This window comes from Pseudomonas gozinkensis (genome assembly GCF_014863585.1).
GTDB lineage: Bacteria > Pseudomonadota > Gammaproteobacteria > Pseudomonadales > Pseudomonadaceae > Aquipseudomonas > Aquipseudomonas gozinkensis.
In genome coordinates, this window is the sequence record NZ_CP062253.1 from 5382256 (window position 1) to 5438896 (window position 56641).

The window sequence follows — 56641 nt, forward strand, 5'->3', positions numbered from 1 at the left end:
CTCAAGCTCATCTTTGTCATAAATCGCAAACATCCAGAACTGGCCATCATTCATAAGCCAATAATAGATAACTCGCAAGCCGCCTCGCCTGCCCTTGCCACGACGAACATCAACCCAACGCAATTTTCGGAAGCCGCCTGTTCGTGGCATGACATCGCCCGCATGCGGATTGCTTTGCATGTAGGTCTGCAGCTCACGATATTCGTCGTCCGTGAGGTAGTGACCCAGGTTTGCGGTGAATAGTGTGGTTTCAAAGAATACTGTTCTCATCCAAAAACTATAAGCAAATTGCCTATAGCTGAACAATAAACACCTTTCGCGGCGAATAAACAATCCTCAACAAAAAACCCCGCTCATCTCTCGATGAACGGGGCTTCTCGTACAACGTTCGAACCTTACGGCGCGTACGTCAGCAGCAGCTCGGTCGGCACCTTGAAGTCCAGGGACATCATGACGCTCAGCGCGGTGATGGTGAAGATCGAGAACACGAACAGCTTGCGTGCCCAGACCGTGTCATCAACCGCCTTGTAGCCGGTCCAGGCCATGTACAGCCAGTACATGCCCATGGCCGCGGCGACGGCGAGGTAGCTCATGCCGGCGTAGCCGCTGAAGGTCAGCATCAAGGTCGCCACGAGGAAGGCCAGGATGTAGAACAGGATGTGCTTCTTGGCCACCTGGATCCCGCGCTTCACCGGCAGCACCGGAATCGATGCGGCCAGGTAATCGTTGAAGCGGAAGATCGCGATGGCGTAGGAATGCGGCATCTGCCACAGGCTGAACATCACCAGCAGGGTCAGCGCGGCCATGTCGAAGCTGTTGGTCACGGCCACGTAGCCGATCACCGGCGGCATGGCGCCCGACAGACTGCCCACCAGCGTGCCGTGAACCGACTTGCGCTTGAGGTACAGGCTGTAGAAGCCGACGTAGATGATGAAGCCGATCACGGCGAACAGGGCAGCCAACGGGTTGGCCACCTTGTACAGCAACGCAACGCCGGCGACACCCAGGACGGTCGCATAGACCAGGGCCAGTTTCAGGGAGATCAAGCCCTGGACCAGCACCCGGTTCTTGGTGCGTTCCATCTTCAGGTCGATGTCGCGGTCGATGCAGTTGTTGAACACGCAACCGGAGGCCACAACCAGGGAAGTGCCGATCATGGCTGCCAGAAACACGGCCAGATCGACATGCCCTTTCGAGGCCAGGAAGAACCCGCCTGCCACAGAAAGCACGTTACCGAAAATGATCCCCGGTTTGGTGATTTGGATAAAGTGCTTGAGCGACATCGGGTTTACCTCACTTCGCCATCATGTAGGTGTGGATGCTGAACATGATCCACAGCGACAGACCGACCAGCAGCACGATCACGATGGCCGTAAAGACGAACGCAATCACGTTGTTACGTTGAGCGATGGAACGGTCCAGGTGCAGGAAGTAATACAGGTGAACGATCACCTGGATCACGGCGAACAGCAGGACGATTGCCAGCGTCGTCGACTTCGGCAGGGTCGGGAACATCACCAGGCCGAACGGGATGACGGTCAGGATTACCGACAGGATGAAGCCGATTGCGTACGACTTGACGCTGCCGTGGCCAGCATCATGGCTGTCATGGGAGTGTGCATTAGCCATTACAGGGTCCCCATCAGGTAAACAACGGTGAATACGCAGATCCACACCACGTCCAGGAAGTGCCAGAACAGGCTCAGGCAGCTCAGACGGGTCTTGTTGGTCGCCGTCAGGCCGTGCTTGTTGACCTGGTACATCATGATGCCCATCCAGATCAGACCGGCGGACACGTGCAGACCGTGGGTACCGACCAGCGTGAAGAACGCCGACAGGAAGCCCGAACGGCTAGGACCGAAGCCCTCGGAGATCAACAGGTGGAACTCGTTGATCTCCATGGCGATGAAGCCTGCGCCGAGCAGGAAGGTCATGAACAACCAGCCCAGAACCTGCTGCTTCTTGCCTTTGTACAACGCCAGCATGGCGAAGCCGTAGGTGATCGAACTGAACAACAGCAGAGCGGTTTCGCCCAGCACGTATGGCAGTTCGAAGATGTCGTGGCCCGACGGGCCACCGGCGACGTTGTTTACCAGTACCGCGTACACCGCGAAGATCGACGCAAACAGAATGCAGTCGGTCATCAGGTAGAGCCAGAAACCGTATACGGTCATCTCGCCCGAGTCGTGGTGATGGTCATCGTGCCCATGGTCATGGCCATGGGCGTGTCCAGCATTGGTCACTAAGTTCGACATTGTTTAAGCCTGTTCCAACTTGGTTTCAACACGGGTCGCGGAAGCAGGGATCTTCCCGGCCGCTACCAGACGCTTGTGCTGCTCGGCTTCGATGCGCTCGATCGTTTCAACCGGAACCATGTAGCCCTGGTCGTCACGTGCAGCGTGGATCACGAAGTAGATGACAGTGCCGGCCAGGCTGGCGATCGCCAACCACCAGATGTGCCAGATCATCGCAAAACCGAAGACGGTCAACAGTGCGCCCATCACCACGCCAGTGGCGGTGTTGTTTGGCATGTGGATCGGCTCGTACTTGGCCGGACGCTGGTACGCGGTACCGTTTTCCTTGGCTTCGGTGAACGGGTCGATGCAGTCAGCCTTAGGCAGCACAGCGAAGTTGTAGAACGGAGGTGGCGACGAGGTCGACCACTCCAGGGTATGGGCATTCCACGGGTCACCGTGTTCGCACATGTTTTCCGGCTTGTTGCGGTCACGCACCGACACATACAGCTGGATCAGCTGGCAGGCGATACCGACAGCGATCATCACCGCACCGAACATGGCAACGTACAGGTACGGTACCCACTCAGGGTTGGTGGTGGCGTTCAGACGACGGGTCATGCCCATGAAGCCCAGTGCATAGAGCGGCATGAACGCGACGAAGAAGCCCGAGATCCAGAACCAGAACGCTGCTTTACCCCAGCCTTCGTGCAGCTTGAAGCCGAACGCTTTCGGGAAGTAGAAGCCGAAACCTGCGATGTAGCCGAATACCGCGCCGCCGATGATCACGTTGTGGAAGTGAGCGATCACGAACAGGCTGTTGTGCAGAACGAAGTCAGCACCCGGGATGGCCAGCAGTACGCCGGTCATGCCGCCGATGGCGAAGGTCACCATGAAGCCCAGAGTCCACAGAACCTGGCTGGTGAAGCGCAGACGGCCCTGGTAGATGGTGAACAGCCAGTTGAACAGTTTCACACCCGTCGGGATGGAAATCAGCATCGTCGCCAGACCGAAGAAGGCGTTGACGCTGGCACCCGACCCCATGGTGAAGAAGTGGTGCAGCCAAACCATGAAGCCCAGTACCGAGATCGCGCCCGAGGCGTAGATCATCGAGTGGTGGCCGAACAGTTTCTTGCCGGTGAAGGCCGAGATGACTTCCGAGAAAATGCCGAACGCCGGCAGGATCAGGATGTAAACCTCAGGGTGGCCCCATGCCCAGAACAGGTTGACGTACATCATTGGATTGCCACCAAGTTCATTGGTGAAAATGTGGAAATCCATGTAACGGTCAAGGGTCAGCAGTGCCAGGGTAGCGGTCAGGATCGGGAACGAAGCCACGATCAGAACGTTTGCCCAGGTGCAGGTCCAGGTGAAGATCGGCATGTCCATCAGTTTCATGCCAGGGGTACGCATTTTCAGCACGGTCGCCAGGAAGTTGACCCCGGTTAACGTTGTACCCAGACCGGATAGCTGTAGCGCCCAGATGTAGTAGTCCATCCCCACGCCAGGGCTGTATTGCAGACCCGACAACGGTGGATACGCTACCCAGCCGGTCTTGGCGAATTCGCCGACGCCCAGGGACAGGTTGATCAGCACGACGCCGGACACCAGCAGCCAGAAGCTCAGGGAGTTCAGGAACGGGAACGCAACGTCACGCGCGCCGATCTGCAGCGGCACTGCAAGGTTCATCAGGCCGGTGAAGAATGGCATCGCCATGAAGATGATCATGATCACACCGTGAGCGGTGAAGATCTGGTCATAGTGTTCAGGTGGCAGGTAGCCAGGCGAACCCTCGGTGGCCATGGCCAACTGGGTACGCATCATGATGGCGTCGGCAAAACCGCGCAGCAGCATGACCATGGCGACGATGATGTACATCACGCCGATTTTCTTGTGGTCGACCGACGTCAGCCACTCGGTCCACAGGTAAGTCCACTTCTTGAAGTAGGTGATTGCAGCGAACAACGCCAGACCACCGAGCGCGATCATCGAGATGGTGACCATCACGATCGGCTCGTGGAAAGGGATCGCTTCCCAACTTAATTTACCAAACATCGTTTACTCCTCTGCCCCGGCAGCTGAATGCGAATTCGAGTCCATATCCGTTGCCGCCACTTCTTTCTCTTTCTTCTCGTGCTTCAGCGGCTTGCCCGGTTTCATGCCTTCGTACTTGTCGACGATGGTCTGGAACAGGTTCGGCGTGACCGAGGAGTAGAGCTCGACTGGATTGTTCTGGCTTGGCTTGGCAAGGGCTGCGTATTCAGCTGGTTCAAGCTGTTTAGGTGCCTTTTTGACTTCACTTACCCAGGCGTCGAAATCTTCCTGAGAAGTTGCGATCGCTTTGAATTTCATACCGGTGAAACCAGCGCCGCTGTAGTTGGCGGAGATACCGTCCATTTCAGCGTTGCGGTCAGCGATCAGGTGCAGCTTGGTGGTCATGCCCGCCATCGCGTAGATCTGGCCGCCCAGGCCCGGGATGAAGAACGAGTTCATCACCGCGTCCGAAGTGATCCGGAAGTTAACCGGGGTGTGCGCCGGGAACACGATCTTGTTGACCGTGGCGATGCCTTGCTCCGGGTAGATGAACAGCCACTTCCAGTCCAGCGCGACCACTTCGATGGTCACAGGCTTGACGTCGGATTCGATCGGACGATACGGATCCAGCGAGTGGGTCGACTTGTAGGTGATGTAACCCAGGGCAATGATGATCAGGACCGGGATGGTCCAGACTGCCACTTCGATCTTGGTCGAGTGCGACCATTTCGGGGTGTAGACGGCGTTCTTGTTGGAGGCGCGGTACTTCCAGGCGAACAGGAAGGTCATGACGATGACCGGCACAACGACCAACAGCATCAGCAGCGTGGCGGTGATGATCAGGTTGCGCTGTTCCAGGCCGACCTGGCCCGTTGGATTGAGCAAGGTCATGTTGCAGCCTCCCAGCAACAACGTGCCGAGCAGCGGCACTAGGCCTAGTAATCTGGGGTACCTGTTTTTACTCATCTCACGACCTCTAAAGCAGCTTGCGCAATGCAGTTGGGTTTTGATCGCCAACACTTCACCCTGCCAAGGGTTGGCATTTTCTTTGGATTGAATAAGGGCCGCCCGTCGCGCGTCAGACGCTCGACAAAACCTGGGACAGCGGTCAGTTCTTATTCGAATTCGTGGTCAAAGGCCTTGTTACAGACCAATTCCATTTGGTGCGGAAAGTTGGAAGGCACCGACACCTGGGTGTCTCGCAAGCCTTTCGGCTGCCCGACACCCGACTTCCTGCTCGCCTCCTTAATAAAGGCTGAACAGTGCCGGGAATTCAGTGCGGGCGATTGTAGATAGGTAGCGCCCTATACACCATGTCTTATCCCGAAATAATTTTTATCGCTCAGAGCAACAATCCATCACCGTTTTTGCAAAAGTTCCGCATGTTATCGAAATCGATTCTCAACAAAAACACCAAAAAATGTAGGTCTATCGGCCTCAGTTCAGACAGCTCCGAAAGCTTTTTCCCACGGCGCGATCCGCGCAAAGCCCGATATGCCAAGGCTTTTGGCCATCTGCCAGACTCTGTTAAAACTGCCTGATCCGGCACACGCGTGCAAAAACCGACAAATGCTGAAACAGACCAATCCTTTTTTGTAACAGCACTCCAATCCGGGCCGGTGCAACGCGCTGCGACAGGGCGCGTGTGACAACATGTCGCACACCTGTCGCACCCTTCCTTGCCGTTCGTCACGGTGTTTTCACACAGACCCTGAAATGCAAAACGCCTCGATTGGCGTCACTGCAAATCGAGGCGTTTGTTTTATCGGCGCAGGCGCCGAAAAGTTGATTCAGCGCAAAGCTTTTCGGTTACGCGAGGTCAGCAGCGGCACCAGAATCACCACCAGCACGAAGGCCACCAGTGCCCATTGCGCCAGCGACAGGCCGAGGATCGGCGGGTACGGCGTCGAGCAGAAACCGTCGACCTGGAAGCCCAGCGGGAAGATCTTCGCCAGCGGCAAGTCATCGACGATCGGCTGCAACACATCGATGCCGCAGCTCACCGCCGGATAGAACTGGGTGTACACGTGATGCCCGGCGACACCGGCCCCGGCGATGGCGCAAATCACCACCAGCACCTCGAACACCGTGATGCTGCGCCGGGTGCGCATGGCCGCGCCGATGAACGCGAACAGCGCGATCAGCAGCAACGCATAACGCTGCAGGATGCACAGAGGGCACGGCGCCTCGCCCAGCACGATCTGCATGTACAGCGCGCCGCCGATCAGCGCCAGGCAGATGATGCCCAGCAACACCAGATAGCGCCGCTCACGTCCCAATCGAATCGTTTCCTCGCTCATCGCGTTTCCCTTTCATGTCCATGGTTCAGCTGGCCGGCGGCTGCGCTTGCAGTTGCGCCATCAGGCTGATGTTGTCTTCGATATGCCAATTGGCCGCGATGCGACCGTTGTCGATCTGATAGATATCGGTTGCCCGGAAGTCTACACGCTGGCCCTGCCCTTTGAGAGCCTTGAACGTACCGGTGAAATGCCCGCGAAAGTGCAGATGCACCACCACGCGATCTCCGGCGACGATCATTTGTTCGATCTCGCAACTCAAGTCCGGCACCGCCGTGCGAAAGAACTTCGACGCCAGCAACGGCCCGGTCGGCCCCTGCACCCGCCCTTCCGGCGGGGTCTTGTCGACGAACTGCGGCGACAGGGCCGCCGTGGCCAACGCCTCTTCACCCGTGTTCCAGAAACTGCCGTAACGCCGCGCCGCCAGTTCCATCGCATCACGCCGGGCCTTGGGCAGGCTCTGATCGACGATCAGGGTCTGTGGCTGGATCAACGCGGACTCGGCGAAGGCGAACGGACTGGACAGCAAGGCAATCGACAGGCCCAACGTGGCCAGGCTGAAACGACGGGAAGAGGTGAAGTGCGACATGGGGGCGATCCTGATCATGTAAACGAACGAGCGCCTATCATCAGCATCGGGGAATAAACGATAAACCGGTTAAGAAACGATTAACCTTTAAACACTTTTTAAGAATCGAATTAGCGGCGCCCCCATCGCGGGCAAGCCCGCTCCCACAGATCCGCGGCGAACACAATTACTGTGTTTGACACAAACCCTGTGGGAGCGGGCTTGCCCGCGATGAAGACAACCCGGTTTCAGATCACTCCAGAGCAGCAGCCGGCCCGAAGAACTCATACCGGCTCTGCTTCTCCGGCACACCCAGTGCCTTCAGATGACGCTTGATCGCGCCCATGAAACCTTTCGGCCCGAGGAAGTAGGCGTCCACATCACGCTCCGCCGGCAGCCACTCGCCCAGTTGCTCCTCGCTCAACAATCCGACCTTGTCCGCCGCCGGGCTCACGCCGTCATCTTCGGCGTAGCAATAGAAGCGCTTGAGCTGCGGATGACGCGCGGCCAGACCATCGATCCAGTCACGAAACGCATGCACGCTGCCGTTACGCGCGCTGTGGATGAAGTACACCGGACGCTCGGTTTCCAGCGCTGCTTCCAGCATCGCCAGCGTCGGAGTGATGCCGACGCCGCCGCTGATCAGCACCAGCGGTTTGTCGCTGGCAGTCAGAGTGAACTCACCCGATGGCGGGAACAGCTGGATGCTGGCACCAACGTGCAGTTGATCGTGCAGATGATTGGAGGCACGACCGCCCGGTTCACGCTTGACGCTGATGCGGTACTGACCTTTGTTGGCCAGAGCTGACAGGGAGTAATTGCGGCGGATTTCTTCGCCGTCGAGGATCAGCTTCATGCCGATGTACTGGCCTGGCTCGGCTGCGAGGATCGGGCCTTTGTCTGCTGGTTCGAAGTAGAACGAAATAATTTCCGCGCTCTCCTCGACCTTGGCCGCGACGATGAACTCCCGCGCCCCGCGCCAGCCGCCGACGGCTTGCTCTTTCTGGTCATAGATCGCGGTTTCGGCGCCGATCAGGATCTCGGCCAACTGACCGTAGGCTGCGCCCCAGGCGCTCATCACTTCCGGCGTGGCGATTTCTTCGCCGAGCACTTCGGAGATCGCGCGCAACAGGCAGGTGCCGACGATCGGGTAGTGTTCCGGCAGAATCTGCAGAGCCACGTGTTTGTTGATGATCTTCGCCACCAGATCGCCCAACTGGTCGAGTTGATCGATGTGACGGGCGTACATCAGCACACCGTTGGCCAGGGCGCGGGGCTGGTCACCGCTGGCCTGGTGGGCCTGGTTGAACAGCGGGCGGACTTCCGGGTACTCGGAGAGCATCATGCGGTAGAAGTGGGTGATCAGCGCTTCACCGCCGCTTTCCAGCAGAGGCACAGTGGATTTGACGATGGCACGATCCTGGACGCTAAGCATAAGGGTGACTCCTGAGCTTTCTCTAAAAGTGCCTTATGTATTCCAGTAATCGTGCCAACTATTTTTTCTATATAAATCAATAAGATGAAAATTATGTAGTCAGATCGACACAAGCACCTCTATAGTCGCTTCGACTACAACGCGTCTCTTTGACTACAAGCCTATGTCCGCCAAATCACTGCTCACCGCCCTGCTCCCGCTGGTCTCCGACCTGTCCCGTGAATTGCCCGAAGGCGAGCGCTACCGACGGCTGCTCGAAGCCATGCGCGCCCTGCTGCCCTGCGATGCCGCCGCCCTGTTGCGCCTCGATGACGAATGGCTGGTGCCGCTGGCCGTGGATGGACTGAGCACCGACACCCTCGGCCGCCGCTTCAAAGTCAGCGAACACCCGCGTTTTGAAGTACTGCTGGCGGGCGCCGGGCCGACCCGTTTCGCTGCCGACAGTGATTTGCCCGACCCTTATGACGGGCTGGTCGACGGCCTCGACGATCACCTCGAAGTCCACGACTGCCTCGGCTGCCCGCTGTTCGTCGATGAAAAACTCTGGGGCCTGATTACCCTCGACGCCCTCGATCCCGAGCGTTTCGAACCCATCGAACTCGACGCCCTGCAAGCCTTCGCCAGCCTCGCCTCGGCCACGGTCAACGCCGCCGAACGCATCGAACGTCTGGCGATTCGCGCCGAGGACGAACATCAGCGTGCCGAGGTCTATCGCCAGGCCAGCGGCCAGCAGAACCGCGAAATGATCGGCCAGAGCAAGGCTCATAAACGGCTGGTGGAGGAAATCAATCTGGTCGGCGGCAGTGACTTGACCGTGCTGATCACCGGGGAAACCGGGGTCGGCAAGGAACTGGTGGCCCAGGCGATCCATGCTGCCTCCCAGCGCGCCGACAAACCGATCATCAGCCTCAATTGCGCGGCCCTGCCGGATACGCTGGTGGAAAGCGAACTGTTCGGCCACGTGCGTGGAGCCTTCACCGGTGCCACCAGCGACCGGCGCGGCAAGTTCGAACTGGCCAATGGCGGCACGCTGTTTCTCGATGAAGTCGGCGAGTTGTCGCTGACGGTTCAGGCCAAACTTTTACGCGTGTTGCAGAGTGGCCAGTTGCAGCGTCTGGGGTCGGACAAGGAGCATCAGGTCGATGTGCGCCTGATCGCCGCAACCAACCGCGATCTGGCCGAAGAAGTACGCAGCGGCCGCTACCGTGCCGACTTCTACCATCGTCTCAGCGTCTACCCGTTGCGGGTGCCCGCGCTGCGGGATCGGGGTCGCGATGTATTGCTGCTCAGCGGTTATTTTCTGGAACAGAACCGCTCGCGCATGGGCCTCAACAGCCTGCGCCTGAACAGCGACGCCCAGGAAGCGCTGCTGGCCTACACCTGGCCGGGCAATGTGCGTGAGCTGGAGCACTTGATCGGTCGCAGTGCGCTCAAAGCATTGGGCAACTGCAAAGTCCGGCCGAAGATTCTCAGCCTGAGCGCCATGGACCTCGATCTGCCGCGCGAGGTTGTGGATAACTCGCCGCTACCGTCCGAAGCGACCGTCGCGATGCCCTTGATCAGCGGTGACCTGCGTGCAGCCACCGAGCAGTATCAGCGGCAGTTGATCAGTGCAGCGCTTGAGCGCAATCAGGACAACTGGGCCAGTGCTGCCCGTGAACTGGGACTGGACCGGGCGAATCTGGGGCGGATGGCGAAGCGGTTGGGGATGAAATAGAAGTCCCGCCGTCGGATTGGCGCCAGAATCCCTAAAGCCTGCCGGTTACAAGTCGATAACCCGGCATCGATACCTGCTGGCGATCCGTGCGGTCGCCGCTCACCTTTTTCCACAGAAGGTTTTTATGTCTTCCAACAAAGCCCGCGCAGATTCACTTTCGCTTCTGCTGTTTACCTTGCGCAGCGGCAAGCTGATGGCGATCAACCTGCTGAAGGTCAGTGAAATCATCCCCTGCCCGCCGCTGACCAAGCTGCCGGAGTCGCACCCGCACGTCAAAGGCATCGCCACTTTGCGCGGTGCTTCGCTGTCGGTGATCGACCTGAGCCGCGCCATCGGCGAGCGGCCGCTGGAAGACCCGAACGGCGGCTGCCTGATCGTCACCGACGTCAGCCGTTCGAAACAGGGCCTGCATGTGCAGGCGGTGAGCAAGATCGTGCATTGCCTGACCACCGACATCAAACCGCCGCCGTTCGGTTCCGGCGGTTCGCGCGCCTACATCACCGGCGTGACCTCGGTCGACGGCACGCTGGTGCAGGTGCTGGACATCGAAAAAGTCATCCACGGCATCGCCCCGGCACAGATCGAAATGGCCCCGACCGAGCTGAGCATGGAAGACGCCGAAGTGCTGGGCAACGCACGAATCCTGGTGGTCGACGACAGTCAGGTGGCGTTGCAGCAATCGGTGCACACCCTGCGCAACCTCGGCCTGCAATGCCACACTGCCCGCAGCGCCAAGGAAGCTATCGACTGCCTGCTGGACCTGCAAGGCACTGCGCAACAGATCAACCTGATCGTCTCCGACATCGAAATGTCCGAGATGGACGGCTACGCCTTCACCCGCACCCTGCGCGAAACCCCGGACTTCGCTCACCTCTACGTACTGCTGCACACCTCGCTGGACAGCGCGATGAACAGCGAAAAGGCCCGCCTCGCCGGGGCCAACGGCGTGCTGACCAAGTTCTCCTCGCCGGAGCTGACCCACTGCCTGATCGAAGCAGCCAAACACGTCGCCGCCCACGGCTACTGAGCCTTGAGCGAGACGTTCTGCTTTCTGATGCGGCGTGACCTGAGCCAGGACGTGCCGGCCATCGAATGGCCGAACGGCATCGAACTCACGACCTACAGCGCCGAACGCGCATCCGCCGTGCATGACCTGATGCAAATCGGTTACCGCGAAGGCGGTGGTCGAGTGCCGGCGCTGGACGTCTGGCAACAACTGTTTGAAAACGATCCGGAATATGATCCGGCACTGTGTTTCATCGCCAGCGATGCCGAAGGCGTCATTGGCGTGGCGCAATGCTGGACCAGTTCCTACATCAAGAATCTGGTGGTGCATCCTCGCGCCCAAGGACGTGGATTGGGTCGGGCGTTGCTGCTTCATGCGTTCAAGGTATTCCAGGATCGACGCGAAGGATTTGTCGACCTGAAGGTGCTGGAAGACAACCGGCGAGCACATCGCTTGTACGAAAGGTCTGGAATGTATGTGGTCCGCCGGGAATTGGTGCCGGACTGACAAACCGCCATCGCTGGCAAGCCAGCTCCCACAGGTTGTAGCGGCGCTCACAAAAATTGCTGGCAAGCTTGCTTCCACAGGTATTTGCAGTGCTCGCAAAAACTGTGGGAGCGGGCTTGCCCGCGATGACGGCCTCAAGACAACTTTCCCCGCTCAGGCATACTCCAACCTTGGCCTAAACCCAAGGATGCCCGACCATGAAAAACTTTACTCTAAGCCTGCTCTGCCTCAGCGCACTTGCTCCTCTGGCTCATGCCTCCAGCCCCGATGCCTGGGCGGCCCACGACAAAACCGTGCTCGCCAGTTGCACCAAGGCCAGCGGCCTGAAAAACGCCAAACCGGTCGGCAACGCCGCGCAATTCGATGACCGGGTGGGCTACACCGCGCTATTGCTGCAAGGCCAGTACCCGCAAAAACACATGAAGGGCCAGCAAGGCACCGAGTTGTGCCTGTACAACAAGAAGTCCAAAACCGCGTTCGTCACCGAATGGGACTCGATCCGCCCGAGCGCCAAACCCTGAGCGAATGGCGCACAACTTGCTTCACTCCGGGACTGTACGGCGGCTTTATGTCGCCGATTCACACCCTGATTGAAGATTGCCCGCTCAATGAATACGACCTTTTCCTGCGTAGGTTGCGGCAAATGCTGCACCGATCACCATGTGCCCCTGACCCTGGCCGAAGCCCGCATGTGGGCGGCCGACGGCGGTCAGGTGATCGTGCTGGTGGAGGCGTTTCTCGCCAACGGCCTGGGTCTGCCGGAACAGCAGCGCGAGCATGCGCAGCGGCGTTCGGCGGTGGTTCGCAGCGGAATGTCCGACGCCCATGTCGCGATCACTTTCGCGGCCTACAACGTCGGCCCCTGCCGGAATCTTGACGAAGACAAGCTGTGCCGCATCTACGAGCGTCGGCCGCTGGTGTGCCGCATCTATCCCGCCGAAATCAATCCGCACATCCCGCTGAACCCTGCCGCCAAGGACTGCCCGCCAGAGTCCTGGGAGCAAGGGCCGGACCTTATCGTCGGTGGCGAACTGGTGGATCAGGAACTGGTGACGCTGATCCAGCGCTCGCGTCAGGCGGATCGCGACGACATCCGGATCAAGGATGCGATTTGCGGTTTGCTCGGCATCCGCACCACCGCGCTCAAGGGCGACGGGTTCACCGCGTACCTGCCGGACATGGGCGCGTTTGCCTCGGTGATCGATCAGGTCACGGCGCAGCCATTGAGCGAGGTTTCCAGCGAATGGCTGTTCCATGTCTCCGGCGACGACATCGCCGGGCAAGTGCTGGCGGCAGGTGCACAAGTGGTCACCGAACCGCCGCAGACCTACGCGTTCATCTCACTGCGGGCGGCCTAAGCGCCCTGCCGCCGCCCCCAGAATTCCCGCGCCAGCGAACGCAAATCCCCCGCCAGCCCCGCCACATCCTCTGAGTTGAGCTGGCTCTGGCGCCCCTCATCCACCGTCAACTCACACGCCGTGCGAATACTGACAATGTTGCGGTTGATGTCCTCACTCACCGCGCTCTGCTCTTCAACCGCCGCGGCAATCTGCAGACTCATCTCGGTGATCTGCTCGACCCGCCCGCTGATCCCGTCCAAGGCCCGGGCCGCGCGCTGGGCCTGTTCGACGCTGTTATCCACATGCTCGCTGCTCTGCTGCATCACCAGCACCGCATCCCGCGCGCCATTTTGCAGGGTGCTGATCATCCGCTGAATTTCGTTGGTCGACTGCTGAGTGCGCTGGGCCAGACCGCGCACCTCATCGGCCACCACCGCAAACCCGCGCCCGGCATCCCCGGCCCGGGCCGCTTCGATCGCCGCGTTGAGCGCCAGCAGATTGGTCTGCTCGGCGATGCTGCGAATCACCTCCAGCACCCCGGAAATCTCGCTACTGTGCCCTTCAAGCTGATGAATCACCTCGGTCGCCCGCCCCAACTCCTCGGCCAGCCGCAGCACCGCAATGCGACTCTCGCCAACCAGCAGATGCCCCTCGCGGGTTTCCGTCCCCGCCATATCGGCGGCCACCGAGGCCTGCTGCGCATGGCTGGCCACCTCCGCGACACTGGCCGCCATCTGATGAATCGCCGCCGCCACCTGATCGGTTTCCGCCTGCTGCGCCAGCGTACTGGTATGACTGCTGTGCAGATGATCCACCAGTTGCGCCGCATGCCCGGCCAGCCGTTGCGACGCATCGCCGATCCGCCCCACCACCGCACCGACCTGGGCTTCAAGCATCTGCAAGGCGAACTCGATCTGCCCGAACTGATCCCGCCGCCCGGTATAAATGCCCTGACTCAACGGGTTGTCGGCAATCTGTTTCGCGCGGTCGGTCAGTCGCTCCAGCGGCCGCAACAACCAACCCACGCCCAGCGCACACGCGCCACTGCCGGCCACCAGTGCAGCGGCTTCGATGCCCATGGATTCGGGCCGCAGCCAGGCTTCAATCCCCAGCACCACCGCCAGCACTGAACTGGTCAACGCCATGATCTTCGCCCGCAAACTCAGGCTCGGCAGCCGCTGCCAACGCGCCACCCGTCCCTCGCGCAACTGCGCATACGCCCGCTCCGCCGCCGCAATCTGCCGCGCATCCGGCCGCGTGCGCACCGACTGATACTCCACCGCCGCACCGTTCTGCGTGACCGGCGTGACATAGGCACTGACCCAGTAGTGATCACCGTTCTTGCAACGATTCTTCACCAGCCCCATCCACGACCGCCCACGTTTGAGCGTCTGCCACATATGGGCAAACGCCTGCGCGGGCATGTCCGGATGGCGCAGCAAATTGTGCGGCGCACCCAGCAGCTCGTCGCGGCTGTAACCGCTGATCCTGATGAAATCGTCGTTGGCGTAGGTGATCGCGCTGGTCAGATCGGTGGTCGAGAGAATGTTCGCATCCGGCGCAACATCGACATTGCGCCCGGTCACCGGGAGATTGATCTTCATGGAAAGCGCGCTCGTTTTATCGGAAAGAGTCGGCAGGGCTGCTGACTCTAAGCGCACTAACTGGTTAAACGTTGATCTGGCTCAGGAACTGAGCAATTAGCCATCACTGTGACCGAAAATCACAGCGACGGCCGAGGCGGGATTGAATCAGCGCTTGCCCATCGAACGGCGAGTACCCGACGGCGCCACACCCGGAATCTTGGCGTGACGATCACCGTCCTTGCCCTTGAACTGCGGCTGCTTGGCCGCTTTGGCAGCCGCCAGGTCACCTGGCTTGAACGGAAACTTGAACGCAGGAATGGTCGGCTTGGATTCGCCGGCCTCGGCCAGCTCTGCCGGGACATCGCTTACAGCGTTGTCGATTGGGGAAGTCATGAAAGCTCCGGGAAGCAAAAAGTCCGGCCCGGTGAATGAGCCGCGAAGGCGCGCAGTATACCTGCGCGCGCGGACTTTAAAGAGTCCCAAAAAGGGTACGACCAGTGCCTTTTTGGGACTGCTCGACTAACGGATCACGTCTCCCACAACCCAAAAGCACTACAGCAACAAACGGTACACCCAACACATTTCCAAACATCCGAAAATGGAACGCGGAGCGTCCCGGGCTGCATTCCCACGCGGAGCGTGGGAACGATCAAAGCAAAAGCAGTCCGTTTTCTGCTTCTGTCTTCAGCTTTCCGCTCTCCGCTCTTCACCACTCAACACAATGAGCGTTAGCTCGAGTACCGCTCTTGACGTGCCGGCCCCATCGGAAGGCTGAGTGGAGGGATTTATCCGGGGGTGGGAGCGCAGCGACCGTGCGGCGCAGCCGCATGCATCGAGAGGAGGTGCAGCGAAGCAAACCGTAGGCGATGCCCCCGGATGAATCCCGGAACGAAGGAACGCCGAGCCACAGCGAGGCGCCGAACGCAGGGGCCCAGCCTTTTGGTTACTTTTTGGCGTTTGAAAAAGTGACCCGCTGTAAGAGCGGAACCGCCAGCCGCTGCACCCGAAGAAACGGATATTCACCCAATCCAAAAACAGCATGGTCGGCCCAAAGGCCGCCAAGCCAAAAGCCGAAACTGACAGCGCCGTCAGTTAGCCGTCACCCTCCTGACCCCCAAACAAGTTTATAAAGACAAAACCTGCCCAAACCCCGTCCCCCTGGCGCCCCAAAAGCATGCAAACCCAGAAGAAAAAAGCCCTGCTCGCTATCCTGCTGATCGCCGTCGCAGCCGGGGCCCTGTGGTTCACCCTGAAACCCGCCCCGGCCAAACTGGCAACCCCCACCGCCATCCCGGTGCGGGTCGTCGCCGTCAGCGAAAAAGACGTCCCCCGCTACACCAGCGGCATCGGCTCGGTCCTCTCACTGCACAGCGTCGTGGTGCGCCCACAGATCGACGGCATCCTCACCAAACTCCTGGTCAAAGAGGGCCAGTTGGTGAAACAGGGCGACCTGCTCGCCACCATCGACGACCGCTCGATCCGCGCCAGCCTCGATCAGGCCCGGGCGCAACTGGGCGAAAGCCAGGCGCAACTGCAAGTGGCGCTGGTCAACCTCAAGCGCTACAAACTGCTCAGTGTCGACGACGGCGTCTCCAAGCAGACCTACGACCAGCAACAGGCATTGGTCAACCAACTCAAGGCCACCGCCCAGGGCAACCAGGCTTCGATTGACGCGGCACAGGTACAACTTTCCTACACCCAGATTCGCTCCCCGGTCACCGGCCGCGTCGGCATTCGTACGGTCGACGAAGGCAACTTCCTGCGCATGACCGACACCCAGGGGCTGTTCACCGTGACCCAGATCGACCCGATCGCCGTCGAGTTTTCCCTTCCGCAGCAAATGCTGCCGACCCTGCAAGGCCTGATCAGCGATCCGCAGCGCGCCCAGGTCAAGGCCTACATCGGCGCCGACACCGACGGCGAAACCGGCAACCTGCTCGGCGAAGGTCACCTGACCCTGATCGACAACCAGATCAACGCCAACACCGGCACCATCCGCGCCAAGGCCGAGTTCGACAACCCCAATCAGAAACTCTGGCCCGGCCTGCTGGTGACGGTAAAGATTCAGACGGCGCTGGATAAAGATGCGCTGGTAGTCCCGCCCACCGTCGTACAACGCGGTCTGGATCAACACTTCGTGTACCGGGTCAACGGCGACAAGGTTGAAGCGGTGCAGGTGCAGATGGTTTATCAGGGCAGCGGTCAGGACATCATCAAGGGCGTGAAGCCCGGCGACGTGCTGGTCAGTGATGGCCAGTCGCGGCTCAAGCCCGGTTCGACCGTGCAGGTCATGAGCGAACCGCCGCAGGTGGTGCAAGCGGAGCCCAAGCCATGAAACAGCACAAAGGCGTTTCGACCTGGTGCATCGATCACCCGGTGGCGACGATTCTGCTGACCATTGCGCTGGTGCTGGTCGGGGTGATTGCCTTCCCGCGCCTGCCGATTGCCCCGTTGCCGGAAGCGGAATTTCCTACGATTCAAGTCTCAGCACAGTTACCCGGCGCCAGCCCGGACACCATGGCCTCATCCGTGGCCACGCCGCTGGAGGTGCAATTCAGCGCCATCCCCGGCATGACCCAGATGACCTCCAGCAGTGCGCTGGGCTCCAGCCTGCTGACCCTGCAATTCACCCTCGACAAGAGCATCGACACCGCCGCCCAGGAAGTGCAGGCCGCGATCAACACCGCCGCCGGCAAACTGCCGAAAGACATGCCGACCCTGCCGACCTGGAAGAAGGTCAACCCGGCCGACAGCCCGGTGCTGATCCTCAGCGTCAGCTCCACGCAAATGCCCGGCACTGAACTCAGCGATCTGGTGGAAACCCTGCTCGCCCGTCAGATCAGTCAGATCGACGGCGTAGGCCAGATCAACATCACCGGTCAGCAACGTCCGGCAATCCGCGTTCAAGCTTCGGCCGACAAACTGGCGGCCATCGGCCTGACCCTCGCCGACATTCGTGTGGCGATCCAGCAGACCAGCCTCAACCTCGCCAAAGGTGCGCTGTACGGCGACTCGAGCATTTCCACGCTGTCGACCAACGACCAGTTGTTCCACCCCGAGGAATACAGCCAGCTCATCGTTTCCTACAAGGACGGCGCCCCGGTTCACCTCAAGGATGTCGCGAAAGTCGTCAACGGTTCGGAAGATGCCTACGTGCAGGCCTGGGCCGGTGATCGGCCGGGTGTGAACCTGGTGATCTCCCGCCAGCCCGGCGCCAACATCGTCGAAACCGTGGACCGGATACAGGCCGCCCTGCCCGGCCTCGAAGCCATGCTGCCGGCCTCGGTGCAGGTCAAGACCCTGATCGACCGTACCCAGACCATCCGCGCCTCGCTGCATGAAGTGGAAATCACCCTGCTGATCGCGATCCTGCTGGTGGTGGCGGTGATGGCGCTGTTCCTGCGCCAGTTGTCGGCGACGATGATTGTCTCGGCGGTGCTCGGCGTGTCGCTGACTGCCAGTTTCGCCCTGATGTACCTGCTCGGTTTCAGCCTGAACAACCTGACCCTCGTCGCCATTGTGGTGGCCGTGGGATTTGTGGTCGACGATGCGATCGTGGTGGTGGAAAACATCCACCGTCACCTCGAGGCCGGCGACAGCATGCGCGATGCCGCGATCAAGGGCGCCGGCGAGATCGGCTTCACCGTGGTATCGATCAGTTTCTCGCTGGTGGCGGCGTTCATTCCGCTGCTGTTCATGGGCGGCGTGGTCGGGCGCTTGTTCAAGGAGTTCGCCCTGACAGCCACCTCGACCATCATGATTTCCGTCGTGGTGTCGCTGACGTTGGCGCCAACACTGGCGGCGCTGTTCATGCGCAAACCGGTGCATCACGCCCATGACAAACCGGGCTTCAGCGAGCGCCTGCTCGGCTGGTACGAAAAAGGCCTGCGCCGCGCCCTCGCCCACCAGAAACTGATGATTGGCGTGTTCGGCATTTCCGTCGCGCTGGCGATTGGCGGCTACGTGTTTATCCCCAAGGGTTTCTTCCCGGTTCAGGACACCGGTTTCGTCCTCGGCACCACCGAAGCTGCCGCCGATATTTCCTACAGCGACATGGTGAAAAAACACCTGGCAATGGCCGAAATCGTCGCCGCCGACCCGGCTGTCCAGGCGTTTTCCCATTCGGTGGGCGTGTCCGGCAGCAACCAGACCATCGCCAACGGCCGTTTCTGGATCGCCCTGAAAAAACGCGGTGATCGCGATGTTTCGGCCAGCCAGTTCATCGACCGCATTCGTCCACAACTGATGAAAGTTCCCGGCATCGTGCTTTACCTGCGCGCCGGCCAGGACATCAACCTCAGCTCCGGCCCGAGCCGTGCGCAGTATCAATACGTGCTCAAGAGCAACGACGGGCCGACGCTCGCGACCTGGACCCAGAAACTCACCGAGAAACTGCGCAGCATCCCGGCGTTCCGTGACATTTCCAACGACCTGCAACTGGGCGGCAGCATCACCCACATCAGCATCGACCGCAGCGCCGCCGCGCGTTTCGGCCTGACGGCGAGTGATGTCGACGAGGCGCTGTACGACGCCTTCGGCCAGCGGCAGATCAACGAGTTCCAGACCCAGGTCAACCAGTACAACGTGATCCTGGAGCTGGACACCAAGCAGCGCGGCAAGGCCGAAAGCCTCAACTATTTCTACCTGCGCTCACCGCTCAGTGGGGAAATGGTGCCGCTGTCGGCGCTGGCCCGGTTCGACGCGCCGACCATCGGCCCATTGTCGATTGCACACGACGGCATGTTCCCGGCCGCCAACCTGTCGTTCAACCTGGCGCCCGGCGTGGCACTCGGCGACGCGGTAATCCTGCTCAATCAGGCCAAGGCCGAGATCGGCATGCCGACCGCCATCAGCGGCAACTTCCAGGGCGCGGCCCAGGCGTTCCAGAGCTCGCTGAAAAGTCAGCCGTGGCTGATTCTCGCGGCGCTGGTGGCGGTGTACATCATTCTGGGTGTGCTCTATGAAAGCTTCGTCCATCCGCTGACAATCATCTCGACCTTGCCGGCAGCGGGTCTGGGCGCCGTAATCATGCTGTGGATCTGCGGCCAGGACTTCTCGATCATGGCGCTGATCGGGCTGGTGCTGCTGATCGGTATCGTGAAGAAGAACGGCATCCTGATGATCGACTTTGCCCTGGAAGCGCAGCGTCATCGCGGGCTGTCGCCGCAGGATGCGATTTTCGAGGCATGTATTACGCGATTCCGACCGATCATCATGACCACCCTCGCCGCCCTGCTCGGCGCCCTGCCGCTGATGCTCGGCTACGGCACCGGCGCCGAACTGCGCCAGCCGCTGGGTATCGCCGTTGTGGGCGGCCTGCTGGTCAGCCAGATGCTGACGCTGTTCACCACGCCGGTCATATACTTGTGGCTTGAGCGGCTGTTCCACAAGCCCAAACCGGCGCCCGTCGCGGCGCTGGCAACGACAGACTGAGGCGGGTCATGCGCGTTCTGATTATCGAAGACGAAGAGAAAACCGCGGACTACCTGCACCGCGGCCTGACGGAGCAGGGTTACACCGTGGATCTGGCCCGCGACGGCGTCGAAGGCCTGCATCTGGCGCTGGAAAGCGACTACGCGGTGATCGTCCTCGACGTGATGCTGCCGGGACTTGACGGCTTTGGCGTACTGCGCGCATTGCGTGCGCGCAAGCAGACGCCGGTGATCATGCTCACCGCCCGCGAGCGGGTCGAAGACCGGATCCGAGGCCTGCGCGACGGTGCTGACGATTACCTCGGCAAACCGTTTTCCTTCCTCGAACTGGTGGCGCGCCTGCAAGCGCTGACCCGGCGCAGCGGTGGCCACGAACCGGTGCAAGTGAGCATCGCCGACCTGTGGATCGATCTGATCAGCCGCAAGGCCACCCGCGCCGGCACCCGACTGGATCTGACGGCGAAAGAGTTTTCGCTGCTCAGCGTTCTGGCCCGGCGTCAGGGCGAAATCCTCTCGAAAACCGCGATTGCCGAAATGGTCTGGGACATCAATTTCGACAGCGACGCCAACGTCGTCGAAGTTGCGATCAAACGCCTGCGGGCCAAGCTCGACGGGCCGTTCGACGAGAAACTGCTGCACACGATCCGGGGCATGGGTTATGTGCTGGAGAGCCGTGGTGTCCAGTAATTCCATCGCCCTGCGCCTGAGCGGGATGTTCACGCTGGTGGCGCTGCTGGTGTTCCTGTTGATCGGCGGTGCGCTGTACCAACAAGTGGACAAAGGCCTGGGCCTGCTGCCGGAAGCGGAACTGGATGCGCGTTACAGCGTGCTCGAATCCGCGCTCAACCGCTATGGCACCCCCGAGCACTGGGTGAAGATCAACGCCAAGCTCAAGCTGCTCGGCGAAGAAGACAAGCGCATCCGTTTCTGGGTGGTCAGCGGCAATCCAGGCTACGAATTCGGCGAACCGGATGCCTTGATCCGCGCGTTTGCCCAAGGCCCGCTGGGCATGCGCGACCTGCAACTGCCCAACCATCCTTACCCGCTGAAAGTACTGCTGACCGAACTGCCGGCCAAGGATCAGCGCCCGCCGCTGCGCTTCATGATCAGTATCGACACCGAGACCTTTCACCAGACCCAGCATCAGTTGCTGATCGCGTTGGTCAGTCTGGCGGTGATCGGCGTGCTGCTGGCGTCGGCATTGGGTTACTGGGTGGCGCGCATCGGCCTCAAACCGCTGATCAGACTGTCCCACGAAGCCCAGCGCCTGGCGCCGCCATTGCGAGCCGGGCGTCTGCGTCTGTCGCCGTTGCCACCGGAACTGGAGCAGTTTGTCGACTCGTTCAACTCGACGCTGGAGCGGGTCGAACAGGCTTATTCGCGGCTGGAATCGTTCAACGCCGACGTCGCCCATGAACTGCGCTCGCCACTGACCAACCTGATCGGTCAGACCCAGGTCGCACTGACTCGCGGGCGCTCTGCCGAGCATTATTTCGAAGTGCTGCAATCGAACCTCGAAGAGCTGGAACGCCTGCGCTCGATCATCAACGACATGCTGTTTCTGGCCAGCGCCGACCAGGGTAGCAAGGCCACCAAACTGACCTCGACCTCGCTGGCCGATGAAGTGGCGACCACCCTCGAATACCTCGACTTCATCCTCGAAGATGCACAGGTCCAGGTCCACGTCAGCGGCGATGCCCAGGTGCAGATCGAGATCGCTCATCTGCGCCGGGCCTTGATCAATCTGCTGAGCAACGCAGTGCAACACACCGCACCGGGACAAGTGATCGAAGTGCAGATCGCGGTCGAGGAACATCAGGTCAGCATCGGCGTGGCCAACCCCGGCTCACCGATTGCCAGCGAGCATTTGCCTCGGTTGTTCGAGCGTTTCTACCGGGTCGATGCGTCGCGCAGCAACAGCGGCAACAACCACGGCCTGGGGCTGGCGATCGTCAAGGCGATTGCGCTCATGCATGGCGGAGATGTGTTCGTGCGCAGTGATCGCGGCATGAACACCTTCGGAATCCACCTCCCCGTCTGACCCCACCCGATCGTTCCCGCGCTCTGCGTGGGAACGCAGCCCGGGACGCTCCGCCTCCCTCTCAAGCCGCCCTCGGAAACGACCTCCCCCGCTGATCTTTGCTTGCGCTGTAACAGTCATTTATGAAAATCACGCTGTTTCCCAACGCCCGGCAACCTTATCTTTGCCCGCACCAAACAGCACTTGCCAAGCAAGAAGGTTTTCAAGATGTCCAACAGTATGGGTATTGCCAGCGCTTTCGTTTTGTCCTCATTGATCCTGTCGCCGATGGCGATGGCTGAAGAATCCCAGACGTTCGTGGCGCAAAACGCTGCCCGGGCCCAGGCGTATGAACAGCATCAGGCAGAAGTGATGGCCAAGGCCAAAGACGCTACGCAAGCCCCGCAGGCCGGCCTTTCCCAAGCGCAGTCCGAATCCGGATCCGACAGCTGAGGCGCGCACCGCTCCGTTTCCCTCGACGCGGTTGTTTGGCTCTTCCCGTTCAACCGTCGTCCTTGCAGGCCGCTGATTTTCAGCGGCCTTTTTTCGTTGTGGTCTGAAAGCTGTCTGGTTCGTCTTTAACAATTAGAAACATCCCGCACCTCAAGACATTGAAGTGTCAGTTGACCCCAAGGAGCTTTACCGCACGTGCGTTACCCAGTTCGCTTCACCCCGCTGTTCATTGCAATTGCCGCAACGATTGCCCCCGCTGCCCACGCCGCCGAATCCGAGAAACAAGGTTTCGTCGAAGGCGCGAGCCTCAACCTCAACGCCCGCAACTACTACATGAACCGCAACCGTCTGCAGCAGACGGATGACAACATCGAGTGGGGCCAGGGTTTCCTCGGCAAATTCGAGTCGGGCTACACCGAAGGCACAGTCGGTTTCGGCATCGACGCCCACGCCATGCTCGGTCTGAAACTCGACGGCGGTGGCGGCACCGACAATTCCAGCATCCTGCCGGTCAGTGACGGTAGCGGCAAAGCGCCGGGCTCGTTCTCCACGGCGGGCGGCACCTTGAAGATGCGTGCGTTCGATACCGAGCTGAAGGCTGGCGACCTGTTCCTCGCCAACCCGGTGATCGCCGGTGGCGAGACGCGCATGCTGCCACAGACCTTTCGCGGCCTCAGCCTGACCAACCACAGCTTCGACGGCTGGATGATCGAAGGCGGCCAGGCCAGTTTCACCAAGCCGTACAACCAGAGCGGCCACAAACGCATCGGCACCTCTTACGGCACCCTCGCCGACGGCGACAAGAGCCAGCACCTGAACTGGGCCGGCCTGGCCTGGAGCGGTGTCGAAGGTCTGACCAGCAGCCTGTATGCCTCCGAGTTGAAGGACATCTGGAACCAGTACTACTACGACCTCGACTACACCTGGACGCTGAACGATCTGGTGACCCTCAATCCCGGCCTGCACTTCTATCACACGCAGGACACCGGCGACGCGCTGCTGGGCAACATCGACAACAACACCTACAGCCTGCATTTCACCGTCGGCATCGGCAGCCACAGCGTCACCGCCGCGTACCAGCGGGTCAACGGCAATACGCCGTTCGATTACATCAGCCAGGGCGACAGCGTCTACCTCGACAACTCGCAGCAATACTCGGACTTCAACGGCCCGAACGAGCGCTCGTGGAAACTCAAGTACGCCTACGACTTCGCCGGCGTCGGCCTGCCGGGCCTGACCTCGGCGCTGTCCTATTCGCGCGGCACGCTGGACCTGACCAAGGTCGATCCAGACAGCAAGGGCTACGCCTCGTGGTACAGCGCCGAAGGCCGCAACGCCAAGCACTGGGAACGCGACATCGACCTCAAGTACGTGGTGCAAAGCGGCCAGGCCAAAGACCTGGCGGTACGCCTGCAATGGGCGACCAACCGCGGCGGCAATGGTTACGGCGCACTGGATACGGACACAGATGAATACCGTGTGATCATCGACTACCCGATCAACGTCTTCTAAGATCGCCGCTAAGCTGAGGAGGCCTGCCCGACAGGCAGGTCACCTGCACTGTGGGAGCGAGCTTGCTCGCGAAAGCGCAATGTCAGTCAACACCTTTGTTGCTGAGGGATCGCTTTCGCGAGCAAGCTCGCTCCCACATGGGTATCTGCCAGCCTACGCTTAGAAGATCCCCCATTGATAACTCAACCATGATCGCGAGCCGCACCCCCACCGTTCCCGGCACGACCGGACGCTCCGAGCTGCTGCTGATCCTCGGCAGCCTGCTGAGCGTGATCGCGATTGTGTGCATCGTCACGTTCCTGCTGATCCGCGAACACGCCAATGCTCAGGAGTCGGCTACCCGTGGCGCCACTACCATCGCCCAGTTGATCGACGCCGATGTGCTGCGCACCGTCGAGCTGTATGACCTGACGCTACTGGGGCTGATCGCCGCCGCCCAGCGTGAGGACCTGAAAGACGTGTCGCCGCAGATCCGCCATCTGGCATTGTTCGACCGTTCCACCACCGCGCGCTTCAAAGGCGACATTCTGTTGCTCGACAAGTATGGCGAGGTGATCGCCGACTCCTCGCGGGTCGATCCGCTGCCGGGCAATTTCGCCGATCGCGACTATTTCCTCGCCCACGCTTTCAACCGCGACACCGGCATGTTCATCAGCCGTCCGTTCAAACCCCGTTGTGATTGCGATGACGCGGACCAGTGGCGAATCAGTTTCAGTCGGCGCATCTCTTCGGATACCGGCGAATTCCTCGGCGTGGCCGTGGCGTCGATGAAGCTCGATTACTTCGATCAACTGTTCAACAGCCTCGACATCGGCATAGACAGCACCCTCAACATCATCAACAACGACGGCATCCTGCTGGCGCAGAAGCCTTATCTGCAAAGCGATTCGATCGGCAAAAGCTTTGCCGCCCGACCCAATGTGGTGCGAATCCTGCGCGACAGCAACGGCAATGGCAGTTTCAACAGCATCTCGAGCATGGATTATCAGCAACGGCTGTACACCTATTCGCGGGTCGGCAATCTGCCGTTGACGGTGATCGTTGCCCTGTCCAGCGAGGAAGTGTTCGGCGCGTGGCGACGCACGGCGATCCTGATCAGCGGCGCCACCGGCGTGCTGTGTGCCGGCCTGCTGTGGTTGACCTGGCTGCTGGCCCGGGAGCTGCGCCTGCGCCAGCGGGCCGAACGCGAACTTGCGCAGCTCGCGGCGACCGATGCCCTGACCGGGGTCGCCAACCGGCGGATGCTCGATCAGTCGCTGCGTCACGAGTGGTTCCGTGCCCAGCGCTCGGGCAAACCACTGTCATTGCTGATGATCGACGCCGACCACTTCAAGGCCTTCAACGACCGGCACGGGCATCAGGCCGGGGATCAGGCGTTGCGTGAACTGGCGAGGGTCATCACCGCCAATGTGCGGCGTCCGGCAGATCTGGTGGCGCGTTATGGCGGTGAGGAGTTTTCGGTGATTCTCGCTGAAACCGACAGCGTCGGGGCGCAGCGGATCGCCGAGCATGTGCGGGCCGCAGTGGAGCAACTGCCGCGCCTGGACGGCGATGAAATGCCGATGACGGTGAGTATCGGTATCAGCACCTGGACGGCGGCCAGCGAAATCAGTCTGGAACAGCTTCTGTTCGCGGCGGACAAGGCGCTGTACCAGGCCAAGGAAGGTGGCCGGAATCGAGTCGTCGTGGCTTGATACGGGGGCGGCCTTTCCGGCCCCATCGCTGGCAAGCCAGCTCCCACAGGTTCCTGGTTATTCACAGATCATCAATACACCCCAAACTCTGTGGGAGCTGGCTTGCCAGCGATGAGGCCGGTATGGCCGATACAAAACCTGCAGGCATAAAAAAAGGCCACCCAAAGGTGGCCCTCAAAAAACTAGAGAGGTTTTTTACTTACACCGCCGCAACCGGGCGCATGTAAGAGATTGGTGCAGTGCTGGCGTCTTCGAACGTCACGACTTCCCAGGCATCTTTCTGCTCAATCAACTTGCGCAGCAGCTGGTTGTTCAGTGCGTGGCCGGACTTGAAGCCCTTGAACTCACCAATCAGGCTGTTGCCCAGCAGGTACAGGTCGCCAATCGCATCGAGGATCTTGTGCTTCACGAATTCGTCTTCATAGCGAAGGCCGTCTTCGTTCAGTACGCCATCGGCATCGACCACGATCGCGTTTTCCACGCTGCCGCCGAGTGCGAGGTTGTGCTTGCGCAGGTACTCGATATCACTCATGAAACCGAAAGTACGGGCGCGGCTGACTTCTTTTACGAACGAAGTGCTTGAAAAATCCACGCTTGCACTTTGGGTGCGGTCCCGGAAAACCGGGTGATCGAAATCGATCTCGAAGCTCACCTTGAACCCTTCGAAAGGGACGAAAGTGGCGCGCTTGTCGCCGTCTTCCACTGTCACTTCACGCAGGATGCGGATGAATTTCTTGGCGGCGTCCTGTTCTTCCAGGCCAGCCGATTGAATCAGGAATACGAAAGGTCCTGCGCTGCCATCCATGATCGGGACTTCAGACGCGGAGAGCTCGACGTAGGCGTTATCGATGCCCAGGCCAGCCATGGCCGAGAGCAGGTGCTCCACCGTGTCTACCTTCACGTCACCGTTGACCAGCGTCGTCGACATGGTTGTCTCGCCGACGTTGGCCGCGCGCGCCGGTATCTCGACAACCGGATCGAGATCGGCACGACGAAAGACGATCCCGGTGTCGACAGGTGCAGGCTTGAGGGTCAGGTAAACCTTCTCCCCGGAGTGCAGACCTACACCAGTGGCGCGGATAATATTTTTCAGTGTGCGTTGTTTAATCATGGCATGGGCCGCTTCAGCGCAAATTGCGAACTGGTATCAACAAAGGCTGGCGATGATAGCAGACCGAGCCTTTGCTGAACACCAATCACCTGAATACCCCTGATACATTTCATCAATCGGCCTGACGACGCAGGAAAGCCGGGATGTCCAGGTAGTCCAGGTCATCTTGCGGATTCATCTTCGCGGCAGTCGCAGCACCGGCCTGAGCCTGGTTGCGCATGACGGTCGGACGGTCCAGGTCACGGTAGTTGACCGCTGGCTGTTCCTGACGAGCGGGTGCCGGTTGCTGCACTTGAGCAGCCGCCATCGAGGTGTGAACGGTGTTGTCGATGACCTTCACAGGCTTCTCGATTTTCGCGCCCAGACCGGTGGCAACCACGGTCACGTGCAGTTCGTCGCGCATGTCCGGATCGATAACGGTACCGACCTTGACCATCGCGTGCTCGGAAGCGAAGGCTTCGATGATCGAACCCACGTCGGAGTACTCACCCAGGGACAGGTCAGGACCGGCAGTGATGTTCACCAGGATGCCGCGTGCGCCTTGCAGGTTCACGTCTTCCAGCAGCGGGTTGCGGATGGCCGCTTCGGTCGCTTCACGTGCACGGTTCGGACCGCTGGCGCAGCCAGTGCCCATCATCGCCATGCCCATTTCGCTCATCACGGTGCGTACGTCGGCGAAGTCGACGTTGATCATGCCCGGACGCTTGATGATGTCGGAGATACCGCGAACGGCACCGGCCAGTACATCGTCAGCCTTGGCGAAAGCCGACAGCAGGCTGGCGTCCTTGCCGAGGATGGTCAGCAGTTTTTCGTTCGGAATGGTGATCAGCGAGTCGACGCTTTCCGAGAGCATGCGGATGCCTTCGTCGGCGATCTGCATACGCTTGCGGCCTTCGAACGGGAACGGACGGGTCACGACCGCAACGGTCAGGATGCCCATTTCCTTGGCCACTTCGGCGATGATCGGCGCAGCACCGGTACCGGTACCGCCGCCCATGCCGGTGGTGATGAACACCATGTTGGTGCCGGCCAGCACTTCAGCGATGCGCTCGCGATCTTCCAGCGCAGCCTGACGGCCGACTTCCGGGTTGGCGCCGGCGCCCAGGCCTTTGGTCACGCCGGTGCCCAGTTGCAGAATGGTACGCGCGCCGATGTTTTTCAGCGCTTGAGCATCGGTGTTGGCGCAGATGAATTCCACGCCTTCGATGTTGCTCTTGACCATGTGGTTGACAGCGTTGCCGCCGCCACCGCCAACACCGATAACTTTGATTACCGGGCTTGCGGGGATGTTGTCTACGAGTTCGAACATTTTCCCTCTCCTTACATTCTCTAGTTTTTTCGCCTACTGCTGTTTGTTGCGGTGCTGCGGTAAAGCTTTAGAAGTTGCCTTGAACCCACTTCTTCAAACGGTCCAGCAACGGCGCTTGCGGCTCATCGTTGCTGTAGCTGTCGCGGCTGCCGATGCCCGAGAACGAGATCCCGTCGGACTGCTTCTGCAGGCCGTACATCAACAAGCCAACGCCAGTGGAATAAATCGGGTTGCGAACCACGTCATCCAGCCCCTTCACGCCATGGGGCACGCCCAGGCGGACCGGCATGTGGAAGATTTCTTCGGCAAGTTCCGTGGCGCCTTCCATCTTCGAAGTACCACCGGTCAGCACGATGCCGGCCGGGATCAGGTCTTCGTAGCCGCTGCGACGCAGCTCGGCCTGGATCAGGGTGAACAGTTCGTCGTAACGCGGCTCGACCACTTCGGCCAGGGCCTGACGCGACAGTTCGCGCGGCGGACGGTCGCCGACACTCGGCACCTTGATGGTCTCGCCGGCACCGGCCAGTTTGGCCAGGGCGCAGGCGTAGCGGATCTTGATCTCTTCGGCGTACTGGGTCGGGGTGCGCAACGCCATGGCGATGTCGTTGGTCACCTGATCGCCCGCAATCGGGATCACGGCCGTGTGGCGGATCGCGCCTTCGGTGAAGATCGCGATGTCGGTGGTGCCGCCGCCGATGTCGACCAGGCACACGCCCAGCTCTTTTTCGTCGTCGGTCAATACCGAGTAGGCCGAAGCCAGTTGCTCGAGAATGATGTCGTCGATTTCCAGACCGCAACGACGCACGCATTTTTCAATGTTCTGTGCAGCGTTGACCGCGCAGGTAACCACGTGAACCTTGGCCTCCAGACGCACGCCTGACATGCCCAGCGGCTCGCGCACACCTTCCTGGTTATCGATCACGTAATCCTGCGGCAGGGTGTGCAGTACACGCTGGTCAGCCGGGATCGCCACAGCCTGGGCAGCATCGAGTACGCGCTCAAGGTCCGCCGAGCTGACTTCGCGATCACGAATAGCAACGATGCCGTGGGAGTTCAGGCTGCGGATGTGATTGCCCGCCACGCCGACGAACGCCGAGTGAATGCGGCAGCCCGCCATCAACTGGGCTTCTTCGATCGCGCGCTGGATCGACTGCACGGTGGACTCGATGTTGACCACCACGCCTTTTTTCAGGCCGCGGGACGGATGAGTGCCGATCCCGACGATTTCCAGCGTGCCGTCGTCCGCAACCTCGCCGACCAGCGCCACCACTTTGGAGGTGCCGATATCGAGACCGACGATCATTTTGCCGCTTTGCACGTTTGCCATGGGTCCTGCCTCTTCTTAATTCTTTGCGACAGCGGGTTGGGCTGTCGTCGGCGCTACTGGTTCCCGCCAGCCAACAGCGAGGCCGTTGGCATAGCGCAGATCGATGCGCGCAATGTTCGTAATCTGTTCTTTGAGCGTCTTGTCATAGATGGCAATGAAGCGGCGCATCTTTTCCACCAGGTTGCCGCGTCCCAGCAGCAGCTCGATCCCGGGGCCGGAACTGCCGGCACCGGTGGTCAGGAACCAGCTGCCACGTTCACGCAGCTCGAGCCGCGCAATCGAGAAGCCCAATGGCCGGAGCATCTGGCTCAGCACCTGGTATTGCTGCATCACTTGCTGCTGGGCCCGCTGCGGACCGAACAGCTGCGGCAGGTGTTCGTAGTTCGCCAGTTCCTTGGGCGTGAACGCCTGGCCCTGGTTGTTGAGCAACGACTCGTCGCCCCAGCGGGCCACCGGCAGTTGCTCTTCGAGGCGGATCACCACCTGGTCCGGCCACACCCGGCGTACTTCGGCGTGGGCGATCCACGGCATCTGCTCCAGCTCGGTGCGCATGCTCGCCAGGTCGATGGTGAAGAAGCTCGACGCCACGTACGGGGCGATCCGCTGCTGCACCGCTTGCTGGCTGATGTAACTCAGGTCGCCCTGCACGGCGATCTTGGTGATCGGACGGTCGGCGTACGGCAGCAAACGCTGTGCGCCTTCGTAAGTGCCGAAGCCCAGAGCCACCAGCAACACCGGCCAGAACAGACCTTTCAAAAAGCCGAAGTTGGCTTTTGGCAGGCGCGCGGACATCGGCTCTTTGGCCACCATTCGGCTGGCACCCCGCGGCACCGGCTTGCGGCCGGGTGCGGGTGGCTGATGTCTGAGCTGTGCGCCTTGCATGGTCTTAACCTCGCGCCTCTTTCTTGCCATCGGCATCGACACTGGCGGCCAGAATGGCCAGGACCAGTTGCTGGAAATCCAGACCGGCCGCTTTTGCCGCCATCGGTACCAGGCTGTGATCGGTCATGCCGGGAGCGGTGTTGACTTCCAGGAACCAGAATTTGCCGTCGGCGTCCTGCATCACGTCCGCCCTGCCCCAACCGGCAATACCCAGCGCCTCGCAGGCTTGCGCCGTGAGGTCCATGAGTTCTTTTTCCTTGGCGGCATCGAGCCCGCACGGAATCCGATACTGGGTATCGTTGGCGATGTACTTGGCGTCGTAGTCGTAGAACGTGTGCGGCGTACCCAGGGCGATAGGAGGCAACACCTGGTCACGCAGGGTGGCGATGGTGAACTCGGGACCGTGGATCCATTGCTCGACCAACACTTGCGAATCGTAGGTACTGGCCGCTTTCCATGCGTCGATCAACTCGGACGCAGAACTCACTTTGGCCATCCCGATACTTGAACCTTCATGCGCCGGTTTGACGATCAAAGGGAAGCCCAGTTCCGTCGCTGCGCAAATACAATCGGCCTCGCTGCGCAGCACGGCGTGACGCGGCGTCGGAATCCCGAGCGTGTGCCAGACCTGCTTGGTGCGCAGTTTGTCCATCGCCAGCGCCGAAGCCAGGATGCCGCTGCCGGTGTACGGAATGCCGGCCACTTCCAGCAGGCCCTGCATGCTGCCGTCTTCACCGCCGCGACCGTGAAGGATGATGAACGCGCGGTCGATCTTTTCGCTCAGCAGGCGCTGCAGGATATCGGCGCCGACGTCGATGCCGAATGCGTCCACACCGGCGCTTTGCAGCGCAGTGAGCACGGCGTTGCCGGACTTCAGCGAAACTTCACGTTCGGCACTCAGGCCACCGAACAGCACGGCCACTCGGCCGAAATCCTTCGGGGCGATGGTGGAGAACAGATTGGCGTAGGCAGCAGTCATTTCAACTTCCCCTCGACCGATGCCGCCACGGCACCGGCGAACAACTCGCTTTTCAACAGTTTCGGTGCAAGACCGCCGATGTCACCGGCGCCCTGGCACAGCAGAATGTCGCCGGCACGCAGCAACGGCTTGACCAGCGGTGCCAGGTCGACGCCGCGCTCGATGTAGATCGGGTCGAGCTGACCGCGCTGGCGGATGCTGTTGCACAGCTTGCGGCTGTCGGCCCCCGGGATCGGCTCTTCGCCGGCCGGATAGACTTCCATCAGCAGCAGCACGTTGGCGTCGGCCAGGACATTGACGAAGTCGTCGTACAGGTCGCGGGTGCGACTGTAGCGGTGCGGCTGGTAGACCATCACCAGTCGACGCTCAGGCCAGCCACCGCGCACGGCTTTGATGACCGCTGCGACTTCGGTCGGGTGGTGACCATAGTCGTCGACCAGCATCACGTTGCCGCCGTCCACCGGCAGTTCGCCGTAGACCTGGAAGCGTCGGCCGACACCCTGGAACCCGGACAGGCCCTGGACGATGGCTTCATCGCTGACGCCCTCGTCGGTAGCGATGCAGATGGTTGCCAGGGAATTGAGCACGTTGTGGTTGCCCGGCATGTTCACGGAAACATCCAGCGGCTCGCGATCAGGGCGCAGCACGGTGAAGAAGGTCTGCATGCCTTGCTGACGGACATTGATTGCGCGTACGTCGGCTTCTTCGCTGAAGCCGTAGGTGACGACCGGGCGTTTGACCTGCGGCAGGATTTCGCGCACCACCGGATCGTCCAGACACATCACCGCCAGACCGTAGAACGGCAGGTTGTGCAGAAATTCGACGAAGGTTTTCTTCAGTTTGTTGAAGTCGCCGTCGTAGGTCGCCATGTGGTCGGCGTCGATGTTGGTGACCACGGCCACCAGCGGTTGCAGATGCAGGAAGCTCGCGTCGCTTTCATCGGCCTCGGCGATCAGGTAACGGCTGGTACCGAGCTGGGCATTGGTGCCCGCAGCATTCAGACGGCCACCGATGACGAAGGTTGGGTCCAGGCCACCGGCCGCGAACACCGAAGCGATCAGGCTGGTGGTGGTGGTCTTGCCATGGGTACCGGCGACGGCGATGCCGTGACGATAGCGCATCAGTTCGGCAAGCATCTCGGCACGCGGCACCACCGGGATACGACGCTCAAGGGCGGTCGCTACTTCCGGGTTGGACGTGTTGACGGCGCTCGACACCACCAGCACGTCGGCGGCAGCGGCGTTCTCGGCACGGTGGCCGATGAAGATCTGTGCACCGAAGGATTCCAGACGCTCGGTCACCGGCGAAGCTTTAAGGTCGGAACCGGACACTTCATAACCCAGGTTCAGCAGCACTTCGGCAATACCGCACATGCCCACGCCGCCGATCCCGACGAAGTGGATGCGACGGATGCGGCGCATTTCCGGTTGCGGCATGGCTTTCTGATTCTCAACCATGGGCCACCTCCAGACAGGTATCGACCACGCTACGGGTGGCTTCGGGTTTCGCCAGACGGCGGGCCGCTTGGGCCATTTGTTCGAGTCGTTGCGGTTGCATCAAGACCTCTGTCAGGCGCGCGGCAAGGTCCGCGGCGCCAGTCGTTCTTTGCGGCATCAGGAAGGCAGCGCCTTCGCGGGCCAAATAATCGGCGTTGCGGGTCTGGTGATCGTCGATCGCGTGGGGCAAGGGCACCAGCATCGAGGGCAGACCGGCGGCGGCCAGTTCGCTGATGGTCAATGCGCCGGCGCGGCACACCACCAGGTCAGCCCAGCCATAGGCCTGGGCCATGTCTTTGATGAACGGCTGCACTTGCGCATCCACGCCGGCGACGCGGTAGCGCTCTGCAGTCACTTCATCGTGGTTTCTGCCAGCCTGATGGAACACTTCCGGGCGCAAGTCGGCAGCGACTTGTGCCAGGGCTTCAGGCAGCAACTTGTTCAACGGCTCTGCGCCCAGGCTTCCGCCCAGGATCAGCAAACGCGCCTTGCGTCCGGCCAGGGCCGGGCGCGGTGTTTCGAGGAACAACTCGCTGCGCACCGGGTTACCGGTGGTACGGCGGCTGTCCGACAGGGTAAAGGTGTCGGGGAAGGCTTCACACACCCGGGCGGCGAACGGCACCAGCAACCGATTGGCGGTGCCAGCCACAGCGTTCTGCTCATGAACGATCACCGGCACGCCGGCCAGTTTGGCGGCAAGACCACCGGGACCGGTCACATAGCCGCCGAAGCCGACCACGCACACCGGACGCAAACGGCGAATGATCGCCCGCGCCTGCCAGACCGATTTGAGCAACATGAACGGCGCCTTGAGCAGCGACAGCTTGCCCTTGCCACGCAGGCCAGTGGCGTTGATGCGGTGCAATTCAAGACCGGCCGCCGGCACCAGATCGTTTTCGATCCCGCGCGGTGTGCCGAGCCAGTGCACGGTGTAGCCGCGCGCCTGGAATTCGCGGGCACAGGCCAGCGCCGGGAACACGTGGCCACCGGTGCCGCCGGCCATGATCAATACGTTAGCGCCCATGGTTCGGCTCCTCGGCGAAGTCGCTCTCATGGAATTCCATCTCTTCACTGCCCAGGTGGGTCCGGCTCTCCCACTCGATCCTCAGCAACAGGCCAAGGCAGGCGCAGCAGATCACCAGGGAACTGCCGCCATAACTGAGGAACGGCAAGGTCAGGCCCTTGGTCGGCAGCAGGCCGACGTTCACGCCGATGTTGATCAGGAACTGGCCGATCCACAGGAACGACAGGCCGTAGGCAACATAGGCAGCAAAAAACTGTTTGGCTTTCTCGGCCCACAGGCCGATGTACATGCCGCGAATACACACGAACACGAACAGCGCCACGGTGCACAGCGAGCCAACGGCGCCGAGCTCTTCGGCCAGGACCGAGAACACGAAGTCGGTGTGCGCTTCGGGCAGGTAGAACTGCTTCTGCACGCTGTTGCCCAGGCCAACGCCCAACCATTCGCCGCGACCGAACGCGATCAAGGCCTGGGACAATTGATAACCGGCACCGAACTGGTCGGCCCACGGGTCGGCGAAGTTGGTCAGACGCGCCATCCGGTACGGCTGCATCTGGATCAGCAACACCACCGCACCGACGGCCAGCACTACCATCAGCGAGAAGCGGAACAGCCCGACCCCGCCGAGGAACAGCATCGCCGCCGCCGCGCCCATCATCACGACGGTGGCACCGAAGTCCGGCTCCATCAGCAGCAGGCCCGCCATCGGCAGCAGCACGATGAACGGCTTGAAGAATCCCATCCAGCTCTCGCGCACTTCCTTCTGGCGACGCACCAGGTAACCGGCGAGGTAGATCACCACGAACACCTTGGCGATCTCGGACGGCTGAACGTTGAAGAAGCTGAAACCGATCCAGCGCATCGAGCCGTTCACCTCACGGCCGATCCCCGGGATGATCACCATCACCAGCAGACCGAACGCGCCGATCAGCATCATCCAGCCCAAGCGCTGCCAGGTGGCGATCGGGATCATCATCGTGACGATGCAGGCACCCAGGCCCAGCACCACGTAGATCAGGTGACGAATCATGTAATAGAGCGGGCTGCCCGACTGCACGGCCGCCACTTCAGTGGAGGCCGAAGCGATCATGATCAGGCCCAGGCCGAGCAACGCCAGGCAACCGGCGAGCATCGGGAAGTCGAGGTCGATCCCGCGTCCGGTGATCAGCGGCGACGGGTATGGCTTGATGATGTTTCTCAAGCTCATGCCAGATCCTCCACGGCGCGGACGAACTGGTGACCACGGTCTTCGTAGTTCTTGAACATGTCGAAACTGGCGCAGGCCGGCGACAGCAGCACCACGTCACCCGGCTGGGCGGCGGCGCGGCATTGGTCGACGGCGTCGACCAGCGTGGTCGCGCGAATCAGCGGAACGGCATCGCCGATGGCTTCGCCGATCTTGTCGGAGTCGCGGCCCATCAGGATCACGGCGCGGCAATGGGCCGCCACCGGATCGCGCAGGTCCTTGAATTCGGCACCCTTGCCATCGCCACCGGCGATCAGCACGACCTTGCCTTCGATGTCCGCACCCAGTCCTTCGATGGCAGCCAGTGCGGCGCCGACGTTGGTGGCTTTGGAATCGTTGTAGTAGCCGACGCCATCCAGGTCACGCACCCACTGGCAACGGTGTTCGAGACCCGCGAAGGTGCGCAGGGCCGCCAACATGGCGTCGAACGGCAGCCCGACCGCATGGCCGAGCGCCAGCGCCGCCAGGGCGTTGGATTGGTTGTGGGCGCCGCGAATCTTCAGTTCGCGCACCGGCATCAGGTTCTGGAATTCGAAGGCCAGATATTTCTCGCCATTCTCTTCACGCAGACCGAAGGCCTTGAAATCGGGCCTGGTCAGGCCGAAGGTCCAGCACGGCTGGCCCTCGCCCATCAGCGGACGGGTCAAGGCGTCCTGACGGTTGACCACGAACTGCTTCGCACCCCGGAAAATCCGGTGCTTGGCCAGATGATAGGCCGGCAGACCGCTGTAGCGGTCCATGTGGTCTTCGCTGATGTTGAGCACGGTCGCCACTTCGGCGTTGAGCTGGTCGGTGGTTTCCAGCTGGAAGCTCGACAGCTCCATCACGTACAGCTCGACGTCGTCGCTGAGCAGATCCAGCGCCGGCGTACCGAGGTTGCCGCCCACGGCCACACGTTTGCCGGCCGCAGCCGCCATCTCGCCGACCAGGGTGGTGACAGTGCTTTTCGCGTTGGAACCGCTGATGGCCACGATCGGCGCCTTCGCGTTACGCGCGAACAGCTCGATGTCACCGGACAGCTTCACGCCACGGGCCGCGGCGGCTTGCAGGGCCGGGGTCGCCAGTGCCAGGCCGGGGCTCACGTAGAGCTCGTCGGCACGGCACAGGAATTCGACGTCCAACTCGCCACAACGCACTTCCACGTGCGGATAGTCACGCTGGAGCGTGGCCAGTTCCGGTGGATTTTCCCGCGTGTCGGCCACGGCAAACGCCACGCCCCGGTTCGCCAGGAAGCGAACCAGGGACATGCCGCTCTTGCCGAGGCCGACAACGATGCGGAAGTGGTCAGAAGCGATCAGAGACACTCTTTCTACCTCAGCTTCAGGGTGGCAAGGCCGATCAGCACGAGAATCACGGTGATGATCCAGAAACGGACGATCACACGCGGCTCGGGCCAGCCCTTGAGTTCAAAGTGGTGGTGGATCGGCGCCATGCGGAACACACGGCGACCGGTCAGCTTAAAGGACGCAACCTGAATGACGACTGACAGGGTTTCCATCACGAACACGCCGCCCATGATGAACAGGACGATTTCCTGACGGACGATCACCGCGATGGTGCCCAGGGCCGCGCCCAGCGCCAGTGCGCCGACGTCGCCCATGAAGACTTGCGCCGGATAGGTGTTGAACCACAGGAAGCCCAGGCCGGCACCGATCAGCGCGCCGCAGAACACGATCAGCTCACCTGCGCCCGGTACGTAAGGGATCAGCAGGTATTCAGCGAATTTCACGTTACCCGACAGGTAGCAGAAGATGCCCAGGCCACCGCCGACCATTACCGTCGGCATGATCGCCAGACCGTCGAGGCCGTCGGTCAGGTTGACCGCGTTGCTCGAACCAACGATCACAAAGTACGTCAGCACGATGAAGCCCGCGCCCAGCGGAATGCTGTAGTCCTTGAGCATCGGCAGGATCAGGGTGGTTTCCACCGGAGTGCTGGCAGTCATATAAAGGAAGATCGCCGCGCCGAGGCCGAACACCGACTGCCAGAAATATTTCCAGCGGCTCGGCAGGCCACGGGAGTTCTTCTCGATCACCTTGCGGTAGTCGTCGACCCAGCCGATGGCGCCGAACAGCAGGGTCACCAGCAACACGACCCACACGTAGCGGTTGCTCAGGTCAGCCCACAGCAGGGTGCTGACACCGATCGAAGACAGGATCAGCGCGCCGCCCATGGTCGGCGTACCGGATTTGGACAGGTGCGATTGCGGGCCGTCGTTACGAACGGACTGGCCGATCTGACGGTTCTGCAGGGTGCGGATCATCCACGGGCCGTAGCACAGCGACAAGACCAGCGCGGTCAGCACACCGAGGATCCCGCGCAGGGTCAGGTACTGGAAGACCGCGAAGCCTTTGTAGAACTGTTGCAGATACTCCGCTAGCAGCAGCAGCATTAATGTTTCTCCAGACTGGACCCGCACAGGGCCGCAACGATGTTTTCCATCGCTGCGCTGCGCGAACCCTTGATCAAAATGGTGGTGTTTGTGTCCTGCTCGGCGCCGAGGGCCTGGATCAGTTCGGCCTGTGTGCCGAAGTGATGCGCCTCTTCACCGAATGCATTCACGGCGTGGACCATGTTCGGCCCGACGGCGTATAGCGCGGAAACCTTGCCCCGGGCGTATTCGCCCACGTCGCGGTGCCCCTGCTCCGCCCAGTCGCCCAACTCGCCGATATCCCCGAGCACCAGAACGGTGCGGCCGGAAAAGCCGGCGAGTATATCAACGGCCGCGCACATCGAGGTGGGGTTCGCGTTGTAAGTGTCATCGATCACGCGCATGCCGTTTTTCGCCAGTTGCGCGACGGTGCGACCCTTGACCGGTTGTACCGCGCCAAGCCCGGTAGCGATGCCGAACAGCGACACGCCCAGGGCCTGGGCGGCAGCGGCGGCGGCCATGGCGTTGGCGACGTTATGGGTGCCGAGCAGGTTCAGTTGAACGCGCTCGATACCTTCAGGTGTATGCAGATTGAAGGCCGGGCAACCCCGCGCATCGGTGGTCAGATCGCTGGCGTAGAAGTCAGCCTGCGCATTGCTCAACGCGAAGGTCAGCACCTTGCGAGCTCCCGCACGGAGCTTCCAGATGCCGAAGGCCTTGTCATCCAGATTGAGCACGGCGACGCCATCGGCCGCCAACCCGTCGATGATCTCGCCCTTGGCTTCGACGATTTTTTCCGGGCCGCCGAACTCACCGACATGCGCGGTGCCGGCATTGTTGAGGATCGCTACGTGCGGCTTGGTCAGCCCGACGGTGTAGGCGATTTCGCCCAGACGCGAGGCGCCCAGCTCGATCACGGCCGCCGTGTGTTCCGGGGCCAGTTCGAGCAGGGTCAGCGGCGCACCGAGGTCATTATTCAGATTGCCACGGGTCGCCAGCACCGGACCGCGCGTACGCAGGATGCTCGCGAGCATTTCCTTGACCGTGGTCTTGCCGCTGGAGCCGGTAATCGCTGCGACTGGCTGAGTGAATGCAGCGCGATTCAAGGCACCCAACTGGCCCAAAGCCTGACGGGTATCTTTCACCAGTAATTGCGGCAAGGTGCTATCGGCGACTTCACGCTCGACCAGCGCGGCCACGGCGCCTTTTGCAGCCACGTCATTCAAATAATCATGACCGTCGAAACGCGGGCCGGTCAGGGCAATGAACAGTTGGCCAGGCTGAATCGCCCGACTGTCGATGCTGACGCCGTCGAAGCTGGCATTGGCGCTGATCAGACGTGCGTCGAGCGCGTTGGTCAGCTCGCTGAGTTTCAGGGCCTTAAGCATGGGCCACCTCCCACGCGGTCAGGGCGTGATCCGCCTCGACCAGATCAGAGAATGCGTGGCGCTCGCCGTTGATTTCCTGATAGTCCTCGTGACCTTTGCCGGCCAGAACGATCACGTCATCCGCCGAAGCGCCGGCAATCAGTTGTGCGATGGCCTGGCCGCGACCGGCCACGAACGTCACCTTGCCCACAGCCGTGAAACCGGCGCGGATGTCGTCGAAAATCACCGCCGGATCTTCGGTGCGCGGATTGTCATCGGTGACCAGCACGCGGTCGGCCAGACGCTCGACCACTTCAGCCATCAACGGACGTTTGCCGCGATCACGGTCGCCGCCACAGCCGAACAGGCACAGCAGCTGACCTTTGACGTGCGGGCGCAACGCAGTCAGGACTTTTTCCAGTGCGTCCGGGGTGTGGGCGTAATCGACCACCACCAGCGGCTGGGTGCCGCCGCCGAGACGCTGCATGCGTCCGGCCGGGCCTTCGAGTTTCGGCAACACCTTGAGAATTTCGTCGAGCGCGTAGTCGAGACCGAGCAAGGCGCCGACGGCGGCCAGTACGTTGCTCAGGTTGAAACGACCGAGCAGCGTGCTGCGCAGATGGTGCTCGCCCTGCGGCGTGACCAGCGTGGCGCGCACACCATGGTCATCGAACTGCGCTTCACGCACATAGAGATAGGCGCTGCTGTCGAGCAGGCTGTAAGTGATCAGGCGCGACTCGCGCTTTTCAGCGGCCAGTTGCCGGCCGAAATCGTCGTCGAGGTTGACCACGCGGCACTTCAGGTCATTCCAGGCGAACAGCCGGGCCTTGGCCTCGGCATACGCCTCCATCGTGCCGTGGTAATCCAGGTGATCGCGGGACAGATTGGTCATCACCGCCACATCGAACGCCAGTGCGGTAACCCGGCCCTGATCCAGACCGTGGGACGAGACTTCCATGGCCACGGCTTTGGCGCCGGCCTTTTTCAGGTCGCCCAGCGTCGCTTGCATGGCAATCGGGTTCGGCGTGGTGTGCAGGCCGCTTTGCAGCGAGCCGTGGAAACCGGAGCCCAAGGTGCCGACGATGCCGCAATGCTGGCCGAGCAGATCCAGCGCCTGCGCCACCAGTTGGGTCACGCTGGTCTTGCCGTTGGTACCAGTGACGCCAACCAGGTTCAGGTGATGACTCGGCTCACCGTAAAAACGCCCGGCGATGTCCGACAGCTGCACCGCGAGGCCCTTGACCGGAATCAGCGGCACTTCAGTGATCGGCAGCACCGTGGCGCCTTCCACTTCATAGGCCACGGCGGCGGCACCGCGCTGCAAGGCGTCGGCAATGTGCGCACGCCCGTCGAACTTGCCGCCCGGCACCGCGAGGAACAGGTCACCCGCGCGCACGTTGCGACTGTCGAGTGCCAGTTCACGGATCAACAGATCGTGGCCGGCGTGAGGGAAAATCTTGTTCAGACTCAGAGACATCAGCCGCGCCCTCCATTGGCTTTCAGCGGAACGGCCGGGGTGGCGTTGGCCTGTTGTGTGGTCGGCAGGTTGTCCGGGGTGACGTTCATCAGGCGCAGGGTGCCCGACATCACACGGCTGAACACCGGCGCCGAAACCAGACCACCGAAGTAACCGGCCTTGGTCGGCTCATCGATCACCACGACGATTGCATAGCGTGGGTCGCTCATCGGCCCGAAACCGGCGAACAGCGAGCGGTAAGAGTTTTCGGCGTAGCCCTTGGTGCCGACCGAAGTTTTACGTGCAGTACCGGACTTGCCGCCCACGTGATACGCCGGCACCTGCGCACGGAACACGCCGCGCGGGGCTTCGATCACTTGTTGCAGCATGCCTTGCATGGTTTTCGCGACGGCTTCCGGCAGCACCTGGGTGGTCTGCGGTGCCTTGTCGGTTTTGATCAGGGTCAGCGGGGCGAGGCGACCGTTGTTGGCCAGCGCCGAGAATGCGTGCACCAGTTGGATCGCGGTCACCGAAATACCGTAACCGTACGACAGCGTTGCGGTTTCGGCCTTGCGCCACTCGCGGTAGTTCGGCAGGTTGCCGACACGTTCGCCCGGGAAGCCGAGGCCGGTGTCCTGACCGAGGCCGACTTTCTGTGCGAGGCGGAAAATGGTTTCGCCGCCGATGTCGAACGCGACCTTGCTCATGCCGACGTTACTGGAATTGATCAGAATGCCGGTCAGGTCGAGCACCGGACCTTCAGTCTTCGACACATCCTTGATCGTGTATTTGCCGATCTGCAGGGAGCCCGGATACACCTCGACGGTGTCGCTCGGTTTCCAGCGGCCGGTTTCGATCGCGGCGCTCATCGAGATCGCTTTCATGGTCGAACCGGGTTCGAACACGTCGATCATCGCGCGGTTGCGCATCATCGCCGGTTGCAGGTTGCGACGGTTGTTCGGGTTGTAGGTCGGCTGGTTGACCATGGCGAGGATCTCGCCGGTCTTCACGTCCATGATCACCAGACTGCCGGCCTTGGCGCCGTTCTCGATGATCGCGTTGCGCAGCTCGCGGTTGGCCAGATATTGCAGGCGCAGGTCAATCGACAACGCCAAGGGCTTGCCGGCCTTGGCGTTTTTGGTGACCTGGACATCCTTGATCAGCCGTCCGCGCCGATCCTTGATGACTTGCCGCTTGCCGGGCACGCCGGCCAGCCATTCATCGTAGGCCAGTTCGACGCCTTCACGACCGTGGTCATCGATGTCGGTGAACCCGACCATGTGCGCCGTCACCTCACCGGCCGGGTAGAACCGGCGGAACTCTTCGATGCCGTAGACGCCCGGCACTTTCAGATCGAGCACGGCCTGGCCCTGCTCGGGGGTCAAACCGCGCACCAGATAAATGAATTCTTTGTTGGCCTGGGCTTCAAGACGTTCGGCCAATGCTTTTGGATCCTGCCCCAGCGCGGCGGCCAGTGCCGGCCACTTCTCTTTGGCGGTCTGCATTTCCTTGGCGTTGGCCCACAAGGTGGTCACCGGCGTACTCACGGCCAGCGGCTCGCCATTACGGTCGGTGATCAGGCCACGGTGCGCCGGAATCGGGATGTGACGAACGCTGCGCGCATCGCCCTGACCTTTAAGGAAGTCGCGGTCGACCACTTGCAGGTCGATGATGCGCCAGCATATTGCGGCCACCATCATACCGAGCAGGCCGACCACCAGACGGAAGCGCCACGGGAAGAGTGCCCCTTCGAGTTTCATCATGGCGCCACCATCTTCACGTCAGCCGCGCCAGGGATGTGCATCTTCAATTGTTCGGTGGCCAGCACTTCGATCCGGCTGTGGGCGGTCCAGGTGCTTTGCTCCAGGATCAGGCGCCCCCATTCGGCCTGCGCCTTGTCGCGCACGCTCAGTTCGTTATACAGGGTGTTGAGCAACTGCCGGTTCCAGTGGGCGCTGTAAGACACGCCGATGGCCGACACGAGCACGCCGATGAACAGCAGCAGCATGAAAAAGCTGCCGCCGGGCAGTGGCTTGGCGAAAAGCTTGCTCACCGCAGCTTCTCCGCGACGCGCATGACGGCGCTACGGGAACGTGGGTTGGCTTTGAGTTCGGCGTCGGAGGCCGTCTGCGCTTTGCCATGGACTTTGATTTTCGGTTCGAACGCAACGTGGCGAACCGGCAGGTTGCGTGGCAGGTTGTCGGCTTCGCCTTTTACCAGCTTGCGCATGAACAGTTTGACGATACGGTCTTCCAGCGAGTGGAAGCTGATCACGACCAGGCGGCCGCCCACTTCCAGGCATTCGAGCGCGGCTTCAAGACCCGCTTCCAGATCGCCCAGTTCATTGTTGACGTGAATGCGCAGGCCCTGGAATGCACGGGTCGCCGGGTTTTTTCCCTTTTCCCAAGCCGGGTTGGCGACTTTCAGGACTTCGGCCAGATCGGCGGTGCGCTCGAACGGCGTGATGTCACGGCGTTCGGCCACGGCACGGGCCATGCGACCGGAGAAACGTTCTTCGCCGTATTCCTTGAAGACACGGGCGATTTCCTCCACCGGCGCGGTGTTGACGAACTCGGCTGCGCTGATACCACGGGACGGATCCATGCGCATGTCCAGCGGGCCGTCGTTGAGGAAGCTGAAGCCGCGCTCGGCATCATCAAGCTGCGGCGAAGACACGCCCAGGTCCAACAGAATGCCGCTGACCTTGCCGGCCAGACCCTGTTCGGCAACGACCGAGCCGAGCTCGGCAAAGCTGCGCTGCACAACGACAAAGCGGCCGTCTTCGGCCGCTAGCGTTTGCCCGGTGGCAATCGCTTGAGGATCCTTGTCGAATCCGATGAGCCGACCATCCGGCCCGAGCTTGCTGAGGATCAACCGGCTGTGCCCGCCGCGACCGAACGTGCCGTCCAGATAGCAGCCATCAGGACGTACGGCGAGAGCCTCGACGGCTTCGTCAAGCAGTACGGTGATGTGGTTAAAGCCGCTATCAATAGTCACAGGATCAGATCACGCAGTTCGTCAGGCATGGCGCCCGGTTGTTGTATGGCAGCCAGGTCAGCGGCAGAAACCGCATTCCAGGCATCTTCGTCCCACAGTTGGAACTTGTTCAGTTGGCCCACCAGCATCGCGCGCTTGTCGAGCTTCGCGTATTCGCGCAGGCGCGGCGGCACCAGAAAACGACCACTGCCGTCGAGTTCGAGGTCAACGGCATTACCAATCAATAAACGTTGCAGACGACGGTTCTCTTCGCGAAGCGAAGGAAGCGCGCGCAACTTGGTTTCAATAATTTCCCACTCATCGAGCGGGTAGACACACAAACATGGATCAACGGCGTCAATGGTCACGATCAACTGGCCGGAACTGCGCGAATCGAGCTCGTCACGGTACCGGCTCGGCATGGCGAGACGGCCCTTTGCGTCGAGACTGATAGCGTTAGCTCCGCGAAACACGTCTGCGTTTCTCCAATTTTTATCGTTTTGAGCTCAAAAAACCCACTTCATGCCACTTTCCGCCACTTGCGCACACTATAGGAATGCGCCCACCACACCGTCAAGGCGCGGATTAAAGGAAAACCCTTACAGAACGGAGATTTAGGAGCATAAAAGGAGGAGCAACGAGAATCTGGCGGATGCTTTTATCCAATAACTTGAAGCAGCACTGAAAGCTGCGCTCGAAAGTTAAAGTAATTTGTTAAGAGTAAGATTTTTTCGGTATTACAAAAGCGCTTCTGCTGTTGATTGAAGCAAGGTGGGAAATGGCTATTACTGCGTTTGCCGCTGCCGGTTTCCAGCGCAGGCCTGCTGATAATAAACAGCCCTGTCGCCTTTAATTCAAGCAGGGAAAAGAAAAAGGTGGAGAGTCGATCTGTAAGCCGGGTTCTGTCTTGAACAGTCATTCGTCTACGATGGCCATCACTGGACATCTTTAGCAACCTACCCGGTCCCAGCGCGGGCCACGCCTTGGGACCCTATTTGGTCTTGCTCCAAGTGGGGTTTACCTAGCCACGAACTGTTGCCAGACGTGCGGTGCGCTCTTACCGCACCTTTTCACCCTTACCGGCGCCGAAGCGCTTAGGCGGTTATTTTCTGTGGCACTTTCCGTAGGCTCACGCCTCCCAGGCATTACCTGGCACTTCGCCCTATGGAGCCCGGACTTTCCTCCCCCCCCTAATTTTCATAGAGGGCAGCGACTGTCCGATCGACTCTCCGCCGCGCAGGTTAACGGCAGAGCGGCCGAAGAACAAGCGCTAATAGCCCGCAAACCGGTCTGCGCGACGGGTTACGCGTCTTTTTGCTGATCCAGCGCCACCTGATACAACACGTTTTTGCGCTCACCGGTGATTTGCGCCGCCAGAGCCGCCGCACGCTTGAGCGGCATCTCTTCGAGCAACAGGTTGAGGATGCGCATCGCCTCGCTGCTGACGGCGTCTTCGGATTCCGGCGCTGTCCAGCCCGCCACCACCACGACGCACTCGCCACGCTGCTGATTGCTGTCCGCCTCGACGAATGCCCGCAACTCGCTCAGCGGCAATCCCTTGAGGGTTTCGAAGGTCTTGGTGATTTCACGAGCGAGCAATGCAGGACGATCAGCGCCGAACACCGCCTCCATATCCTGCAGGCATTCCAGAATACGATGCGGCGCCTCGTAAAAAATCAGCGTGCGCGGCTCTTCCTTGATAGCTTCCAGGCGCGCCTTGCGGCCCACGGCCTTGGCCGGCAGAAAGCCTTCGAAGATAAAACGGTCGGACGGCAGGCCGGCAGCCGACAACGCTGCGATCAACGCGCACGCACCAGGCACCGGCACCACATTGATCCCCGCCGCACGGGCCTGACGCACCAGGTGATAACCGGGATCGGAAATCAGCGGCGTACCGGCATCGGAAATCAGCGCGACGTTGTCGCCCGCCAACAGACGGGTAATGAAGCGACTGCCTTCGTCCCGCTCGTTGTGTTCATGACAGGCCGCCAGCGGCGTGGCGATGCCGAAGTGCTGCATCAGGCGCTGGGAGTGGCGCGTATCTTCGGCGGCGATCAGCGCCACCTCGCGCAGGACCTTCAACGCCCGGGCGCTGATGTCATCCAGGTTGCCGATGGGCGTCGCCACCACATAAAGCGAGCCCGCAGCGGAATTCAAAGGACCTGGAGCAGTCAAAGCGCACACCTCATGATCGGTAAAAGCCGCCATTGTAGCGCGTCGCGCGCCGGACAATGCGTCCGGGTCGGACACGGTTTGTCGCACCATTGTGAGGCTGCGCACTCTTTGTATCAGCTAAATTGACGGTTTCACGCCAGTAACATCGCGCCCCGGCCAGTGCTTGGGTACAATTCGACGCTAATTTGATCGAGTATCAGGAACACTTACATGATCGCTTGCCTGCGGCTGTTCACTGCCCTCTGCCTCGCTGCCTTGCTGGCGGCTTGCGCCAGCTCCCCTTCCTCCAGCCTTGGCGAACTTCCACGGACCCCGGATGCCACCATCGAGCAACTGCTCGAACAGGCTGCCCAGGCCAAATCGCCGGACAAGGCTGCGCTGCTGCGCCTGAGTGCGGCAGACATGGCTTATCGCCAGGGCAATGCCGGACAGTCCGCGCAGATCCTGCAGCAAGTGCCGATGGAACAACTCCAGCCGGGCCAGCAGGCGTTCGCCAGCACGCTGTCTGCCGAACTGGCCATGACCCGCAACCAGCCGAAAGCCGCGCTGACTGCCTTGAGCCATCCAAGCCTGCAACGCCTGAGCGAAATGTCGGTCCCGCTGCAAGTTCGCGCCGGCACCGTTCACGCCCGCGCTCTTGAAGCCGACGGCCAGACCCTGGCTGCCGCTCGCGAGCGCATCTTCATCGCGCCAATGCTGGAAGGCGAAGCCGCCAGCAAGAACCACGAAGCGATCTGGACCCTGATTGCATCGCTTCCGGCCGATCAACTGCAAGCGAACACCACCGATGACCTCGGCGGCTGGATGAGCCTGGCCCTGGCGGTAAAAACCGCTGGCACTCTGGAGCAGCAGCAAGCCGCCATCGACAACTGGCGCAACCAGCATCCGAAGCATCCAGCCGCAATCAACCTGCCGCTACCCCTGACCAAACTAAAGGAACTGGCCAGCCAGCCCCTGAGCAAGATCGCCCTGCTGCTGCCGCAAGACGGCCAACTGGCCTCGGTCGGCAAGGCCCTGCGTGACGGCTTCATGGCCGCGCACTACCAGGCTCAGCAAGCCGGCCAGAAACCACCGGCCATCGAGTTCTACGACAGCTCGAAACTGACCAACCTCGACGAGTTCTACCGCAAGGCCCAGGCTGATGGTGTGCAACTGGTCGTCGGCCCGCTGGAGAAGCCGCTGGTCAAACAGTTGAGCACTCGCCCGCAACTGCCGATCACCACGCTCGCCCTGAACTACAGCGAAGGCGATCAGGGTCCGGCGCAACTGTTCCAGTTCGGCCTGGCCGCTGAAGACGAAGCTCGCGAAGTCTCCCGTCGCGCCCGTGCCGACGGCCTGCATCGCGCCGCCATCATGGTGCCGAAAGGCGAATGGGGCGATCGTGTCATGCGCGCGTTCAGCCAGGACTGGCAAGCCAATGGTGGCAGCATCGTCGCCACCGAACGTGTCGATCAGCCAGTGCAACTGGCCCAGCAGATCGCCGACATGTTCCAGCTGCGCCAGAGCGAGGCGCGTGCCAAGAGCCTGCAGAATGCCGCCGGCACCAACGTTGCCGCCCAGCCTTCGCGTCGTCAGGACATCGAGTTCATCTTCCTCGCCGCCACCCCGCAACAGGCACAACAGATCAAACCGACCCTGAACTTCCAGTACGCCGGTGACGTGCCGGTCTACGCGACCTCCCACGTGTTCAGCGCCAGCGGTGACGTGAACCAGTACAACGACATGAACGGCGTGCGATTCTGCGAAACCCCGTGGCTGCTGGAAACCAGCGATCCATTGCGTCAGCAGGTCACCGCGCAATGGCCACAAGCCGCCGGCAGCCTGGGTCGCCTCTATGCAATGGGCGTCGACGCCTATCGCCTGGCGCCACGCCTGGATCAGCTCAAGGCACTGCCGGACAGCCGCATTGAAGGTCAGTCGGGCAGCCTGGGCATGACCCAGTCCCAACGTGTCGTACGTCAATTGCCATGGGCGCAGTTCGTCAGCGGTCAGATCCAGCGCCTGCCGGACACTCCACGCTGATGCCCGACAGGTCACACCTGCAAAGCGGCAAGGATGCCGAGCGCCAGGCGCTCGAGCATCTGCAACACCGGGGTCTGCGCCTGCTGGCGCAGAACTGGTTATGTAAACGCGGTGAGCTTGATCTGGTCATGCTTGATGGCGATACAGTAGTATTCGTCGAAGTCCGCTACAGAAAGAACACTCAATGGGGTGGCGCACTCGACAGCATCGATGGGCGCAAACGGCAGAAACTGATTTTCGCCGCGCAGTATTTTCTTCAGCGCGAGTCGCGTTGGGCCAATTCCCCCTGCCGCTTCGACGTGGTGGCCATCGACAGCCATCAGGGTCAGCTGAACTGGTTGCAGAATGCGTTCGACAGTTGACCGCCTGCTCCGACCCGGACACTTTCACTCAACACTTTTGCTCTTTGCTTTGCGGGCTGCACATTCACGTGCCGGACAGCCGCGCTAATTAAGGTCACACAGATGGACATGCAATCCCGAATTCGCCAGCTTTTCCAGGCCAGCATCGACACCAAGCAACAGGCGATGGACGTACTTGCACCGCACATCGAGCAAGCCAGCCAGGTGATGGTCAACGCCCTGCTCAACGAGGGCAAAATGCTCTCGTGCGGTAACGGCGGCTCGGCCGGCGATGCCCAGCACTTCTCCTCGGAACTGCTCAACCGTTTCGAGCGCGAGCGCCCTAGCCTGCCGGCGATCGCACTGACCACCGACAGCTCGACCATCACCTCGATCGCCAACGACTACAGCTACAACGAAGTGTTCTCCAAGCAGATCCGCGCACTCGGCCAGCCGGGTGACGTGCTGCTGGCGATTTCGACCAGCGGCAACTCGGCGAACATTATTCAGGCAATCCAGGCCGCACATGATCGCGAAATGATTGTCGTAGCATTGACCGGACGCGACGGCGGCGGCATGGCTTCGCTGCTGCTGCCCGAAGACGTCGAGATTCGCGTACCGGCCAACGTCACCGCACGTATTCAGGAAGTCCACTTGCTGGCGATCCATTGCCTTTGCGATCTGATCGACAGCCAACTGTTCGGGAGTGAAGAATGACCCCTAATCGCCTTGGCCTTCTGGCCTTGACCCTGTGCCTCGGCATCAGCGGCTGCACGTCGGTGGTGAATGCCAGCCGTGAAGCGCCGATCGAAGACGACCGCGGCACCCGCACTTTCGGCAGCAAGATCGATGACTCGCTGATCGAAACCAAAGTCGGCGTCAACGTGGCCAAGGCCGATCCGGCCCTGGACAACGACTCGCACATCGTCGTTACCAGCTTCAACGGTGTCGTGCTGCTGGCTGGCCAGACCCCGCGCGCAGATCTCAAGGAGAAGGCCGAACAAGCCGCCGCCAATGTGCAGCGCGTTAAAAAGGTCCATAACGAACTGCAAGTGATTGCGCCTTCAGGCTTCGTTGCCCGCCAGAACGACTCCTGGCTGACCACCAAGATCAAGACCCAGATGCTCGCCGACGCCAGCATTCCCGGTTCGCGCATCAAAGTCGTGACCGAGAACGGCATCGTTTACCTGCTGGGCCTGCTGACCAAACAGGAAGCCGCCCAGGCGACCAACCTGGTGCAGGGTGTTTCCGGCGTGCAGAAGATTGTGAAGCTGTTCGAGTACATCGACTGACCCGCAAAACGCAGGCACAAAAAAGGCGATCCAACCGGATCGCCTTTTTTATTACTTCACCACTTTCAGGCTTGGCCGGCCGCTTGGGCGCGGTGGCTCGCTGTCCGGTGGCGGAACATCGTCATCCTGCTCGATCTCGTCTTCGTCATCCATCGGCGACTCCAGATCGAACACCATGCCCTGACCGTTTTCCCGGGCGTAGATCCCCAGAATTGCAGCAATCGGCACGTAAAGACTGTGCGGGACGCCACCGAAGCGACCTTCGAAGGTCACAACGTCGTTGTCCATGTGCAAGTGCCGCACGGCACTCGGCGAAATGTTCAGGACAATCTGCCCGTCACTGGCAAATCCCTGCGGCACCTGCACCGCCGGGTACTCGGAATTGACCAGCATGTGCGGGGTGCAATCGTTATCCACAATCCACTCGTAGAGCGCGCGGACCAGATAAGGTCGACTGGAGTTCATAGCGGCTCCTTAAGCCTTAGCGCATGTCGCGTTCGACACCAGACAGACTCGCCTGGAAAGCCTCACGCGCAAACTGACGCTCCATATAATCAAGCAGCGGCTTGGCCGGCCGCGGCAGTTCTATACCCAGAATCGGCAAACGCCAGAGTATTGGCAATAGGCAGCAATCCACCAGACTTTGTTCCTCACTGAGGAAAAACGGCTTGTCGGCAAACAGCGGTGACACGCCTGTCAGGCTTTCGCGCAATTCCTTGCGCGCCACGGCACGGGCCGCTTCCTTGGTGCGCGAATCCAGAATCAGATCCACCAGACCACACCAGTCGCGCTGAATGCGGTGAATCAGCAGACGGCTGTTGGCACGCGCCACCGGATACACAGGCATCAATGGCGGATGCGGGTAACGCTCATCCAGGTATTCCATCACCACGGTCGACTCCCACAACGCCAGGTCGCGATCGACCAGCGTGGGCAGACTGCCGTAAGGGTTCACTTCAATCAGTTTAGGCGGCTGACGACCAGCCTCCACAAAAATGATTTCGGCGCTGACACCCTTCTCTGCAAGCACGATGCGCACTCGGTGGGAATAGTGGTCGGCGGGGTCGGAGTAACAGGCCAACCGATTGGTCACGCCCATGGCGATCCTCCTCGCTTGTTGAAATAGTCGGAGCCGGAAAAACGCGCGCGCCCAGAGGGCGCCTCCCGCGACGGCTGGCGAACCAGGCGTTGCGTTTTCAGAGGCGCCCTTGGGCGCGCGCGATTAACAGCAATTGCTTGAAGCGTATCAGTGCACGTCTTTCCAGTATTCACGCTTGAGCAGGTAGGCGAACACAAAGAAGAACGCCAGGTACAGCAAGACGTAAGTACCGATGCGCTGATGTTGCAGCTTAACCGGGTTAGCCGAGTAAGCCAGGAAGGTTACCAGATTCTTGACCTTCTCATCGAACTGCTCTTCGTTGAGGGTTCCGGTTTTCGGCACGATGGTCAACTGATCGCACGCTTCATGAGTCAGAGGCGTACCGGTCAGCGGGTCATATTGCTTCTTGCCGTCTTCAACGATCTGTACCTGCTTGCAACCCACGACCTGACGCCCCTGCAGGCCGACCAGCACGTTAGGCATGCCGACGTTCGGGAAGACCTTGTTGTTCACGCCCCATGGACGCGCTGGATCTTCATAGAACGACTTGAGGTAACCGTAAAGCCAATCGGTGCCGCGAACACGAGCCACCAGCGTCAGGTCTGGCGGCGCTGCGCCAAACCAGGTCTTGGCGTCGGCCGGCTGCATGCCGATGTTCATGTGATCGCCGATCTTGGCGCCAGTGAACACCAGTTTTTCCAGCATCAGTTCGTGCGGAATGCCGAGGTCATCGGCAACACGCTCGTAACGCTGGAACTTGGCACTGTGGCAACCCATGCAATAGTTGGCGAAAGTACGCGCACCATCCTGCAAGGCAGCCTTGTCGGAAACGTCGATATCGACCTTTTCCAGTTCCGGACCACCGTGTTCGGCCGCGAAAGACAGCACTGGCAGAGCAGCAAAAATCAGAGCAAAAAATAACTTTTTCATCAGCCAGTCACCCTTTCCGGAACCGGTTTGGTCTTCTCGAGCCTGGTGTAGAACGGCATCAGAATGAAGTAGGCGAAGTACAGGAAGGTGCAGACCTGCGACAGCAGCGTACGGCCTGGCGTCGGGGCCAGAACGCCCAGAATGCCGAGGATCACGAACGAAATGCAGAACACCACCAGCCAGATCTTGCTCATCCAGCCTTTGTAGCGCATCGACTTGACCGGGCTGCGATCGAGCCATGGCAGGACGAACAGCACCGCAATCGCTGCACCCATGGCGATAACACCCATGAGCTTGTCAGGGACCGCACGCAGGATTGCGTAGAACGGTGTGAAGTACCAGACCGGTGCAATGTGCTCAGGGGTCTTGAACGGGTTGGCTTGCTCGAAGTTAGGTTTTTCGAGGAAGTAGCCGCCCATTTCCGGGAAGAAGAACACAATGAAGCAGAAGATGAACAGGAACACCACAACGCCGACGATATCTTTCACGGTGTAGTACGGGTGGAAGGCGATGCCGTCCAGCGGGATACCGTTTTCGTCTTTGTGCTTCTTGATGTCCACGCCGTCCGGGTTGTTCGAACCGACTTCGTGCAGCGCCAGGATGTGCAGCACCACCAGACCGAGAATCACGATCGGCAACGCAACCACGTGCAGGGCGAAGAAGCGGTTCAGGGTGATCCCGGAAATCAGGTAGTCACCACGGATCCACTGGGTCAGGTCGTTGCCGATGACTGGGATCGCACCGAACAGCGAGATGATTACCTGGGCACCCCAGTAGGACATCTGGCCCCACGGCAACAGGTACCCCATGAAGGCTTCGGCCATCAGCGCCAGGTAGATCAGCATGCCGAAAACCCACACCAACTCACGCGGCTTCTGGTACGAACCGTAGAGCAGGCCACGGAACATGTGCAGATAGACCACGATGAAAAACGCCGAAGCGCCAGTGGAGTGCAGCAGGCGCAGGATCGAACCGTACTCGACATCGCGCATGATGTATTCGACGGAAGCGAACGCTTCTTCCGCCGACGGGGTGTAGCTCATGGTCAGCCAGACACCGGTGACGATCTGGTTGACCAGAACGAGCAGCGCCAGCGAGCCGAAAAAGTAGAAGAAGTTGAAGTTTTTTGGAGCGTAATACTTGCTGAGATGGTCTTCCCACATCTTGGTGGCGGGGAAGCGCGCATCAACCCAATCCATGAACTTGCTCATCACGCTTTCTCCGTATCGACGCCAATGACAATCAGGTCATCGGTCTCATAGGAATGCGGGGGTACTGGCAGGTTCAAAGGCGCAGGTTGCGACTTGTAGACGCGGCCAGCCAGATCGTAGTGGGAACCGTGGCAAGGGCAGAAATAGCCGCCTACCCAGTCTTTGCCCAGATCCGCGGGTGCCACTTCGGGACGGAAGGTCGGTGAGCAACCCAGGTGAGTGCAGATCCCGATCAGCAGGAGGATTTCCGGCTTGATCGAACGCACTTCAGGGTCGACATAAGTGGGTTGCGTGGAGTTTTTGGAGGTCGGATCGGAGAGCTGGCCCTCGATCTTCTTGAGATTCCCCAGGATTTCCTCGGTACGGCGGACAATGAACACCGGCTGGCCGCGCCATTCAGCAATCATCTGCTGTCCTGGCTCGATTTTGCTGACATTCACTTTCACCGGTGCCCCGGCAGCCTTCGCCTTGGCACTGGGAAACCATGACCCCACGAACGGGACCGCAGCCCCCACCGCTCCTGCAGCACCCACCACGGATGTGGCTGCTACCAAGAAGCGACGCCGGCCTGCATTCACGCCGTCATTGCTCATTCAGTCCTCTCCCATCAGCTTTGTGGCCTGTTAAATCAGGCGTCTACTAAATTGAAACTATGTACTTATAAAAATTTTGCCGAATGGTAATGAAAACCCCCAATTCTGACAAGGTAATTACCCGGAGGGCTGGCCCTCAAGCCTTGTAGTATAGGGGGTCTACGAATGTGGCAAGTTGTCACAGCGCAATTATTCAAGAAATCGCACGCATAAAAAAACGCCCGGTTCCGTGAGGAATCGGGCGTTCTTTTTGAACGTGGAAGCGAAATTAACGCTTCGAGTACTGCGGACGCTTACGCGCTTTACGCAGACCAACTTTCTTACGTTCAACTTCACGGGCGTCGCGGGTAACGAAGCCAGCTTTGCGCAGAGCGCTACGCAGGGTTTCGTCGTAGTCCATCAGCGCGCGAGTGATACCGTGGCGGATTGCGCCAGCCTGACCACTTACACCACCACCGATGACGGTGACGTAGATGTCGAACTTCTCGACAGTCTCAGTCAGTTCCAGCGGCTGACGAACTACCATGCGGGCAGTTTCGCGACCGAAGAACGTGTCCAGGGAGCGGTTGTTGATGGAGATGTTACCAGTACCCGGACGCAGGAAAACGCGTGCGGTTGCGGTCTTGCGACGGCCAGTGCCGTAATTTTGAGTCGCCGACATAATGAACTATTCCGTTAAATCTTCAGTTCTTGGGGCTGCTGAGCAGTATGAGGGTGTGCAGCGCCCGCATAGACTTTCAGCTTACGGTACATGTCGCGACCCAGTGGGTTTTTAGGCAGCATGCCTTTAACCGCGGTCTCGATCACGCGCTCAGGGGCCTTGGCGATCAGCTTTTCAAAGTTGATCGACTTGATGCCGCCCGGGAAACCGGAGTGGGAGTAGTACATTTTGTCAGTGGTTTTAGCACCGGTAACACGGATCTGCTCGGCGTTGATTACGACGATGTAGTCGCCGGTGTCAACGTGAGGAGTGTACTCAGGCTTGTGCTTGCCACGCAGACGGCTCGCGATTTCGGTGGCCAGACGACCCAGGGTCTGACCAGCAGCGTCGACGACAAACCAGTCGCGCTTTACTGTTTCCGGTTTAGCAGTAAAAGTTTTCATTCTTTATAGCCTCAGGGGCCGCCTGTAAATAAGACGGCGGATCTTACTGAATAGTGCGTACTTTGACAAGTCAAAGGCAGCCGGATACAGACGCTTTCGGGGGCTCGGGTCGGCGCGTCCGTTCAACGGCAAGATTCTTCGGCGGCGGCGCATCACTTCCACTGCAGAAAGAGGTCGGCAATTATGCAGATTGCGAAAAAAATTTCAACCTGCTTTTATGCTTGTTTTGCCCAAGGAGCACCCGATGGACTATCGCCAGCTAGGCCGTACCGATCTGAACGTGAGTGCAATCTGCCTCGGCACCATGACCTGGGGCGAGCAAAATACTGAAGCTGAAGCCTTCGCCCAGATCGAACGGGCCAAAGAGGCCGGGATCAATTTCCTCGACACCGCCGAGATGTACCCGGTGCCACCAAAAGCCGATACCTACGCCACCACCGAGCGCTATATCGGCAATTACTTCAAAAGCCGTGGCGACCGCGCCGACTGGATCCTCGCCAGCAAGATCGCCGGCCCGGGCAACACCATCGACTACATCCGCGACAAAAATCTGCGCCACAATCGCCAGCACATCACCGAAGCCGTGGACGCCAGCCTCAAGCGCCTGCAGACCGATTACATCGACCTCTACCAGTTGCACTGGCCGGAGCGCAGCACCAACTTTTTCGGACAACTGGGCTACAAGCACCAGACCGAAGCCAACCTGACGCCGCTCGAAGACACCCTCGAAGCGCTCGATGAGCAAGTGAAGGCCGGCAAGATCCGCCACATCGGCCTGTCCAACGAAACGCCGTGGGGCACCATGCGTTTCCTGGCTTTGGCCGAAGCCCGTGGCTGGCCACGCGCCGTATCGATCCAGAACCCGTACAACCTGCTCAACCGCAGTTTCGAGATCGGCCTGGCGGAAATCGCCATCCGTGAACAATGCGGCCTGCTCGCCTATTCGCCGCTGGCGTTCGGCTTCCTGTCGGGCAAGTACGAAGGTGGGGCGCGTCCGCCGAAAGGCCGCCTGAGCCTCTACAGCCGCTTCAGCCGCTATTTCAACCCGCAGTCGGAAGCCGCGTGCAGCCGCTATGTGGCACTGGCCCGGGAACACGGCCTGGATCCGGCGCAAATGGCCCTGGCGTTTGTGAATCAGCAACCGTTCGTCACCAGCAACATCATCGGGGCGACGACGCTGGAGCAACTGGACAGCAACATCGCCAGCTACGAGCTGAAACTGTCGAGGGAAGTGCTGGAAGGGATCGAAGCGATTCACAAGGATCATCCGAACCCGGCGCCGTAACCCAGGACGATGATCGTTCCCACGTCGAGGCGTCGAACCGTCTGCGTGGGAACGCATACCGTGACACTCCGCGTCACTTCCATAGCGGACGCAGAGCGTCCACGGCGGCATTCCCACGCAGAGCGTGGGAACGATCACACGCTCGGATCAAAGTGACCGCGCAATGATCTCCTTCATGATTTCATTGGTGCCGGCATAGATTCGCTGCACCCGCGCATCCGCCCAGGCCCGGGCCACCGGGTACTCCCACATGAAACCGTAGCCGCCATGCAGTTGCACGCACTCGTCGAGCACCTTGCATTGCAGGTCGGTGCCCCAATACTTGGCCATCGCCGCCGTCGGCACATCAAGCTTGCCTTGCAGGTGCAACTCCAGGCAGCGGTCGACGAACACCCGGCCGATCTGAATCTCGGTGGCCATTTCCGCCAGTTTGAAGCGGGTGTTCTGGAAGTCGGCAATCGATTTGCCGAACGCCTTGCGGTCACGGGTGTAATCCAGCGTCCATTGCAGCGCCGCCTCGGCCGAGGCCAGCCCCCCAATCGCTACGGTCAGACGCTCCTGCGGCAGTTCCTGCATCAGATAGGCAAATCCCGCCCCGGCCTGACCCAGGAGGTTTTCCTTCGGCACGCGCACGTCCTGAAAGAACAATTCCGACGTGTCCTGAGCCTTCATTCCGACCTTCTCCAGGCGCTTGCCCTTGTCGAAGCCCGGCGTGTTCGCCTCCACCAGAAACAGGCTGGTGCCCTTGGCGCCGGCCTTGGGATCGGTCTTGGCGACGACGATCACCAGATCCGCCAGGAAACCATTGGTGATAAAGGTTTTCGAACCGTTGATCACATATTCGTCGCCATCCAGCACCGCCGTGGTCTTGACCCCTTGCAGGTCGGAACCGGCGCCCGGTTCGGTCATGGCGATCGCGGTCACCATCTCGCCAGACACCAGTTTCGGCAGGTACTTCTGCTTCAGCGCCTCGCTGCCGTAATGCAGGATGTACGGCGCGACAATGTCCGAATGCAGCGAGAAACCGATACCGGTCAGGCCCAGCCGCCCTACTTCTTCGATCACGACTGCGCTGTAAAGAAAGTCCGCCCCCAACCCGCCGTATTCCTCCGGCAGATGCGAGCAGAGCATCCCCGCCTCCCCCGCCTTGTTCCACAGCTGGCGGTCGATGTAGCCTTGTTTTTCCCATTGCCCATGGAACGGCACGGCC

At 60.7% G+C, this 56641-nt stretch carries 53 protein-coding genes, 1 other RNA gene and 1 pseudogene (2 of these 55 running past the window's edge); 17 read left to right on the plus strand and 38 right to left on the minus strand.

Going from position 1 to position 56641, the window contains the following annotated elements; translation table 11 throughout:
- The 9 genes from IHQ43_RS23905 to hmpA all read right to left on the minus strand — a co-directional run.
- Positions 1-270 carry the 5' portion of a toxin gene (locus IHQ43_RS23905; RefSeq protein ID WP_065261338.1) on the minus strand. Its footprint begins 75 nt before the window's first position, so the window shows 270 of its 345 coding nt (coding positions 1-270); the start codon lies at positions 268-270; its stop codon lies off the left edge, out of view.
- Between the two features lie 125 nt (positions 271-395).
- The gene (gene cyoE, locus IHQ43_RS23910; RefSeq protein WP_039765651.1) at positions 396-1283 is read right to left on the minus strand and encodes a heme o synthase; all 888 of its coding nucleotides are present in this window, start codon (positions 1281-1283) and stop codon (positions 396-398) included.
- A 10-nt stretch (positions 1284-1293) separates the two neighbouring features.
- Positions 1294-1629, minus strand: coding sequence for a cytochrome o ubiquinol oxidase subunit IV (cyoD, locus tag IHQ43_RS23915; RefSeq protein ID WP_007956718.1), 336 nt, complete (start codon positions 1627-1629; stop codon positions 1294-1296).
- Entirely contained in the window at positions 1629-2255 is a 627-nt protein-coding gene (locus IHQ43_RS23920; protein ID WP_007956720.1) for a cytochrome o ubiquinol oxidase subunit III, read from the minus strand. The genes cyoD and IHQ43_RS23920 overlap by 1 nt, the downstream gene beginning before the upstream one ends.
- A gap of 3 nt (positions 2256-2258) precedes the next feature.
- Positions 2259-4289 carry a cytochrome o ubiquinol oxidase subunit I gene (gene cyoB / locus IHQ43_RS23925; RefSeq protein ID WP_192562338.1) on the minus strand — a complete coding sequence of 677 codons (2031 nt, stop codon included), beginning with the start codon at positions 4287-4289 and terminating at the stop codon, positions 2259-2261.
- A 3-nt stretch (positions 4290-4292) separates the two neighbouring features.
- A complete protein-coding gene (gene cyoA, locus IHQ43_RS23930) occupies positions 4293-5234 on the minus strand; it encodes a ubiquinol oxidase subunit II (RefSeq protein ID WP_085606895.1) in 942 nt (313 codons plus the stop codon).
- 824 nt (positions 5235-6058) lie between these two features.
- On the minus strand, positions 6059-6568 hold the full coding sequence (locus IHQ43_RS23935) for a disulfide bond formation protein B (protein WP_007956723.1): 510 nt from the start codon (positions 6566-6568) through the stop codon (positions 6059-6061).
- Between the two features lie 25 nt (positions 6569-6593).
- Entirely contained in the window at positions 6594-7154 is a 561-nt protein-coding gene (locus IHQ43_RS23940) for an ester cyclase (protein ID WP_192562339.1), read from the minus strand.
- Positions 7155-7386: 232 nt separating this feature from the next.
- A complete protein-coding gene (hmpA, locus tag IHQ43_RS23945; protein WP_192562340.1) occupies positions 7387-8568 on the minus strand; it encodes an NO-inducible flavohemoprotein in 1182 nt (393 codons plus the stop codon).
- A 163-nt stretch (positions 8569-8731) separates the two neighbouring features.
- Here hmpA and norR point away from each other — a divergent pair, with 163 nt between their 5' ends.
- The 5 genes from norR to IHQ43_RS23970 all read left to right on the plus strand — a co-directional run bounded on the left by norR (position 8732) and on the right by IHQ43_RS23970 (position 13156).
- Entirely contained in the window at positions 8732-10285 is a 1554-nt protein-coding gene (gene norR / locus IHQ43_RS23950) for a nitric oxide reductase transcriptional regulator NorR (protein WP_192562341.1), read from the plus strand.
- A 124-nt stretch (positions 10286-10409) separates the two neighbouring features.
- Positions 10410-11312 carry a chemotaxis protein CheV gene (locus IHQ43_RS23955; RefSeq protein ID WP_192562342.1) on the plus strand — a complete coding sequence of 301 codons (903 nt, stop codon included), beginning with the start codon at positions 10410-10412 and terminating at the stop codon, positions 11310-11312.
- A gap of 27 nt (positions 11313-11339) precedes the next feature.
- Positions 11340-11798, plus strand: coding sequence for a GNAT family N-acetyltransferase (locus tag IHQ43_RS23960; RefSeq protein ID WP_192565053.1), 459 nt, complete (start codon positions 11340-11342; stop codon positions 11796-11798).
- Between the two features lie 197 nt (positions 11799-11995).
- Positions 11996-12319, plus strand: coding sequence for a hypothetical protein (locus tag IHQ43_RS23965; RefSeq protein WP_192562343.1), 324 nt, complete (start codon positions 11996-11998; stop codon positions 12317-12319).
- An 87-nt stretch (positions 12320-12406) separates the two neighbouring features.
- A complete protein-coding gene (locus IHQ43_RS23970; RefSeq protein WP_192562344.1) occupies positions 12407-13156 on the plus strand; it encodes a YkgJ family cysteine cluster protein in 750 nt (249 codons plus the stop codon).
- Here IHQ43_RS23970 and IHQ43_RS23975 read toward each other — a convergent pair.
- The 3 genes and pseudogenes from IHQ43_RS23975 to IHQ43_RS23980 all read right to left on the minus strand — a co-directional run bounded on the left by IHQ43_RS23975 (position 13153) and on the right by IHQ43_RS23980 (position 15117).
- On the minus strand, positions 13153-14217 hold the full coding sequence (locus IHQ43_RS23975; RefSeq protein ID WP_425220313.1) for a methyl-accepting chemotaxis protein: 1065 nt from the start codon (positions 14215-14217) through the stop codon (positions 13153-13155). The genes IHQ43_RS23970 and IHQ43_RS23975 overlap by 4 nt on opposite strands.
- A 243-nt stretch (positions 14218-14460) precedes the next feature.
- A pseudogene (locus IHQ43_RS29890) lies at positions 14461-14742 on the minus strand (PAS domain-containing protein); the annotation flags it as partial.
- Positions 14743-14889: 147 nt separating this feature from the next.
- Entirely contained in the window at positions 14890-15117 is a 228-nt protein-coding gene (locus IHQ43_RS23980; RefSeq protein WP_192562346.1) for a hypothetical protein, read from the minus strand.
- 781 nt (positions 15118-15898) lie between these two features.
- Here IHQ43_RS23980 and IHQ43_RS23985 point away from each other — a divergent pair.
- The 7 genes from IHQ43_RS23985 to IHQ43_RS24015 all read left to right on the plus strand — a co-directional run bounded on the left by IHQ43_RS23985 (position 15899) and on the right by IHQ43_RS24015 (position 25835).
- The gene (locus IHQ43_RS23985; RefSeq protein WP_192562347.1) at positions 15899-17059 is read left to right on the plus strand and encodes an efflux RND transporter periplasmic adaptor subunit; all 1161 of its coding nucleotides are present in this window, start codon (positions 15899-15901) and stop codon (positions 17057-17059) included.
- The gene (locus tag IHQ43_RS23990; RefSeq protein ID WP_192562348.1) at positions 17056-20157 is read left to right on the plus strand and encodes a multidrug efflux RND transporter permease subunit; all 3102 of its coding nucleotides are present in this window, start codon (positions 17056-17058) and stop codon (positions 20155-20157) included. Before IHQ43_RS23985 ends, IHQ43_RS23990 begins: the two co-directional genes overlap by 4 nt.
- Before the next feature lie 8 nt (positions 20158-20165).
- Complete coding sequence (locus IHQ43_RS23995; RefSeq protein WP_003228008.1) at positions 20166-20843, plus strand: heavy metal response regulator transcription factor; 678 nt, start codon at positions 20166-20168, stop codon at positions 20841-20843.
- Positions 20833-22197 (plus strand): heavy metal sensor histidine kinase, encoded by a 1365-nt coding sequence (locus IHQ43_RS24000; RefSeq protein WP_192562349.1) that lies wholly within the window; start codon positions 20833-20835, stop codon positions 22195-22197. Before IHQ43_RS23995 ends, IHQ43_RS24000 begins: the two co-directional genes overlap by 11 nt.
- A 207-nt stretch (positions 22198-22404) precedes the next feature.
- A complete protein-coding gene (locus IHQ43_RS24005) occupies positions 22405-22629 on the plus strand; it encodes a hypothetical protein (RefSeq protein ID WP_179693793.1) in 225 nt (74 codons plus the stop codon).
- Positions 22630-22824: 195 nt separating this feature from the next.
- The gene (locus IHQ43_RS24010; RefSeq protein ID WP_192562350.1) at positions 22825-24141 is read left to right on the plus strand and encodes an OprD family porin; all 1317 of its coding nucleotides are present in this window, start codon (positions 22825-22827) and stop codon (positions 24139-24141) included.
- 188 nt (positions 24142-24329) lie between these two features.
- Positions 24330-25835 carry a sensor domain-containing diguanylate cyclase gene (locus IHQ43_RS24015; protein ID WP_192562351.1) on the plus strand — a complete coding sequence of 502 codons (1506 nt, stop codon included), beginning with the start codon at positions 24330-24332 and terminating at the stop codon, positions 25833-25835.
- 199 nt (positions 25836-26034) lie between these two features.
- On the opposite strand, the gene lpxC is transcribed toward IHQ43_RS24015, so the two are convergent.
- The 18 genes from lpxC to rsmI form a co-directional block, all read right to left on the minus strand.
- Positions 26035-26946, minus strand: coding sequence for a UDP-3-O-acyl-N-acetylglucosamine deacetylase (gene lpxC, locus IHQ43_RS24020; RefSeq protein WP_007956752.1), 912 nt, complete (start codon positions 26944-26946; stop codon positions 26035-26037).
- Between the two features lie 112 nt (positions 26947-27058).
- Positions 27059-28255, minus strand: a complete 1197-nt coding sequence (gene ftsZ / locus IHQ43_RS24025) for a cell division protein FtsZ (RefSeq protein ID WP_007956754.1) — start codon at positions 28253-28255, stop codon at positions 27059-27061.
- 67 nt (positions 28256-28322) lie between these two features.
- Positions 28323-29582, minus strand: coding sequence for a cell division protein FtsA (ftsA, locus tag IHQ43_RS24030; protein WP_003228014.1), 1260 nt, complete (start codon positions 29580-29582; stop codon positions 28323-28325).
- A 15-nt stretch (positions 29583-29597) separates the two neighbouring features.
- The gene (locus tag IHQ43_RS24035) at positions 29598-30464 is read right to left on the minus strand and encodes a cell division protein FtsQ/DivIB (RefSeq protein WP_007956757.1); all 867 of its coding nucleotides are present in this window, start codon (positions 30462-30464) and stop codon (positions 29598-29600) included.
- A 4-nt stretch (positions 30465-30468) separates the two neighbouring features.
- Positions 30469-31443 carry a D-alanine--D-alanine ligase gene (locus tag IHQ43_RS24040; RefSeq protein ID WP_192562352.1) on the minus strand — a complete coding sequence of 325 codons (975 nt, stop codon included), beginning with the start codon at positions 31441-31443 and terminating at the stop codon, positions 30469-30471.
- Positions 31440-32900, minus strand: coding sequence for a UDP-N-acetylmuramate--L-alanine ligase (gene murC, locus IHQ43_RS24045; protein WP_192562353.1), 1461 nt, complete (start codon positions 32898-32900; stop codon positions 31440-31442). The genes IHQ43_RS24040 and murC overlap by 4 nt, the downstream gene beginning before the upstream one ends.
- Positions 32893-33963: an undecaprenyldiphospho-muramoylpentapeptide beta-N-acetylglucosaminyltransferase gene (murG, locus tag IHQ43_RS24050; protein ID WP_192562354.1), complete on the minus strand. Its 1071-nt coding sequence runs from the start codon at positions 33961-33963 to the stop codon at positions 32893-32895. The genes murC and murG overlap by 8 nt, the downstream gene beginning before the upstream one ends.
- Positions 33953-35170 (minus strand): putative lipid II flippase FtsW, encoded by a 1218-nt coding sequence (gene ftsW, locus IHQ43_RS24055; protein ID WP_064383958.1) that lies wholly within the window; start codon positions 35168-35170, stop codon positions 33953-33955. The genes murG and ftsW overlap by 11 nt, the downstream gene beginning before the upstream one ends.
- Positions 35167-36513 (minus strand): UDP-N-acetylmuramoyl-L-alanine--D-glutamate ligase, encoded by a 1347-nt coding sequence (gene murD, locus IHQ43_RS24060; protein WP_192562355.1) that lies wholly within the window; start codon positions 36511-36513, stop codon positions 35167-35169. The genes ftsW and murD overlap by 4 nt, the downstream gene beginning before the upstream one ends.
- 5 nt (positions 36514-36518) lie before the next feature.
- On the minus strand, positions 36519-37601 hold the full coding sequence (mraY, locus tag IHQ43_RS24065) for a phospho-N-acetylmuramoyl-pentapeptide-transferase (RefSeq protein WP_007956769.1): 1083 nt from the start codon (positions 37599-37601) through the stop codon (positions 36519-36521).
- A complete protein-coding gene (locus tag IHQ43_RS24070) occupies positions 37601-38968 on the minus strand; it encodes a UDP-N-acetylmuramoyl-tripeptide--D-alanyl-D-alanine ligase (protein WP_192562356.1) in 1368 nt (455 codons plus the stop codon). Before IHQ43_RS24070 ends, mraY begins: the two co-directional genes overlap by 1 nt.
- A complete protein-coding gene (locus tag IHQ43_RS24075; protein WP_192562357.1) occupies positions 38961-40424 on the minus strand; it encodes a UDP-N-acetylmuramoyl-L-alanyl-D-glutamate--2,6-diaminopimelate ligase in 1464 nt (487 codons plus the stop codon). Before IHQ43_RS24075 ends, IHQ43_RS24070 begins: the two co-directional genes overlap by 8 nt.
- Positions 40424-42163: a peptidoglycan D,D-transpeptidase FtsI family protein gene (locus IHQ43_RS24080; protein ID WP_170928985.1), complete on the minus strand. Its 1740-nt coding sequence runs from the start codon at positions 42161-42163 to the stop codon at positions 40424-40426. The genes IHQ43_RS24075 and IHQ43_RS24080 overlap by 1 nt, the downstream gene beginning before the upstream one ends.
- Positions 42163-42456, minus strand: coding sequence for a cell division protein FtsL (gene ftsL, locus IHQ43_RS24085; protein WP_007956777.1), 294 nt, complete (start codon positions 42454-42456; stop codon positions 42163-42165). Before ftsL ends, IHQ43_RS24080 begins: the two co-directional genes overlap by 1 nt.
- Positions 42453-43400, minus strand: a complete 948-nt coding sequence (rsmH, locus tag IHQ43_RS24090) for a 16S rRNA (cytosine(1402)-N(4))-methyltransferase RsmH (RefSeq protein ID WP_039766256.1) — start codon at positions 43398-43400, stop codon at positions 42453-42455. The genes ftsL and rsmH overlap by 4 nt, the downstream gene beginning before the upstream one ends.
- A complete protein-coding gene (gene mraZ / locus IHQ43_RS24095; protein WP_007917012.1) occupies positions 43397-43852 on the minus strand; it encodes a division/cell wall cluster transcriptional repressor MraZ in 456 nt (151 codons plus the stop codon). Before mraZ ends, rsmH begins: the two co-directional genes overlap by 4 nt.
- 402 nt (positions 43853-44254) lie before the next feature.
- An RNA gene (gene rnpB, locus IHQ43_RS24100) (RNase P RNA component class A) lies at positions 44255-44608 on the minus strand.
- 73 nt (positions 44609-44681) lie between these two features.
- Positions 44682-45587, minus strand: coding sequence for a 16S rRNA (cytidine(1402)-2'-O)-methyltransferase (gene rsmI / locus IHQ43_RS24105; protein WP_192565054.1), 906 nt, complete (start codon positions 45585-45587; stop codon positions 44682-44684).
- 177 nt (positions 45588-45764) lie between these two features.
- On the opposite strand from rsmI, the gene IHQ43_RS24110 reads away from it, so the two are divergent.
- From IHQ43_RS24110 to IHQ43_RS24125, 4 genes are all read left to right on the plus strand, one after another.
- Complete coding sequence (locus IHQ43_RS24110; RefSeq protein WP_192562358.1) at positions 45765-47576, plus strand: penicillin-binding protein activator; 1812 nt, start codon at positions 45765-45767, stop codon at positions 47574-47576.
- Positions 47576-47938 (plus strand): YraN family protein, encoded by a 363-nt coding sequence (locus IHQ43_RS24115; RefSeq protein WP_192562359.1) that lies wholly within the window; start codon positions 47576-47578, stop codon positions 47936-47938. The genes IHQ43_RS24110 and IHQ43_RS24115 overlap by 1 nt, the downstream gene beginning before the upstream one ends.
- A gap of 102 nt (positions 47939-48040) precedes the next feature.
- Positions 48041-48634 carry a phosphoheptose isomerase gene (locus tag IHQ43_RS24120; protein ID WP_007928463.1) on the plus strand — a complete coding sequence of 198 codons (594 nt, stop codon included), beginning with the start codon at positions 48041-48043 and terminating at the stop codon, positions 48632-48634.
- Positions 48631-49209, plus strand: a complete 579-nt coding sequence (locus IHQ43_RS24125) for a BON domain-containing protein (RefSeq protein ID WP_007956785.1) — start codon at positions 48631-48633, stop codon at positions 49207-49209. Before IHQ43_RS24120 ends, IHQ43_RS24125 begins: the two co-directional genes overlap by 4 nt.
- 51 nt (positions 49210-49260) lie before the next feature.
- On the opposite strand, the gene IHQ43_RS24130 is transcribed toward IHQ43_RS24125, so the two are convergent.
- The 7 genes from IHQ43_RS24130 to rplM form a co-directional block, all read right to left on the minus strand.
- Positions 49261-49674: a ClpXP protease specificity-enhancing factor gene (locus tag IHQ43_RS24130; protein ID WP_007956787.1), complete on the minus strand. Its 414-nt coding sequence runs from the start codon at positions 49672-49674 to the stop codon at positions 49261-49263.
- Between the two features lie 16 nt (positions 49675-49690).
- Positions 49691-50308, minus strand: coding sequence for a glutathione S-transferase N-terminal domain-containing protein (locus IHQ43_RS24135; protein WP_011335872.1), 618 nt, complete (start codon positions 50306-50308; stop codon positions 49691-49693).
- 147 nt (positions 50309-50455) lie between these two features.
- Positions 50456-51238: a cytochrome c1 gene (locus tag IHQ43_RS24140; protein WP_085684713.1), complete on the minus strand. Its 783-nt coding sequence runs from the start codon at positions 51236-51238 to the stop codon at positions 50456-50458.
- Positions 51238-52449, minus strand: a complete 1212-nt coding sequence (locus IHQ43_RS24145) for a cytochrome b (protein ID WP_007956792.1) — start codon at positions 52447-52449, stop codon at positions 51238-51240. Before IHQ43_RS24145 ends, IHQ43_RS24140 begins: the two co-directional genes overlap by 1 nt.
- On the minus strand, positions 52449-53042 hold the full coding sequence (gene petA / locus IHQ43_RS24150) for a ubiquinol-cytochrome c reductase iron-sulfur subunit (RefSeq protein ID WP_007917031.1): 594 nt from the start codon (positions 53040-53042) through the stop codon (positions 52449-52451). The genes IHQ43_RS24145 and petA overlap by 1 nt, the downstream gene beginning before the upstream one ends.
- A gap of 268 nt (positions 53043-53310) precedes the next feature.
- A complete protein-coding gene (rpsI, locus tag IHQ43_RS24155) occupies positions 53311-53703 on the minus strand; it encodes a 30S ribosomal protein S9 (RefSeq protein WP_007956794.1) in 393 nt (130 codons plus the stop codon).
- 14 nt (positions 53704-53717) lie between these two features.
- A complete protein-coding gene (gene rplM, locus IHQ43_RS24160; protein WP_003228062.1) occupies positions 53718-54146 on the minus strand; it encodes a 50S ribosomal protein L13 in 429 nt (142 codons plus the stop codon).
- Between the two features lie 244 nt (positions 54147-54390).
- Between rplM and IHQ43_RS24165 the strand changes: the two genes are divergently transcribed.
- Positions 54391-55431, plus strand: a complete 1041-nt coding sequence (locus IHQ43_RS24165) for an NADP(H)-dependent aldo-keto reductase (RefSeq protein ID WP_192562360.1) — start codon at positions 54391-54393, stop codon at positions 55429-55431.
- 147 nt (positions 55432-55578) lie between these two features.
- Here IHQ43_RS24165 and IHQ43_RS24170 read toward each other — a convergent pair whose 3' ends face one another.
- On the minus strand, positions 55579-56641 hold the 3' portion of the coding sequence (locus IHQ43_RS24170) for an acyl-CoA dehydrogenase family protein (protein WP_192562361.1). It continues 74 nt past the right edge of the window; the window shows 1063 of its 1137 coding nt (coding positions 75-1137); its start codon lies off the right edge, out of view — the gene reads right to left on this strand; its stop codon occupies positions 55579-55581.

What these genes read in the sequence shown, in the direction of transcription:
- cyoE (WP_039765651.1), bottom strand. Translation starts at nt 1,283, where the DNA reads ATGTCGCTCAAGCACTTTATCCAAATCACCAAACCGGGGATCATTTTC.
- cyoD (WP_007956718.1), bottom strand. Translation starts at nt 1,629, where the DNA reads ATGGCTAATGCACACTCCCATGACAGCCATGATGCTGGCCACGGCAGC.
- IHQ43_RS23920 (WP_007956720.1), bottom strand. Translation starts at nt 2,255, where the DNA reads ATGTCGAACTTAGTGACCAATGCTGGACACGCCCATGGCCATGACCAT.
- cyoB (WP_192562338.1), bottom strand. Translation starts at nt 4,289, where the DNA reads ATGTTTGGTAAATTAAGTTGGGAAGCGATCCCTTTCCACGAGCCGATC.
- cyoA (WP_085606895.1), bottom strand. Translation starts at nt 5,234, where the DNA reads ATGAGTAAAAACAGGTACCCCAGATTACTAGGCCTAGTGCCGCTGCTC.
- IHQ43_RS23935 (WP_007956723.1), bottom strand. Translation starts at nt 6,568, where the DNA reads ATGAGCGAGGAAACGATTCGATTGGGACGTGAGCGGCGCTATCTGGTG.
- IHQ43_RS23940 (WP_192562339.1), bottom strand. Translation starts at nt 7,154, where the DNA reads ATGTCGCACTTCACCTCTTCCCGTCGTTTCAGCCTGGCCACGTTGGGC.
- hmpA (WP_192562340.1), bottom strand. Translation starts at nt 8,568, where the DNA reads ATGCTTAGCGTCCAGGATCGTGCCATCGTCAAATCCACTGTGCCTCTG.
- norR (WP_192562341.1), top strand. Translation starts at nt 8,732, where the DNA reads ATGTCCGCCAAATCACTGCTCACCGCCCTGCTCCCGCTGGTCTCCGAC.
- IHQ43_RS23955 (WP_192562342.1), top strand. Translation starts at nt 10,410, where the DNA reads ATGTCTTCCAACAAAGCCCGCGCAGATTCACTTTCGCTTCTGCTGTTT.
- IHQ43_RS23960 (WP_192565053.1), top strand. Translation starts at nt 11,340, where the DNA reads ATGCGGCGTGACCTGAGCCAGGACGTGCCGGCCATCGAATGGCCGAAC.
- IHQ43_RS23965 (WP_192562343.1), top strand. Translation starts at nt 11,996, where the DNA reads ATGAAAAACTTTACTCTAAGCCTGCTCTGCCTCAGCGCACTTGCTCCT.
- IHQ43_RS23970 (WP_192562344.1), top strand. Translation starts at nt 12,407, where the DNA reads ATGAATACGACCTTTTCCTGCGTAGGTTGCGGCAAATGCTGCACCGAT.
- IHQ43_RS23975 (WP_425220313.1), bottom strand. Translation starts at nt 14,217, where the DNA reads ATGGGCATCGAAGCCGCTGCACTGGTGGCCGGCAGTGGCGCGTGTGCG.
- IHQ43_RS23980 (WP_192562346.1), bottom strand. Translation starts at nt 15,117, where the DNA reads ATGACTTCCCCAATCGACAACGCTGTAAGCGATGTCCCGGCAGAGCTG.
- IHQ43_RS23985 (WP_192562347.1), top strand. Translation starts at nt 15,899, where the DNA reads ATGCAAACCCAGAAGAAAAAAGCCCTGCTCGCTATCCTGCTGATCGCC.
- IHQ43_RS23990 (WP_192562348.1), top strand. Translation starts at nt 17,056, where the DNA reads ATGAAACAGCACAAAGGCGTTTCGACCTGGTGCATCGATCACCCGGTG.
- IHQ43_RS23995 (WP_003228008.1), top strand. Translation starts at nt 20,166, where the DNA reads ATGCGCGTTCTGATTATCGAAGACGAAGAGAAAACCGCGGACTACCTG.
- IHQ43_RS24005 (WP_179693793.1), top strand. Translation starts at nt 22,405, where the DNA reads ATGTCCAACAGTATGGGTATTGCCAGCGCTTTCGTTTTGTCCTCATTG.
- IHQ43_RS24015 (WP_192562351.1), top strand. Translation starts at nt 24,330, where the DNA reads ATGATCGCGAGCCGCACCCCCACCGTTCCCGGCACGACCGGACGCTCC.
- lpxC (WP_007956752.1), bottom strand. Translation starts at nt 26,946, where the DNA reads ATGATTAAACAACGCACACTGAAAAATATTATCCGCGCCACTGGTGTA.
- ftsZ (WP_007956754.1), bottom strand. Translation starts at nt 28,255, where the DNA reads ATGTTCGAACTCGTAGACAACATCCCCGCAAGCCCGGTAATCAAAGTT.
- ftsA (WP_003228014.1), bottom strand. Translation starts at nt 29,582, where the DNA reads ATGGCAAACGTGCAAAGCGGCAAAATGATCGTCGGTCTCGATATCGGC.
- IHQ43_RS24035 (WP_007956757.1), bottom strand. Translation starts at nt 30,464, where the DNA reads ATGCAAGGCGCACAGCTCAGACATCAGCCACCCGCACCCGGCCGCAAG.
- IHQ43_RS24040 (WP_192562352.1), bottom strand. Translation starts at nt 31,443, where the DNA reads ATGACTGCTGCCTACGCCAATCTGTTCTCCACCATCGCCCCGAAGGAT.
- murC (WP_192562353.1), bottom strand. Translation starts at nt 32,900, where the DNA reads ATGGTTGAGAATCAGAAAGCCATGCCGCAACCGGAAATGCGCCGCATC.
- murG (WP_192562354.1), bottom strand. Translation starts at nt 33,963, where the DNA reads ATGGGCGCTAACGTATTGATCATGGCCGGCGGCACCGGTGGCCACGTG.
- ftsW (WP_064383958.1), bottom strand. Translation starts at nt 35,170, where the DNA reads ATGAGCTTGAGAAACATCATCAAGCCATACCCGTCGCCGCTGATCACC.
- mraY (WP_007956769.1), bottom strand. Translation starts at nt 37,601, where the DNA reads ATGCTGCTGCTGCTAGCGGAGTATCTGCAACAGTTCTACAAAGGCTTC.
- IHQ43_RS24070 (WP_192562356.1), bottom strand. Translation starts at nt 38,968, where the DNA reads ATGCTTAAGGCCCTGAAACTCAGCGAGCTGACCAACGCGCTCGACGCA.
- IHQ43_RS24075 (WP_192562357.1), bottom strand. Translation starts at nt 40,424, where the DNA reads ATGTCTCTGAGTCTGAACAAGATTTTCCCTCACGCCGGCCACGATCTG.
- IHQ43_RS24080 (WP_170928985.1), bottom strand. Translation starts at nt 42,163, where the DNA reads ATGAAACTCGAAGGGGCACTCTTCCCGTGGCGCTTCCGTCTGGTGGTC.
- rsmI (WP_192565054.1), bottom strand. Translation starts at nt 45,587, where the DNA reads ATGGCGGCTTTTACCGATCATGAGGTGTGCGCTTTGACTGCTCCAGGT.
- IHQ43_RS24110 (WP_192562358.1), top strand. Translation starts at nt 45,765, where the DNA reads ATGATCGCTTGCCTGCGGCTGTTCACTGCCCTCTGCCTCGCTGCCTTG.
- IHQ43_RS24115 (WP_192562359.1), top strand. Translation starts at nt 47,576, where the DNA reads ATGCCCGACAGGTCACACCTGCAAAGCGGCAAGGATGCCGAGCGCCAG.
- IHQ43_RS24120 (WP_007928463.1), top strand. Translation starts at nt 48,041, where the DNA reads ATGGACATGCAATCCCGAATTCGCCAGCTTTTCCAGGCCAGCATCGAC.
- IHQ43_RS24125 (WP_007956785.1), top strand. Translation starts at nt 48,631, where the DNA reads ATGACCCCTAATCGCCTTGGCCTTCTGGCCTTGACCCTGTGCCTCGGC.
- IHQ43_RS24130 (WP_007956787.1), bottom strand. Translation starts at nt 49,674, where the DNA reads ATGAACTCCAGTCGACCTTATCTGGTCCGCGCGCTCTACGAGTGGATT.
- IHQ43_RS24135 (WP_011335872.1), bottom strand. Translation starts at nt 50,308, where the DNA reads ATGGGCGTGACCAATCGGTTGGCCTGTTACTCCGACCCCGCCGACCAC.
- IHQ43_RS24140 (WP_085684713.1), bottom strand. Translation starts at nt 51,238, where the DNA reads ATGAAAAAGTTATTTTTTGCTCTGATTTTTGCTGCTCTGCCAGTGCTG.
- IHQ43_RS24145 (WP_007956792.1), bottom strand. Translation starts at nt 52,449, where the DNA reads ATGAGCAAGTTCATGGATTGGGTTGATGCGCGCTTCCCCGCCACCAAG.
- petA (WP_007917031.1), bottom strand. Translation starts at nt 53,042, where the DNA reads ATGAGCAATGACGGCGTGAATGCAGGCCGGCGTCGCTTCTTGGTAGCA.
- rpsI (WP_007956794.1), bottom strand. Translation starts at nt 53,703, where the DNA reads ATGTCGGCGACTCAAAATTACGGCACTGGCCGTCGCAAGACCGCAACC.
- rplM (WP_003228062.1), bottom strand. Translation starts at nt 54,146, where the DNA reads ATGAAAACTTTTACTGCTAAACCGGAAACAGTAAAGCGCGACTGGTTT.
- IHQ43_RS24165 (WP_192562360.1), top strand. Translation starts at nt 54,391, where the DNA reads ATGGACTATCGCCAGCTAGGCCGTACCGATCTGAACGTGAGTGCAATC.